The sequence below is a fragment of the Roseovarius sp. SK2 genome, assembly GCF_028807495.1.
Lineage (GTDB): Bacteria > Pseudomonadota > Alphaproteobacteria > Rhodobacterales > Rhodobacteraceae > Roseovarius > Roseovarius confluentis.
The window spans coordinates 220,507-264,040 of the sequence record NZ_JARAMK010000005.1 but is presented as its reverse complement, the minus strand read 5'-3'; the positions used below and the strand labels follow the sequence as shown (position 1 = coordinate 264,040).

The 43,534-nt window shown below is 65.2% G+C and carries 52 protein-coding genes (1 of these 52 cut by a window edge); 14 read left to right on the top strand and 38 right to left on the bottom strand.

The window, feature by feature from the left end; translation table 11 throughout:
• Together PVV74_RS12510 and PVV74_RS12505 are read left to right on the top strand one after the other, a co-directional pair.
• On the top strand, positions 1 to 188 hold a 188-nt coding region (locus tag PVV74_RS12510), incomplete at its 5' end, for a hypothetical protein (RefSeq protein ID WP_274593425.1).
• 114 nt (positions 189 to 302) lie between these two features.
• On the top strand, positions 303 to 842 hold the full coding sequence (locus PVV74_RS12505) for a hypothetical protein (RefSeq protein WP_274593424.1): 540 nt from the start codon (positions 303 to 305) through the stop codon (positions 840 to 842).
• A 49-nt stretch (positions 843 to 891) separates the two neighbouring features.
• On the opposite strand, the gene PVV74_RS12500 is transcribed toward PVV74_RS12505, so the two are convergent.
• Positions 892 to 1,770 (bottom strand): DMT family transporter, encoded by an 879-nt coding sequence (locus PVV74_RS12500; RefSeq protein ID WP_274593423.1) that lies wholly within the window; start codon positions 1,768 to 1,770, stop codon positions 892 to 894.
• A 295-nt stretch (positions 1,771 to 2,065) separates the two neighbouring features.
• Here PVV74_RS12500 and PVV74_RS12495 point away from each other — a divergent pair, with 295 nt between their 5' ends.
• Entirely contained in the window at positions 2,066 to 2,329 is a 264-nt protein-coding gene (locus PVV74_RS12495) for a glycine zipper 2TM domain-containing protein (protein ID WP_103763900.1), read from the top strand.
• A gap of 67 nt (positions 2,330 to 2,396) precedes the next feature.
• Here PVV74_RS12495 and queF read toward each other — a convergent pair whose 3' ends face one another.
• The 9 genes from queF to PVV74_RS12450 all read right to left on the bottom strand — a co-directional run bounded on the left by queF (position 2,397) and on the right by PVV74_RS12450 (position 8,978).
• Entirely contained in the window at positions 2,397 to 2,861 is a 465-nt protein-coding gene (queF, locus tag PVV74_RS12490) for a preQ(1) synthase (protein ID WP_103763901.1), read from the bottom strand.
• An 11-nt stretch (positions 2,862 to 2,872) separates the two neighbouring features.
• Positions 2,873 to 3,619, bottom strand: a complete 747-nt coding sequence (gene queE / locus PVV74_RS12485) for a 7-carboxy-7-deazaguanine synthase QueE (RefSeq protein ID WP_103763902.1) — start codon at positions 3,617 to 3,619, stop codon at positions 2,873 to 2,875.
• Positions 3,598 to 3,954, bottom strand: a complete 357-nt coding sequence (locus PVV74_RS12480) for a 6-pyruvoyl trahydropterin synthase family protein (RefSeq protein WP_103763903.1) — start codon at positions 3,952 to 3,954, stop codon at positions 3,598 to 3,600. Before PVV74_RS12480 ends, queE begins: the two co-directional genes overlap by 22 nt.
• A complete protein-coding gene (gene queC / locus PVV74_RS12475) occupies positions 3,954 to 4,646 on the bottom strand; it encodes a 7-cyano-7-deazaguanine synthase QueC (RefSeq protein ID WP_274593422.1) in 693 nt (230 codons plus the stop codon). The genes PVV74_RS12480 and queC overlap by 1 nt, the downstream gene beginning before the upstream one ends.
• Positions 4,647 to 4,695: 49 nt before the next feature.
• Entirely contained in the window at positions 4,696 to 5,793 is a 1,098-nt protein-coding gene (locus PVV74_RS12470) for an MATE family efflux transporter (protein WP_274593421.1), read from the bottom strand.
• A gap of 113 nt (positions 5,794 to 5,906) precedes the next feature.
• Entirely contained in the window at positions 5,907 to 6,821 is a 915-nt protein-coding gene (locus PVV74_RS12465; RefSeq protein WP_103763906.1) for a nickel/cobalt transporter, read from the bottom strand.
• Entirely contained in the window at positions 6,806 to 7,444 is a 639-nt protein-coding gene (locus PVV74_RS12460; RefSeq protein WP_274593420.1) for a DUF1007 family protein, read from the bottom strand. Before PVV74_RS12460 ends, PVV74_RS12465 begins: the two co-directional genes overlap by 16 nt.
• A gap of 127 nt (positions 7,445 to 7,571) precedes the next feature.
• Positions 7,572 to 8,471 carry a polyphosphate kinase 2 gene (gene ppk2 / locus PVV74_RS12455; protein WP_274593427.1) on the bottom strand — a complete coding sequence of 300 codons (900 nt, stop codon included), beginning with the start codon at positions 8,469 to 8,471 and terminating at the stop codon, positions 7,572 to 7,574.
• Positions 8,472 to 8,666: 195 nt separating this feature from the next.
• A complete protein-coding gene (locus tag PVV74_RS12450; RefSeq protein WP_103763909.1) occupies positions 8,667 to 8,978 on the bottom strand; it encodes an ETC complex I subunit in 312 nt (103 codons plus the stop codon).
• Between the two features lie 224 nt (positions 8,979 to 9,202).
• Between PVV74_RS12450 and uvrB the strand changes: the two genes are divergently transcribed.
• A complete protein-coding gene (uvrB, locus tag PVV74_RS12445) occupies positions 9,203 to 11,401 on the top strand; it encodes an excinuclease ABC subunit UvrB (RefSeq protein WP_274593419.1) in 2,199 nt (732 codons plus the stop codon).
• A gap of 8 nt (positions 11,402 to 11,409) precedes the next feature.
• Complete coding sequence (locus tag PVV74_RS12440) at positions 11,410 to 11,763, top strand: hypothetical protein (RefSeq protein ID WP_274593418.1); 354 nt, start codon at positions 11,410 to 11,412, stop codon at positions 11,761 to 11,763.
• Positions 11,764 to 11,978: 215 nt separating this feature from the next.
• Here the strand turns inward: PVV74_RS12440 and PVV74_RS12435 are convergent, their stop codons facing one another.
• Positions 11,979 to 12,296 (bottom strand): antibiotic biosynthesis monooxygenase family protein, encoded by a 318-nt coding sequence (locus PVV74_RS12435; RefSeq protein ID WP_274593417.1) that lies wholly within the window; start codon positions 12,294 to 12,296, stop codon positions 11,979 to 11,981.
• A gap of 40 nt (positions 12,297 to 12,336) precedes the next feature.
• Positions 12,337 to 13,038, bottom strand: coding sequence for a hypothetical protein (locus PVV74_RS12430; protein WP_274593416.1), 702 nt, complete (start codon positions 13,036 to 13,038; stop codon positions 12,337 to 12,339).
• A 164-nt stretch (positions 13,039 to 13,202) separates the two neighbouring features.
• On the opposite strand from PVV74_RS12430, the gene PVV74_RS12425 reads away from it, so the two are divergent.
• A complete protein-coding gene (locus tag PVV74_RS12425) occupies positions 13,203 to 13,697 on the top strand; it encodes a hypothetical protein (RefSeq protein WP_103764084.1) in 495 nt (164 codons plus the stop codon).
• 58 nt (positions 13,698 to 13,755) lie between these two features.
• On the opposite strand, the gene PVV74_RS12420 is transcribed toward PVV74_RS12425, so the two are convergent.
• The 8 genes from PVV74_RS12420 to PVV74_RS12385 form a co-directional block, all read right to left on the bottom strand.
• A complete protein-coding gene (locus PVV74_RS12420) occupies positions 13,756 to 14,505 on the bottom strand; it encodes a hypothetical protein (protein WP_274593415.1) in 750 nt (249 codons plus the stop codon).
• Between the two features lie 76 nt (positions 14,506 to 14,581).
• Positions 14,582 to 15,553 carry an SH3 domain-containing protein gene (locus PVV74_RS12415; RefSeq protein ID WP_274593414.1) on the bottom strand — a complete coding sequence of 324 codons (972 nt, stop codon included), beginning with the start codon at positions 15,551 to 15,553 and terminating at the stop codon, positions 14,582 to 14,584.
• Between the two features lie 178 nt (positions 15,554 to 15,731).
• Entirely contained in the window at positions 15,732 to 15,959 is a 228-nt protein-coding gene (locus PVV74_RS12410) for a TFIIB-type zinc ribbon-containing protein (protein WP_152475150.1), read from the bottom strand.
• A gap of 67 nt (positions 15,960 to 16,026) precedes the next feature.
• Positions 16,027 to 16,434 (bottom strand): universal stress protein, encoded by a 408-nt coding sequence (locus tag PVV74_RS12405; protein ID WP_103764085.1) that lies wholly within the window; start codon positions 16,432 to 16,434, stop codon positions 16,027 to 16,029.
• 66 nt (positions 16,435 to 16,500) lie between these two features.
• Entirely contained in the window at positions 16,501 to 17,400 is a 900-nt protein-coding gene (locus tag PVV74_RS12400) for a DMT family transporter (protein ID WP_274593413.1), read from the bottom strand.
• A 99-nt stretch (positions 17,401 to 17,499) separates the two neighbouring features.
• Entirely contained in the window at positions 17,500 to 17,898 is a 399-nt protein-coding gene (locus PVV74_RS12395; RefSeq protein WP_103763918.1) for a DUF4864 domain-containing protein, read from the bottom strand.
• 61 nt (positions 17,899 to 17,959) lie between these two features.
• On the bottom strand, positions 17,960 to 18,403 hold the full coding sequence (locus tag PVV74_RS12390; protein ID WP_103763919.1) for a c-type cytochrome: 444 nt from the start codon (positions 18,401 to 18,403) through the stop codon (positions 17,960 to 17,962).
• 153 nt (positions 18,404 to 18,556) lie between these two features.
• Entirely contained in the window at positions 18,557 to 19,207 is a 651-nt protein-coding gene (locus PVV74_RS12385; protein ID WP_274593412.1) for a DUF3047 domain-containing protein, read from the bottom strand.
• 160 nt (positions 19,208 to 19,367) lie between these two features.
• Here PVV74_RS12385 and PVV74_RS12380 point away from each other — a divergent pair, with 160 nt between their 5' ends.
• Positions 19,368 to 19,550, top strand: coding sequence for a hypothetical protein (locus PVV74_RS12380; protein ID WP_274593411.1), 183 nt, complete (start codon positions 19,368 to 19,370; stop codon positions 19,548 to 19,550).
• Positions 19,551 to 19,615: 65 nt separating this feature from the next.
• The gene (locus tag PVV74_RS12375) at positions 19,616 to 19,906 is read left to right on the top strand and encodes a hypothetical protein (RefSeq protein WP_274593410.1); all 291 of its coding nucleotides are present in this window, start codon (positions 19,616 to 19,618) and stop codon (positions 19,904 to 19,906) included.
• Here PVV74_RS12375 and PVV74_RS12370 read toward each other — a convergent pair.
• Genes PVV74_RS12370 through PVV74_RS12360 form a run of 3 tightly spaced genes read right to left on the bottom strand, consistent with a single transcriptional unit; the run spans position 19,903 to position 22,911 of the window.
• Entirely contained in the window at positions 19,903 to 20,886 is a 984-nt protein-coding gene (locus PVV74_RS12370) for an Ldh family oxidoreductase (protein WP_274593409.1), read from the bottom strand. The genes PVV74_RS12375 and PVV74_RS12370 overlap by 4 nt on opposite strands.
• A gap of 35 nt (positions 20,887 to 20,921) precedes the next feature.
• The gene (locus PVV74_RS12365; protein WP_274593408.1) at positions 20,922 to 21,605 is read right to left on the bottom strand and encodes an ABC transporter ATP-binding protein; all 684 of its coding nucleotides are present in this window, start codon (positions 21,603 to 21,605) and stop codon (positions 20,922 to 20,924) included.
• Complete coding sequence (locus PVV74_RS12360; protein WP_103763925.1) at positions 21,598 to 22,911, bottom strand: lipoprotein-releasing ABC transporter permease subunit; 1,314 nt, start codon at positions 22,909 to 22,911, stop codon at positions 21,598 to 21,600. The genes PVV74_RS12365 and PVV74_RS12360 overlap by 8 nt, the downstream gene beginning before the upstream one ends.
• A 128-nt stretch (positions 22,912 to 23,039) precedes the next feature.
• On the opposite strand from PVV74_RS12360, the gene PVV74_RS12355 reads away from it, so the two are divergent.
• A complete protein-coding gene (locus PVV74_RS12355) occupies positions 23,040 to 24,362 on the top strand; it encodes a ferredoxin reductase family protein (protein ID WP_274593407.1) in 1,323 nt (440 codons plus the stop codon).
• A 114-nt stretch (positions 24,363 to 24,476) separates the two neighbouring features.
• Here PVV74_RS12355 and PVV74_RS12350 read toward each other — a convergent pair whose 3' ends face one another.
• Both PVV74_RS12350 and proS read right to left on the bottom strand, forming a co-directional pair.
• Positions 24,477 to 24,986 carry a DUF2937 family protein gene (locus PVV74_RS12350; RefSeq protein ID WP_274593406.1) on the bottom strand — a complete coding sequence of 170 codons (510 nt, stop codon included), beginning with the start codon at positions 24,984 to 24,986 and terminating at the stop codon, positions 24,477 to 24,479.
• 122 nt (positions 24,987 to 25,108) lie between these two features.
• Positions 25,109 to 26,503: a proline--tRNA ligase gene (gene proS / locus PVV74_RS12345; RefSeq protein ID WP_274593405.1), complete on the bottom strand. Its 1,395-nt coding sequence runs from the start codon at positions 26,501 to 26,503 to the stop codon at positions 25,109 to 25,111.
• A 134-nt stretch (positions 26,504 to 26,637) separates the two neighbouring features.
• On the opposite strand from proS, the gene PVV74_RS12340 reads away from it, so the two are divergent.
• Genes PVV74_RS12340 through PVV74_RS12325 form a run of 4 tightly spaced genes read left to right on the top strand, consistent with a single transcriptional unit; the run spans position 26,638 to position 32,232 of the window.
• Entirely contained in the window at positions 26,638 to 27,705 is a 1,068-nt protein-coding gene (locus tag PVV74_RS12340) for an AI-2E family transporter (RefSeq protein WP_274593404.1), read from the top strand.
• Positions 27,705 to 28,379, top strand: a complete 675-nt coding sequence (locus tag PVV74_RS12335) for an HdaA/DnaA family protein (protein ID WP_274593403.1) — start codon at positions 27,705 to 27,707, stop codon at positions 28,377 to 28,379. The genes PVV74_RS12340 and PVV74_RS12335 overlap by 1 nt, the downstream gene beginning before the upstream one ends.
• Before the next feature lie 48 nt (positions 28,380 to 28,427).
• The gene (locus tag PVV74_RS12330) at positions 28,428 to 30,602 is read left to right on the top strand and encodes an RNA degradosome polyphosphate kinase (RefSeq protein WP_103763931.1); all 2,175 of its coding nucleotides are present in this window, start codon (positions 28,428 to 28,430) and stop codon (positions 30,600 to 30,602) included.
• A gap of 52 nt (positions 30,603 to 30,654) precedes the next feature.
• Entirely contained in the window at positions 30,655 to 32,232 is a 1,578-nt protein-coding gene (locus tag PVV74_RS12325) for a Ppx/GppA family phosphatase (RefSeq protein ID WP_103763932.1), read from the top strand.
• A gap of 30 nt (positions 32,233 to 32,262) precedes the next feature.
• Here PVV74_RS12325 and PVV74_RS12320 read toward each other — a convergent pair whose 3' ends face one another.
• The 8 genes from PVV74_RS12320 to PVV74_RS12285 are packed head-to-tail and all read right to left on the bottom strand — an operon-like array spanning position 32,263 to position 39,029.
• On the bottom strand, positions 32,263 to 32,625 hold the full coding sequence (locus tag PVV74_RS12320) for a hypothetical protein (RefSeq protein WP_103763933.1): 363 nt from the start codon (positions 32,623 to 32,625) through the stop codon (positions 32,263 to 32,265).
• Positions 32,626 to 32,656: 31 nt separating this feature from the next.
• Positions 32,657 to 33,694, bottom strand: coding sequence for an endonuclease/exonuclease/phosphatase family protein (locus PVV74_RS12315; RefSeq protein ID WP_274593402.1), 1,038 nt, complete (start codon positions 33,692 to 33,694; stop codon positions 32,657 to 32,659).
• A 3-nt stretch (positions 33,695 to 33,697) separates the two neighbouring features.
• Complete coding sequence (locus PVV74_RS12310; protein ID WP_103764086.1) at positions 33,698 to 34,378, bottom strand: molecular chaperone DjiA; 681 nt, start codon at positions 34,376 to 34,378, stop codon at positions 33,698 to 33,700.
• A 10-nt stretch (positions 34,379 to 34,388) separates the two neighbouring features.
• Positions 34,389 to 34,898 carry a GNAT family N-acetyltransferase gene (locus tag PVV74_RS12305; protein WP_274593401.1) on the bottom strand — a complete coding sequence of 170 codons (510 nt, stop codon included), beginning with the start codon at positions 34,896 to 34,898 and terminating at the stop codon, positions 34,389 to 34,391.
• Positions 34,895 to 35,506: a VOC family protein gene (locus PVV74_RS12300; RefSeq protein ID WP_274593400.1), complete on the bottom strand. Its 612-nt coding sequence runs from the start codon at positions 35,504 to 35,506 to the stop codon at positions 34,895 to 34,897. The genes PVV74_RS12305 and PVV74_RS12300 overlap by 4 nt, the downstream gene beginning before the upstream one ends.
• A 1-nt stretch (position 35,507) precedes the next feature.
• The gene (locus PVV74_RS12295) at positions 35,508 to 35,990 is read right to left on the bottom strand and encodes an MAPEG family protein (protein ID WP_103763937.1); all 483 of its coding nucleotides are present in this window, start codon (positions 35,988 to 35,990) and stop codon (positions 35,508 to 35,510) included.
• Positions 35,990 to 38,122: a methylmalonyl-CoA mutase gene (gene scpA / locus PVV74_RS12290; RefSeq protein ID WP_103763938.1), complete on the bottom strand. Its 2,133-nt coding sequence runs from the start codon at positions 38,120 to 38,122 to the stop codon at positions 35,990 to 35,992. The genes PVV74_RS12295 and scpA overlap by 1 nt, the downstream gene beginning before the upstream one ends.
• Entirely contained in the window at positions 38,094 to 39,029 is a 936-nt protein-coding gene (locus PVV74_RS12285) for a hypothetical protein (protein ID WP_274593399.1), read from the bottom strand. The genes scpA and PVV74_RS12285 overlap by 29 nt, the downstream gene beginning before the upstream one ends.
• Before the next feature lie 175 nt (positions 39,030 to 39,204).
• Here PVV74_RS12285 and PVV74_RS12280 point away from each other — a divergent pair, with 175 nt between their 5' ends.
• Positions 39,205 to 39,660, top strand: a complete 456-nt coding sequence (locus tag PVV74_RS12280; protein ID WP_103763940.1) for a DUF4174 domain-containing protein — start codon at positions 39,205 to 39,207, stop codon at positions 39,658 to 39,660.
• Positions 39,661 to 39,673: 13 nt separating this feature from the next.
• Here PVV74_RS12280 and PVV74_RS12275 read toward each other — a convergent pair whose 3' ends face one another.
• The 5 genes from PVV74_RS12275 to PVV74_RS12255 all read right to left on the bottom strand — a co-directional run.
• Positions 39,674 to 40,189 (bottom strand): hypothetical protein, encoded by a 516-nt coding sequence (locus tag PVV74_RS12275; protein WP_274593398.1) that lies wholly within the window; start codon positions 40,187 to 40,189, stop codon positions 39,674 to 39,676.
• A 4-nt stretch (positions 40,190 to 40,193) separates the two neighbouring features.
• Positions 40,194 to 42,239 (bottom strand): acetyl-CoA carboxylase biotin carboxylase subunit, encoded by a 2,046-nt coding sequence (locus PVV74_RS12270; protein ID WP_274593397.1) that lies wholly within the window; start codon positions 42,237 to 42,239, stop codon positions 40,194 to 40,196.
• Between the two features lie 136 nt (positions 42,240 to 42,375).
• Entirely contained in the window at positions 42,376 to 42,582 is a 207-nt protein-coding gene (locus tag PVV74_RS12265; protein ID WP_103763943.1) for a hypothetical protein, read from the bottom strand.
• Between the two features lie 373 nt (positions 42,583 to 42,955).
• Positions 42,956 to 43,315 carry a hypothetical protein gene (locus PVV74_RS12260; RefSeq protein ID WP_103763944.1) on the bottom strand — a complete coding sequence of 120 codons (360 nt, stop codon included), beginning with the start codon at positions 43,313 to 43,315 and terminating at the stop codon, positions 42,956 to 42,958.
• Positions 43,316 to 43,405: 90 nt separating this feature from the next.
• On the bottom strand, positions 43,406 to 43,534 hold the 3' portion of the coding sequence (locus tag PVV74_RS12255) for a hypothetical protein (RefSeq protein ID WP_170067231.1). It continues 18 nt past the right edge of the window; the window shows 129 of its 147 coding nt (coding positions 19-147); the start codon falls outside the window, past its right edge — the gene reads right to left on this strand; its stop codon occupies positions 43,406 to 43,408.

The following is a 43,534-nucleotide window of genomic DNA, read 5'->3' as shown; positions in this document are numbered from 1 at the left end:
GCCCGATCGCCAAGCCCGACCTGATCCAATGGGCCCCCGGCCTGCCGAAAACCCGCTCCGGCAAGATCATGCGCCGCATCCTGCGCAAGATCGCCGAGGACGACTACGGCGCCCTCGGCGACACCTCCACACTCGCAGACCCCTCCGTCGTCGACGACCTCATCGACAACAGGATGAACAAGAGCTGACCTCGTAGGGTGGGCATCCTGCCCGACTCACCACGCCACGGGGCCGGTGCCGAAGGTGCCGGCCCTTTTTCCTGCCCTGTCGCCTTTGCCTCCTTCAGAGGACGCCCTCTCGAAATGCGCAACTGGAAAATCGCCACAGCGGAACTACTTCCCATTCTCGAAACATCCACCGGAGGATCCCTCATCGCACATCCCATCCGCGCCCTTATCTCTGCCGCCGTCCTTGCCGCGACACCCGCGCTGGCCGAACAACCCGTCTCGGGCCAGCTTGGCGAAGGCAAGCCCAACGACATCCACCTGGAGATGACTCGCGATGCCGACGGCGGCGTCGCGATTTCGCAATCCGAATTCCGGCTGGCCCATGGCGGCTACTACCGGCTCAACGTTATCTGCCCGCAGGCAGTCACGCCCGAGACCGGCTTTCATTTCGAGTCCCCTCAGCTGATGGAAAACGCACATATCCGCGTTCTGTCGGTCCTCGAAAGCGAAATGGAGTTCTACGCCCAGGGCCTCAGCTTCCGCGCGATCCAGTGCGACGGCAAGGGCGGTGCCCGGTTCAGCTTTCACCCGATGCGCAAGGGCGAATACCCGTTTCTGGTCAAGGATCATTCCGCCCCGCCAAAAGAGGCCCGTGGCGTTTTCATCGTAGAGTGACGTGACGCAACAGGGTCGCACGCGCCTCCCACCCCGCGCATTGCCGCCGCTATGCCGCCTTGCGCGTCGCCAGCACCACGCCGACACCGGCCAGCGCCATGCCGCCCCAGGCCAGGGGAGGCATCACCTCGCCCAGCATGACCCACGCGATCACCGCGGCCAGCGGCGGCACCAGGAAGAAAAGCGCCGATACCTTGGCGACGTCACCCACCCGGATCATCGCCAGGAGCAGCCCCACCGCCAGCAGCGAATTGCCCACCACCAGGTAGAACAGCACGCCGACGAACGGCCAGCTCCAGTTGATCGACAGATTCTCCTGCAGCGCCAGCAACGGCAGGATCCCCAATAGCCCGGCGGCATAACCGACAAGGTTCGAGGTCACCGGGTGGTGTCGCAGCCCGAACCGCTTTTCCCAAAGCGACGCGGTGACGATGCCCCCAAGTCCGATCATCGCAAAGACGAACCCCATGAGGCTGGGCGGCTCCACCGCCGAGCGTGCTCCGATCACCATGCCAGCCCCGACAAGCCCCAGGATCAAGCCGGACCACTGCTTCAACCCCGCGCGCTCGCCTGTCCAGCGCGGCGCGATCAGCGCCACCAGGATCGGCTGCAGCGTCATCAAAAGCGCCAACGTCCCCACCGCGACACCCGCTTCCAGCGCGCAGTACGACATACCGAAATAAACCGATTGGATCAGTAGGCCGACAATGGCCAGATGTCCCCATTCCGCGCGGCTTTGCGGCAAAGGCGGACGCAGCACGGCCCAAAGTACCGCCATCGCCACCACCACCAACCCAAAACGCAGCGCCAGGATCGTCATCGGCGCGGCATAGACCAGCCCGACCTTCGCCACGCCATAGCCTCCCGACCACAGCAAGAGAAAGATGAACGGTGCAAGCCGTAGCCAGACGGGGCGGTCTGATGACATGAAAGGGCGCAGGTCCTTCGGCTGATCCGTCGCTGTTATGGGCCGACGGCGCCCCGAGCAACAGCCCTTTTTGCCCGCAAGTCTGTGTGCGGGTTCCGGTCCGCCCTCTGCGCCATGGCTGCCGAGAGCTTCAGACCAAAAGGTATCCTGATTACACCACCCTGATGTAGGGAAGCGTATTTCCGCCGACAGCCCTGCCACTTACGCAGATTTACGCGGATGAAAAATCATGTGACCTGACGTGGAACTCTTGGGCTCTAAAGTCGTTGGAGGTACAGCAAAAGGAAGAGGACTCATGAAAAAACACATCACAGCACTTGCTACCGCCGCCGCCCTGACCGTCACTGCATGTGACACACTGACCGAGGAGGAACAGGGCGCCCTGATCGGCGCAGGCGCAGGCGCCGTTGCCGCCCAGGCCTTTGACGCAAATCTCGGCTGGACCGTTGTGACCGCAGCTGGCGGCGCCGCTGCAGGCGCGCTTATCGCGCGGAACCAGCGCACCGACCAATGCGCCTATGCGGACGGCCGTGGCGGTTATGTGACGCGCCCCTGCTAAGCATCGGAAAGTTTTTCGAATTTTCGAGCCCCAGAGTCTTCGCACGAAGACTCTGGGGCTTTGCGTTTCAGCCCCGCCCGCGATACGGTGGCACGCCCTGATCCGGCACCCAGACACCGGCCGGTATCTCACCGGTCTGCCAAAAGACGTCGATCGGGATACCCCCACGCGGATACCAGTATCCCCCGATCCGCAGCCATTGCGGTTCCAGATAATCCACCAGACGTCGCGCGATCGAAATGGTGCAGTCCTCGTGAAAAGCCCCGTGATTACGGAAACTTGTGAGGAAAAGCTTAAGCGACTTGCTTTCCACCAGCCACTTGCCCGGAACATAGTCGATCACCAGATGCGCGAAATCCGGCTGACCGGTCATCGGGCATAGCGATGTGAATTCCGGTGCGGTGAACCGCACGTTATAGGCCACATCCGTCTGCGGGTTCTCGACCCGCTCCAGTTCGGCCTCTTCGGGGCTTTGCGGCACTTTCGTTTCGCCGCCCAGCTGCTTGAGATCCTTGTAGATATTGTCCGCCATTCCGTCCTCCGTCAGACCCCGCGCATGTTGCCCCACAGGGTCACGTGCAATTGCGGCAGCACCCGCGCGTCATACCACTTTTCTTCGGTCACCCTGTCCACCAGCCAGCGCATCCGCGCTTCCAGCCCGTCGCGGTCGACTTGGGCCGTGTCGTCATCGGGCGGCGGCGGCGTATGGTTGCCCGGCTGCAGGTAGACGGGCAGTTGCGGAAACATCGCCGCGGCCTCGCGCGCATAGGCAAAATCCGCCTCGTCGAACACTACGAGCTTCAGGATGGTCTGCGTGCCCTGGCCCGCCTCGACGCATTCCGCCACCAGCCCCCAGTCGGTCGGCATCCCGCTCGACGGCGGCTTGGGCGACAGCACCAGCATGTCCAGCGCCTCGAACCAACCGCGCACGACCGACCCTTGGGTTTCCATGGCGAAATAACAGCCCTGTTCCTGGCCAAGCCGGATCAGGTCCGCCATCGGCTGAATCGCCGGGTTGCCCCCCGAGAGCGTGATCAGGATCGGCTTGCCCCCTGCCAGGCGCGCCACTTCTTCCATGATCGCCTCGGGCGTCATTGCCTTCCAAGTATCGCGATAGTCATTGTCCACCGCGTGCATGCTGTCGCACCACGAACAGCGGAAATCGCAGCCACCCGTGCGCACGAACACCGTCGGCTGGCCGATCAAAGCCCCCTCGCCCTGGATCGTCGGCCCGAAAATCTCGGAGACACGGATGAGGTGCTTCTCGCTCACGGCCGATACTCCGCCCATGTCTTCGGCGTCTCGCTGACCTTTGCCGCCGCCACCTCGGGCCACCGCGCATGGCACCAGTCATGGAAATGCTTCGCCAACCGCTCGGCGGTCACACAATCATCTCCCAGCACATCATTCAGGTGCCGATGATCCAGCGTCTCATCAACGTACCGCTTGAACTCCGCCAGATCGAGGTAATCCCGCACGAACCCATGCCCGTTCAACTCGGCGGCGCGAAGCTCGATAACGACCACATAGTTATGCCCGTGCAGCCGCGCGCATTGATGGTCCTCGGGCAACCCGTGCAACTGGTGACTGGCCGAGAAGTGAAACTCCTTGGTGATCGTATACATCACGCCACCCCCGTCGCCGCTTTCCAGAAGGTCTCATCCGCGTAGGCGGTCGGGTCCGGGACACCCGCCAAGTGAAACGCCTCGCGCCGCTCCACGCAGGTGCCACAGCGCCCGCAATGCACGTCGCCGCCCTTGTAGCACGACCATGTCTCGACAAATGGCGTGTTCCAGCGCGCGCCCTCGGCAACGATATCCGCCTTCGACCCCGTCAGGAACGGCGTGTACAGCTGCACCTCGGCCACGCCCTCCAGCGCCTGATCCTGCATCGCCTGGAACGCCTCGACGAACCCGGGCCGGCAGTCAGGGTAGATGAAATGATCTCCGCCATGCACGGCGGCCGCCACCGCCTCGGCCTTCTCGGCGGCGGCCATGCCAAAGGCGATGGCCAGCATGATCGCGTTGCGGTTCGGCACGATGGTGATCTTCATCGTCTCTTCCGCGTAATGCCCGTCCGGCACGTCCACGTCATCGGTCAGGGCCGAGCCACCCAGCGCCGCGCCCACGCCCGAGATGTCCACCACCTTGTGCGGCACGCCCAGCCGCTTGGCACAGGCCGCGGCATATGCCACTTCCTTCACATGCCGCTGGCCATAGTCGAAAGACAACAGCCCCCGCAGCGTCCCCTCGCCCGCCACCTTGTGGGCAAGCGACACGGAATCAAGCCCGCCAGAGCAGATCACGATCGTATCCATTGATTTGGTCCTTGTTTTTTAACGCGGGTAGGCTGCGACCGCAGGGCGTTCACCTAGCGGTTTCGCGGCTCTCTTGCAAGACCCGCGCCGCCACGTTCCGGCCCGACCACCACCAGAAGCGCCACATCAGGAACACGCCTGCCAGCGCCAGCCCCACGGCCAGCCCCAGCCAGATGCCCACACCGCCCCAATCCAGCCAGAACCCCATCGCGTAACTTACCGGCACGCCCACGATCCAATAGCTGACGACGGCGATCAGCATCGGCACCCGCGTGTCCTGCACGCCGCGCAACAGGCCCAAGGCCATCACCTGCGCCGCGTCCACCAGCTGAAACAGGGCCGCCGCCGCCAACAGGCCCACGCCCACGGCGACCACCGCGTCGCGCTCCGGCTCATCAGGGTTCAGGAACGCCGCGATCATCGGCTCCGGCAGCGTCAGGAACAGCACCACCGTCACCGCCGCAAAGACGCCCGACAGCGCCAAGACCACCTTCGCCCCGTCCCGCAGTCCCGGCCCGTCACCGCGCCCGAACGCGTTGCCCGCCCGGATCGTCGCCGCGTTGCTCAGCCCCAGATGCACCATGAACGTGACCGAACTGACCTGCAGCGCGATCCCGTGCGCGGCCAGTGCGATCGTCCCCAGCCAGCCCATCATCACCGTCGAGGCGGCGAACAAGCTCACCTCCGCAAGGCTGGTCATCCCGATGGGCCAGCCCAGCCGGAACACCTGCCCGAACGCCTCCCAATCCGGCCGCCAGACGCGGCGGAACAATGCGTGCTCGGGCGTCACCTTGGCCGCATAAACCGCCAGCGCCACGAAGCTCGCGCTCGTCACCACCAGCGACGCCACGGCGGCCCCGCGCACCCCCATCTCCGGCGCGCCCCAGTTTCCGAAGATCAGTGCGTAGTTCACCACCACGTTCAGCCCAACCGCCGCCACCGTGACCCAAAGAACCACTTGCGTGAACAGAACGAAAAAGAGCGTGCCCCCCAGCACCTCCGCCGCCAGCGCCTCGACCGAGTACCAGCCGAGCATCAGCGCGTCCGTCAGCGTGATCGCCAATTGCGCAAGGTGGCTGCCCACGAGCGGCAGCCCCAGATTCAGCGCCGCCCGGGCGTGTGCACGATATGTCGTCACATCGGTCATACCCCAGCCCATAGAGGCTTTCCCGCGTCCGCAAAACCCCTTTCGACTGGCCCGCACAACCTCGTACACAGCCTCGCTTTTTCTTGCCAGAAATACTCATGGCGCAGCGTCGCCTACAGCACCGCCGCCACCAGTTGCAACGACACCACGGCGATCAGCGCCCCGGCGGCCATCTCGATCACCGGCAGCGCCCTTGCGCCCGCCCCTCCCGTGGCCAGCCGCGCCAACACGCCTGTCCGCAAGCTGACGGCAGCCACGGCCACAACCATGGTCACGCTCGCCGTGCCCAGCCCCATGATGAAGGCGCCGGCAATGCCCGCCAGGTCGATCCCGAAGCGCCATGTCAGGATCAGCAGGAACAGCGCCCCGGTACAGGGCCGGATCGCCACCGCGCCCACCAACGCAGCCGCCTCCCGCCAGCCATGCACATTGGCCGCTTCCTCCACGCTCGGCCCGTGTCGATGCCCGCAGGTCGAACAGACGCCGTCACCGTGATCGTGGGAATGGTCGTGGTGATGCCCGTGGCCGTGGCCCCTCGCCCGCCACAGCTTCATCGCCCCGCGCAGCACCAGCCACACGCCCACCAGCGCAATCGCGCCATAGCTCACCGCCGCCAGTGTCCGATCGGCCAGCCCCGTCACGGCCTCGCGCCCCAGCCCCAGCGCGTAAAGTCCCGCATAGACCAGCAGCACCGCCGCCGCCGCCTGCGCCAGGCTCGACGCCAGCGCCAGGCCCACCAGCCGCTTGACCGGCACCGCGCGACCCACGCCGTACCCGCCGATCAACAGCTTCCCATGCCCCGGCCCCGCCGCGTGAAAAAACCCGTAGGCAAAGCAGATCCCCCACAGGCCCATCAACGCCCCGGCCTCCCCGGCCCGCAACTTCTGCAAATAGCCCGCCATCGCCTGCTGCACCTCGCGCTGACCCTCCAGCGCCCAGGCCTGCACGGCACCTGCCCCGCCAAAGCCCCACAGCCAGACCGCCAGCGCCACCACGACAAGACCAAGCGCCGTCACGATCCCGCGCATGTCACCTCGGCGGTAAAGGCATAGTGGACACCCACCTTCGCCTCTTCAAAGAACAGCTCGTCGTTGCTGTTGCCCATTTCGGCCACCCGCGCATCGGCGGCATCCGTGTCCGGCGGCACGATCCGCGCCGTGCAGCCGTCTGGCAGGCCGTCTATGCCCACCAGGCTCAGCGCGGCATAGTAATAGGGATCATAAGGCTTCAGCCGCAGCACCTCGCCCGCACCGATCTCCCGCGCCGCAACCGGCCTGCGATGCCGCGTCACCAGCGCCCCATCCTGCATCCCCACCGACAGCGCCTCCGCCGGACCCAGCGCCACTGCTCCGTCCTCGTCATAGGCAAACAACGCGCCGTCAAAGCCCTCGGGCCAGTCCTGCAGGTCAAAGCCCAGCAACAGGGCCTTTTCCTCCTCCGTCAGGCTCAGATCCGCATCCGCATCCAGCCCCCGGTCACTCAACACCAGCATGGTGAATAGTGGATCATAGACCCACGTCACCTCGACCCCGTCAACGCGCCCCTCCGCATCGGTCTCCAGGGCAAGCGTCACATCCACAAAGACATGCGGATGCGCCTGCGCCATCGGCGCGGCAATCAGGCCACAGAGAAAGGTCAGGCAGCGCCACATGCCGCAAGGTCTAGGCCCTCGCCGCCCCCACGGCAAGAGCCCCTGCACCGGCCATCGCGCGCCACCGGAAAATGCGCATTTTCCGGCCCATTTCCTGCGCAGGAAATGGCCGCGGCCGTCGCGCGCCTCAAGACCCCTTGCGCGTGTCGGGATGCAGCGACTTGCCCAGAATATGATCCGTGCCGTGCAACACATGCTGCGCCGTCGACACGATCAGCGGGTCAGGCCTTTGCACGATCTCCTCGTCCTTGCCCGGATAGTCCAGCGAGGCCAGCAAATGCCGCATGCAATTCAACCGCGCACGCTTCTTGTCGTTCGACTTGACGACGGTCCAAGGCGCATCGGCAGTGTCGGTGTAGAAGAACATCGCCTCCTTCGCCTCGGTGTAGTCATCCCACTTGCCAAGGCTCTGCTTGTCGATCGGGCTCAGCTTCCACTGCTTCAGCGGGTCCGTGGCGCGGCTGTCGAACCGCCGCTTCTGCTCCTCCTGCGTGACCGAGAACCAGTACTTGTACAGCCGAATGCCCGACCGCGTCAGCATCCGCTCCAACTCGGGCGTCTGGCGCATGAACTCCAGGTATTCATGCGGCTGGCAAAAGCCCATCACCCGCTCCACGCCGGCCCGGTTGTACCACGACCGGTCATAGAACACCATTTCGCCCACAGTCGGCAATTCGTTGATATACCTCTGGAAATACCACTGCCCCTGCTCTTCCCAGGTGGGTTTGTTCAACGCCACCACGCGGGCCTGCCGCGGGTTCAGATGCTCGGTGAACCGCTTGATCGTGCCCCCCTTGCCCGCCGCATCGCGCCCCTCGAACAGCAGCACGAATTTCTGCTCGGCCTCCTGCGCCCAGTGCTGCACTTTCAACAACTCGGCCTGCAACGGTGCCTTCTCCGCCTCGTAGGCGTCGCGGCTCATCTTCTCCTCGTAGGGATACTCGCCCGCCTCGAAGGCGCGGCGAAACGCGGTCACGCTGTCCTGCCCGCTCTCCGCCGTCCCGTTACCACGGGCCTTGGCGTTCATCTGTTCCACGACAGCCATCGCGCATCTCCTTCGCTCAATCAAATCAAGCGAAGTATACCGCCCTCTGCCATCCGGCACCTTGATCCCTGTCAAGCTCGCGCGGGCAAGAGCGCCGCATCGAACTGCCCCGCGGCAGAGGCAAAGCTCTGCACCCACGGCACCGGCCCGCCATCCCGCGCGCCCGATGCAATGGGCTCAGTGGGTCCAGGCGCCCCGGCGGTTGGTGGCGAAATTCTCGCCATAGCCGCCCCTCCGGATGTTGGGCTTGCGCTTGTGCGGCTCTGCCACGACCACGTCGATGCCGTGCTCCTTGGCATAGTCCAGCGCCGCCTCCTTGCTAGAAAAACGCAACCGCACCTGCGCCTGCGTGTCCGACGAACTGGTCCAGCCCATCAATGGATCCACGTCGCGCCCGGTCTCGTTGACATGCTCCAGCACCCAGGTGTTGGTTTTGGCCTGCCCCGATTGGGTGGCTGTCCGCGCGGGCTGGTAGATACGTGCTGGCATGATACGTCTCCGATCTGGTCTTGTCCTCCCGATTACCCCAAGCGGCCCCACTGTCACAAGAGGCCATTTGCGCGCGCCCCGCGGCTTTTTCTTGCCAAAAATACTCAAATCCCCACGCGCACCTCCTGACAAATCCCGTCACCATTCCAGGCACCATCGCCCGCCCGCCTTGAACTTGGGCTCGCAGGCATCAAGTCTGGGGCAAGTTTCAAGGAATCGCCCCCATGCCCTACGCCCATTCCGACAAGTCCACCGCCCTGATGCACGCGCCCGCACCCGACGTGAAGGCGCGCGAAAAGCTCGAGGGCGGCAAGCGGTTCGAGATGGTGACCGAGTTCTCGCCCGCCGGCGACCAGCCCACGGCAATTGCCGAGCTGTCCTCGGGCGTCAACGACGGCGAGCGGGACCAGGTCCTGCTCGGCGCCACCGGCACCGGCAAGACCTACACCATGGCATCGGTGATCGAGGAAACCCAGCGTCCCGCCATCATTCTGGCCCCCAACAAGACGCTGGCGGCCCAGCTTTACGGCGAGTTCAAGAATTTCTTTCCCAACAACGCGGTCGAGTATTTCGTCAGCTACTACGACTACTACCAGCCCGAGGCCTACGTGCCGCGCTCGGACACCTATATCGAGAAGGAATCCCAGATCAACGAACAGATCGACCGGATGCGCCACTCGGCCACCCGCGCGCTTCTGGAACGCGACGACGTGATCATCGTGGCCTCGGTCTCCTGCATCTACGGCATCGGGTCGGTCGAGACCTACGGCGCCATGACACAAGATCTGAAAGTGGGCTCCGACTACGACCAGCGCGCCGTCATGGCCGACCTTGTCGCCCAGCAATACCGCCGCAACGACCAGGCGTTCCAGCGTGGTTCATTCCGCGTACGCGGTGACAGCCTCGAGATCTTCCCCGCCCACCTGGAGGACCGCGCATGGAAGTTGAGCTTCTTCGGGAAAGAACTTGAATCCATTACGGAATTCGATCCCCTGACGGGTGAGAAAACCGACAGCTTCGACCAGATCCGCGTCTATGCAAACTCGCACTACGTGACGCCCAAGCCGACGATGCAACAGGCCATCATCGGCATCAAGAAAGAACTGCGCACCCGCCTCGATCAGCTTGTCGGCGAAGGCAAACTGCTCGAGGCACAGCGGCTGGAACAACGCACCAATTTCGACCTCGAAATGCTGGAAGCCACGGGCGTCTGCAACGGCATCGAGAACTACTCGCGCTACCTGACGGGCCGCGCCCCGGGCGAGCCGCCCCCCACGCTGTTCGAGTTCATTCCCGACAATGCGATTGTTTTCGCGGACGAATCCCACGTCTCCGTCCCCCAGATCGGCGGCATGTACAAGGGCGACTACCGGCGCAAATTCACCCTGGCCGAACACGGCTTCCGCCTGCCCAGCTGCATGGACAACCGCCCGCTGAAGTTCGAAGAATGGGACGCCATGCGCCCCCAATCCGTCTTCGTCTCCGCCACCCCGGCCAAGTGGGAGATCGAGCAAACGGGCGGCGTCTTCACCGAACAGGTGATCCGCCCCACCGGCCTCCTGGACCCTCAGGTCGAGATCCGCCCGGTCGAGATGCAGGTCGACGACCTGCTGGACGAGGTGCGCCGCGTGTCCGAGGCTGGCTACCGCACGCTGGTGACCACCCTCACCAAGCGCATGGCCGAGGACCTGACCGAGTACCTGCACGAACAGGGCATCCGCGTGCGCTACATGCACTCCGACATCGATACCATTGAAAGAATTGAGATTCTTCGTGACCTGCGCCTCGGTGCCTTCGACGTTCTGATCGGCATCAACCTCTTGCGCGAAGGGCTGGATATCCCCGAATGCGGCCTCGTCGCCATTCTGGACGCGGACAAGGAAGGCTTCCTGCGCTCCGAGACCTCGCTGATCCAGACCATCGGCCGCGCCGCGCGCAATGCCGAGGGCCGCGTGATCATGTATGCCGACCGCATGACGGGCAGCATGGAACGCGCCATCGGCGAGACCAACCGCCGCCGCGAAAAGCAGATCGCCTATAATGAAGAACACGGCATAACCCCCGAGACAATCAGGAAAAACGTCGAGGACATCCTGCAAGGCCTCTACAAGGGCGACGTCGACATGAACCGCGTCACGGCCAAGGTCGACAAGCCCCTCGTCGGCGCCAACCTGCAGGCCCATCTGGACGGCTTGCGCACCGAGATGCGCAAGGCGGCCGAGAACCTTGAATTCGAAGAGGCCGCCCGCCTGCGCGACGAGGTCAAACGCCTCGAGGCCGTCGACCTCGCCGTCCACGACGACCCCCTCGCGCGTCAATCGGCGGTCGAGGCCGCGTCGGACGCCGCCACGAAGTCACAGGGCCGGTCGACGGCGGGTCGCCCGGGGCAGCGGGGTGGGAATGTGAAGCGGAAGAAGAGATAGAGTGGCTAATGACAGACTACAGAGAGATCTCTCAGGCTTACGCAAAGGGTGCAATTACTGCCGCTCTTGCAGTTAACGGCGGAGCGGCGGTCGCTGTACTCAGCCAGTTTTCAGCACTAGCGGGATTGTTAGAAGCGGGAGTTGTAGCAGTTACTCTGCTCATCTATTCATTCGGAGTGCTTTTCGCCGCGAGTACTTGGATACTTGCCTTTCTTTCCACGCGATACGTCGACCGCGTTCAGCAAGGTCAAGATGCAGACTACAAGACAGCAGACAGCTTCATGTACGGCGGGCTCATAGCCATCTTGCTGTCACTAACTGCATTCCTCTTAGGCGCATTTGTGTTGGTCGTTAGCGTTTAACCCGGCGCCCTAGGTCAAGTAAATTAGACCAGCTTGCCGGGCCAGCGCCGACCCGCGGGGTGGCGCATCCGACGGCTGGTCCGCTCACTTTATCCCCGCCACATCCGCCCGCGTTCGGGTCGATGCGCTTACCTCACCCAAGCGCCGCCCCGGGGGCGGGTCGGCGCTGGCCCGGCACCTTCGGTGCTATTCGGGCCGGGTCTTCCGAAGACCCCTCAAAACACCCCCGCCACCTCGTACATCACCGGCTCGAACCGCGAGCACATGGCCGCGAACGCCCTGTTCCGCTTCCGCATCTCCTCACTGCGCAGCATCGCCTGGAAATCCTCCCGCCGCTGCCATTGCGAGTAATTGGCGATCCGCGTCTGCGCGTCGTTCACATGCAGCGCGGCGGCGATGAACCCGGTCTGTTTCGAAATGAACTCCGCATAGGCCGCCTCCAGCGCCTCCAGCAAATCCGCGCAGGTGCCCGGCGAGCATTCGAACGTGGTGACGACAGTCTGGCACGTGGCCCCGGCCTCGATCTTCAACATGGGCGATTCCTCCTCTGCTCGAGCCTAGCACAGCACCGCCTCAAAACGAGATCGTATCCACCAGTCGCACCCGCACGCCCTCGATCACCTGTTCCTGCCCCGGTACGCGTGCGGTCCGCAGCGTCTTCTGCTGCTGCAGGATCCGGTCCACCACCGCCTGGTCCCTCGGCGACAGCCGGTTCTCGTCACAGGCGTCCGTTCGGGCCCACAGGTTGCGCGAGATCGGCCCCGCGATGGCGCTCGCCACCGTGTCCTGGCTGAAATCCCGCGCCACGATCCGCCGGTCACGCTCCAGCGTCTTCAACGTCTCGACGAAAATATCGACCGTTTCCTGGAACGCCATGTCGCGAGTCTTCAGCTGTTCCGGCGTCGCCTCCGGGTCCTGCACGCAGCGTCGCGCGGCGAAAAGCCAGTCATGCACGATATAGACCGGTCCGTAACTCCAGGGCGAAAACCCCCGGAACGCCTGCGCCACGCGCGGGATCGACCCGCCATCGGTATACATCACGCCGGGCGCGATGACGGCCGGCACGCTCCCCTCGGGACGGATGAAACGCAACTCGAATCCCGGCACCGGCACATAGACGAACCGCCCGCCGCTGCCCGAGCCCGCAGTGCTCTGTTCCAGCCAATAGACCGACACCGCGCCGTCGAATTCCCCCGCCCGGGCGCTCTCGAAATCCACCTCGGCACAGCCCGAAAGGCCCGCCAAGGCCAAGAAAATCGCCCCAAGCCGCTGCATCCAACCCCCTTCTTTTCAAGCGTCGCGCCGGGTCATCATGGCACGTTTCCGCCGATTTCCAAAACCTGCCGGGAACCACCATGCCCACGACGCGGTTGTATCGCCGAACGCCACGAGGGATGCGCCACGGGGCCATCCGGCGTTCGCAGAAAAGGAGTAGAATGATGAAATCGTTTCTCAGAACCACCGCGCTGGCAGCCCTGCTTTCCCTGCCGCTCGCCGCGACCGCAGCTGAAACCGCTGTCTCGGACATTTCCGTCGAGGCCGACCTGAGCTCCATCCAGAACGCCACCGCCGCCAATGTCTGGGCCAACCTGCCCGCCGACCTGAAAAGTACTCTGGCCGTGCAGCTGGCCGACCAGATCGCCGCCGAGGGCGAAGACGGCGCCCAGATCATGATCGACATCACCTCGGTCGAGCTGGCCTCGTCCTTCGAGAACGTCGCCGACCTGGCCGACTCGAAGATTTCCGGCGACGTGGTCATCGAACGGCCCGGCGACCAGTATGACGAAGCCTACAGCCTGACCGTCAACGCCGAGCAGGCCGCGGTTCTGCTTCCGGCGGACGCCGACATCATGCTGCTCGCCCCCGGCAGCATGGAGTTCTACAACGCGATGGTCGGCGCCTTCGCCAACAACATCGCCGAGAAGATGCAGTAAGCGACCAAATCCCTAACGGTCTTCGCCCGTCCCGCTTCGCCGGGGCGGGCGATTTCGTTCAGACGCGCAGCGCGCGTTCCGACAATTTCTGGAAAAAGGGCGCGTGGTGCCGCAGGTAGTCCAGCAGATGCGGCGCCTTCTCGACCAGCGCGTCGAATTCAATCTCCTTGCGCAGCATTTCCTCCGGGTCCGCCGTGCGGATGCCCGAGGACGTGCGCGCTTCTTCGTGCCACGCGCTGACATGCTCCCAATCCTCGGGCGGGGCCTGCCAGTCGAACGCGGCCTCGGTCCACTCCAGCCCGATCCGCGCCCAAAGCGCGCGCATGATGCCCTTGGGGTCGGCCCGCACCGCCTCTGCCTCGATTACCACGGGCGACAGCCCTTCGGCCTCGGCCGCCTGGTACAGCCGCCATTGCGCCTCCAGCCCGACGTTCTCCAGCGTGAAGTCCGGATCCAGCTTGTGATAACTCAGCAGCGACGCCACCGGCGGACGGACCAGGAAAACATGGGTGATCCGGCGCAGCATCCGCGCGTCCTCCAGCATCCGCGGCACCACGTAAAACGCCATGTCCTTGAAAAACACCGGGCCAGCCTCGGCCCGCTCCTGCAACATGTCGCAGATGCCCTCATAAGTGGTCGGATGCCCCGGCACCGGCTCGAACCCCGGAAAATCCCGGCCCTGGCCCACGTAATAGTCGTACATGAACGGCTCGTGCAGCACGTCCAGGTCGCCGCGTTCGCGCATGATCCGTTCCGTCGCCGTGGACATCGACCGCGGATGCGCCCAAAGCGCGATGATCTTGTGCATGCAACGGCCCTCCTGCGACGGACCCTACAAAGCGCGCGTCAGAGTTTCTAGGCCTTTCACCCGCCGGCTCCCTCGCTCAGAGCGACCCCTCGTCGGTCAGTGACATGGGCCGCGTGGTGGACCCGTCGCGATAGGCAATGCACTGCCACGGCGCCTGCCCCGGCCCCACGCCCACGATCACCTCCGTGCCCGCCTCGGAAAAACTCGAACTCAGCAGGACCACGTCAGGATTGTTGGTCTCCTCGGTCACAGCCTGCAGACAGGCCTGCTCGGCGGCGCTTGGCATATCGGAGGCCGCTGCGTCCGAGCCGCTCGCCGTCCCGGTCGTCCCTGCCGACGGGTCGTTGCTGCCTTCCACAAGGTAGTCTCCTGCGGCCCAGCCCTCAAAACCCGGATCGGCCAGTGTCGCCACCCGGCACCAGCGCCGCGCTTCTTCCATCCGGCAGCCCAGGTTGCGGACGTTCTGCCCGTTGTTCAGCGTCGTCACCACGGCCGCGCCGCCCGACGGAGCTTCGCGCAGATTCAGCACACCGCCGCCCGACGTCGCCACGCGGTAAAAATCCGGCCCGCCCTGCAGCCCGTCGGCATAGTCGTTCTGTACCGTGTCACCGGTCGCGCCCTCGATGCTGATGGAAAGCTCGTAGTCAGACACTTCCTCGCGCCGTGCCGCGCTGCGCATCATGTAGACCGAGATCGTGTAGGTCCCGGATGCAGGCAGCACCCCGTCGAACCGGTTCAGATCGGGCACCATCTCGCCCATCGTCCCGGCATTGGCAATTGCCTCGTCGCCCGGCCCCTTTCCGGGGGCGTAGACGTTGAAATAGGTGGCCAGGTTCGTCGGCTCCAATCTGACCTGCATCCGCTGCCCGGCCTCTGCACCCAACGTGTAAAGCACGCTTTCATAGCCGGTGATGCTGTCGGTGATCGTCGTGCCGCTGGTGCCCGCGTCGAAGCGGACCGTTTCCGTCCGCGTGTCATCCTGCGCCACCAAAGCGGCAGGCGCCCCACAAGCAATCGCCATTGTCAGGAAAAATGCTCTCGCGTTCATCAGTGGTCTCCCTTGAACTGTAGCTGTTCAGTCAAAGGCCCCGATAACTAATGAAAACTCGCTTGTTTAAAGAAATGGGCCTGCCCGCCGAACCGCGGGCAAGCCCAGCATAGCACATTCCTGACGCCAGCAGCCCAAGAAAGAACCGTCGGTCAAAACGACAGATCCCGGGGCAGCCTCAGAAGTCGAACAGCTCTTCCAGGAACCCGCCGCGCTTTTTCTTCTTCTGCGGGCGGCTGTCGGCCTGCCAGACGCGGGCATCCGGCGCCTCGGGCGTGGTCCGCTCGATGATCTTGTCCAGCTCGCCACGGTCAAGCCACACCCCACGGCATTGCGGGCAATAGTCGATCTCGACACCGGCGCGGTCGGTGATCACCAGCGTTTCTCCGTCAACCGGACATTTCATCGGGCAGTCCTCCTGTAATCCTGTTCATTGCATTCCAGATGGGCATCGCCCGCCGGTTTCTCAAGCCTCAGCGCAGGACATGCACCGCGCAGGCGGCATGCCGCACAACGTATTGCGCGGTCGATCCCAGCAGCAGGTCCTGCATCCCCGGGCGGTGCCCCGCGATCACGATGCAATCGACCTTGTGGCTGTCGGCATAGTCCACGATGGTGCGCCCCGAATGGCCATCCACCACCACGCCGGCGGCGTGCTCCAGGCCCGAGGCTGCGCTGTCCAGCTCCGCCTGAATCGCGATCTTGCGTTCTTTCACGTAACCGCCGGGCAGATAGGTCGCGGCATAGCTCGGGATCTGCTCGATGACGTGAAACAGCGTGATCTTCGCGCTGTGCTCGGCCAGCACTTCGGCCACGTGCATCGCGCCTGCCGCATCGCGATCTTCGTCAAAGGACACAGGCACAAGGATATGGGTATACATGACGGTCTCCTCCTCTTTGGACACGCCATTGTCCCACAGCCGCGCCCCCGCCCACCTTGACATGGATCACCCCCGGCGCAACACGCGCCCGTCCGTCACCAGCAGCCCCAGCGCGATCAGGCCGAATCCGATCCACGCCTCCGCGCTTAGTCGCTCGCCCAGGAACGCCGCGCCAAGCCCCGCCGCAAAGGGCGGGATCATCAGCGTCACCAGCATCAGGTTCGCCGCGCCCGCGCGCCGCAGGATGGCAAAGTAAAGCAGGTAGGCCAGCGCCGTCGACAGCGCCGCCAGCGACACCAGAGCCGCCCAGACATGCATCGAAAGGTCGAACCGCGGCACCCCGTCCACCCACAGCGCCACGGGCAGCATCAGCAGGCTCGATCCGATCAGCATCCCCAGCGCGTTCATCTGGGGCGCCTGCCCCGCCAGCGCCCGCTTGGCCCAGACACTCGCCAGCGCATAGCTCAGCGCCGCGCCCAACACCGCAAGCTGTGCAAGGTTGCGCAGGTCCACACCGCGCAGCAGGTCCGGCCCCATGATCGCCGCCACGCCCGCCAGGCCCAGCAAGGCGCCCACGATCTTGCGCGGCACCAGCGGCTCGTCGCGCAACAGCAGCCCCGCCACCACCGCACCGAACACCGCCGTCGTCCCATTCAGGATCGAGGCCAGCCCGCTCTGGATCGCCACCTGCGCCCAGAAGATCAATGAGAACGGGAGCGCGTTGTTCAGCGCCCCCATCACAAGATAGGCGCCCCAGGTCCTTGACTCCCTTGGCACCTGCAGCCCCAGCATTCGCACGACCACCAGCAGGATCGGCACCGCCCAGACGACCCGATGCAGCGTGATGGTCAGCGGCGGAACCTCGGTCAGCGCAATTTCCGCGAAAAAGAACGACCCGCCCCAGACGGCGGCCAGCGCCAGCAGCATCAGGGCGGAGGATGGGGATATGGACGGGCTGTCGCTCATGCCCGTTGGTCGCATGACACCCTTGTCCGGACGACCCGTTTCTTGCGGCAAATACCGCGCGTCAGGTCAGTCCGGCCAGCCGTCCGGCAAGCCGCGGCGTCAGGCCACGCCGTCGCCGGTGCGCTTCAATTGCACACCGTTGATCTTCCAGCCGCCTGGCCCCTGGATCATCTCGTATTCCAGCTCGTAATACACGCCGTCCGCACCGCGGATCAGCACGTCCTGAACCAGTGCATCGCCCTTGTCCCGCTCACCCAGGAATTCCACTTCGGCCGGGCGCCAGACCATCGGATAGCCGTTGCGCACCATCTGCCCGAACCGCTCGGGCGAGCCGAAGATGCCCTGGATCATCGGGCTGGCATGGGTGAAGGCGCTGTCGAAATCGTCCTGCTGAAACGCGTCAAGCTGGTCCGAGATAACCTGACGCGCAGCGTCGTCGGCACGCGCCGGCATGGCCAAAAGGAAGATCACTACAAGAAAAGAAAGAAAACGGGTCATCAATACACTCCTCTGAGAGGGATGATAGCCCGTCCTGCCCGCGCATCAAATGCCGTGCCGGCTACTGCTCCTGCAGCGACTGCAAAAACACCACCAGATCCGCAACCGGTTGCGACACCATCACCGGCTGTCCAGCCCCCGTGCGCACCGCGATCTGGCGCGTCGTGTCAAAGAAATCGCCGTAGACCGGCATGCTGGACCCGTGCGACACCAGCGGGTCGCGCCCGTCGATCCTCTGCGCCACGCGCTCCACCGGGAAAGTGCCGCCATGGCGGGCGGTCAGCGTTGTCAGGTCCGAGGGCTGCACCAGCAGCACCTCGCGCATCGGCCCGTGACCATCGGCACGGGGTCCGTGACAGCTGACGCAATGCTGTGCATAAAGCGCGGCACCGGCTCCGGCGTCCCCTTCCGCCAGGACCGGCCCCGCGCCCAAGGCCAGACATGCAACCGCCCCGATCAGCCGCGGGCGTCCGGCCCATCCTTCATGCGTGCTGAATGCTCTCATATGCTCCTCCGGGCGTGCAGGGATGCCGCGCCCCGGCCACCGGCATCTGTGCTCCGGCGCGGTTCGAACGGCATCGCAGGAATCATTCTGCACCCCGGTCGCGCGCCGCGCCTTGATCTGGATCAGATGCGCGATGTATTGGCGCGCAGGGCTCTACCGCACCTGCAACCCCGAAATCCGCGCGCGGATCATACTATCGGTGTCGTCACTGTCGCCGGACACGGCCAGTCCCACCAGCGATGTCGCCGGCCCGCCAAAGGCGCGGCGGAAATCGGCGTTGAGGTCCACGCTCTCGCGCGCCTCGCCCGTCCCCGCACCGCGCAGCACCACCGTCTTGCCCCGCGCACCGAGATAGGGGCTGTTCAGAACCTCGCCGCGCGCGTGGTCACCGCCCCAGACATAGACCAGCACCCGCACGTCCTCGTTCGACAACAGCCGCGTCACCCGGCTGCCCTGCGCACGCTCGGCCGCGCCTTCCGGCAGGAACACGAAGTAAAGCGCCAGGTTGCGGTCGTCCCCACCCTTGCGCGCCAGGTTGGTGGGCGGCACGCTTTGCGACACCTGCCAGTTCCACGATGCCCCGCTGGCCTGCCACGCGCTCTTGGGCAATTCGCGGTAAAGCAGCGACACTGCGGCGTCCGAGGTCACGTCCAACGCCCCGCCCCTGCGGGCATAGTCGTTGCCCGAGAACAGCGAGAACCTTTGATGCTTCCAGCTTCCGTCAAATGATACCTGCGCGGCATGGGCATCGGAAACCGAAAAAGATGTCATAGCGGCCAAGGCCACCGGCAGAACGAAACGCATGATCATAACCTCCCTGTTGTCTGCCTTGCAGTTAGACGCCCCGCCCACACGGGCCAGTCACCTATGCGTGAAGCACAAGTCGCCGCGCATCTCGATTGAACGAATCCGTTCCCCCTGGCGACCCATCTGCATCCGTCACAGAGCAAAGGACACGCCACCCATGCCACCACCCTTCGCCTTCCCCTGGAAACCCGCCCTGCGCCTCGGCACCGGCCTGATCGTGATGGCCCTCACCGCGCCCGACGCCCACAGCGCCGCCCTGCCTTGCGACCCGGCCCTGGATCGGCTGCCGCCACCCGGCGCCCGCGCCGCTCCGAACGAGCCTTGCCACCCGGAAAACTGAAACCGCTCTTCTGTTTCTGGTGCCCGCGCCCTATATCTCTGGTGTCAGATAACAGGAGCCTTTTGATGCACCGCGTCCTCACCATGACAGCCCTCTGCGCCAGCCTTGCCGGCACCGCCTTCGCACAGGATTTCGACGAACCCGACCCGGCCGACCTGGTGCCCGCGCATTTCAGCGCCGCCAGTTTCGCGACCCTCGACCAGTACGATCTCTACGACGTGACACTGGCGCTCAAGCGTGGCCGCAACATCCGGCTGGCCGATTGCACGCCGTCGCAAAGCCGCGCGATTTTCGAGGCTTCCTACGATCGGCGCGCGCCTGCAATGGACATGCTGCGCGCCACCTGCGCGGGTTAATCCGCGCCCGCCAGCCGCTGCGCCAGCGCCCACGCATCCGGGTCGACGTTGACCGGGTCCTGCACGGCGCGCGCCTGCCCCGGCATCCGCGCGCCCTCGTCCCGCTGCACTGCGCCCGACACCTGCGTCAGCCGGTCAAAGAACGCGCCACCCGAAACATCGGGGTCCACGATCAGGTAGAAATCTCCGATATCGTGCGGGTCGCCCTCGGGCGCTTTCAGCGGGCCAAGGTCCACGCCCGCCCGGCTGCCGGTCATCCCCGCCGCCAACAGTTCCGCCATCAGGCCGAACCCCCAACCCTTGTAGCCCCCCATGCTGACCAGCGAGCCTTTCAGCGCCGCCTCCGGGTCCGTGGTGGGCTTGCCGTCCGCATCGACGGCCCAGCCTTCGGGGATCGTCTCGCCCGCCGCCTTGGCCATGGTGATCTTGCCCAGCGCAACCGTGGTCGTGGATTGGTCGAACAGCATCGCCACCCCGCCCTTGCCATCCGGCACGGCAAAGGAAATCGGGTTCGTGCCGATCACGCGGGATTTTCCTCCCGGCGGCGCCACCACCGGCGTCGCGTTGGTCATGCCCAGCACGATGAACCCGGCCCGCGCGATCTGCGCCGTGAAATAGCCCAGGCTGGTGCAGGTATGCGCATGACAGACAGCAAGGCTGATCGTGCCCATCTCCTTCGCCGCCTTCACCGCTTCCGGCAGCGCCTTCGAGAACGCCGCCTGGGCAAACCCGAATTTCGCATCCACCTCGACCACGCCGGGCCGCGGCTTGCGCACCTCAGGCACCGCGTCGCCCTTGACGCGCCCCGTCCGCAACTGCTGGCAATAGCTTTCGAGGTAATAAAGCCCGCAGATCCGGTTACCGAGGCCTTCCGCCTCGCGCACCGCCGCGGCGACCTCGCCCGCGATCCACTGCTCGGCGCCATGTTTCATCAGCGCCGCCTTCGCCGTCGTCTCGATCTCGCCCAACGTCACCTGCATGGCATCCCCCGTTTTCGCTTGCGTAGGGTGGGGTTTCACCCCACCACGATCCGCCCGTTCTCCAGCTTGACCACCCGGTCCATCCGCGCCGCAAGCTCCAGATTATGCGTCGCGATCAGCGCGGCCAGCCCGGTGCCCCGCACCAGTTCCACCAGCGCCGCGAACACCTGGTCCGACGTGCCGGGGTCCAGGTTCCCCGTCGGCTCGTCCGCCAGCAACAGGCGCGGCGAATTGGCCAGCGCCCGGCAGAACGCCACCCGCTGCTGCTCGCCGCCCGACATGGCACTGGGCCGGTGCTTCGCCCGGTCGGCAATACCCACTTGGCTTAGCAACTCGGTCGCCCGCGCCTCGGCCACCTTGCGGCTGATGCCATCGGCCAGCTGCGGCAGCACGATGTTCTCTTCCGCCGTGAACTCGGGCAACAGGTGGTGAAACTGATAGACGAAACCCACCTCCTGCCGCCGCATGATGGTGCGCCGCCGGTCCGACCGGCCCACCATGTCCTCTCCGCCGATCTCGACCGTGCCGGCGTCGGCCGTGTCCAGCAACCCCGCGATATGCAACAGCGTCGACTTGCCCGCCCCCGAGGGCGCCACCAGCGCCACCATTTCGCCCGCGCCGATCGTCAGGTCGATGCCCGACAGGACACTCACCTCGTTGGCCTTGCCCTTGTTATAGGCCTTCTCGACCCCCGCCAGCTTCAGCATCGCCTCACTCATAACGCAACGCCTCCACCGGGTTCATCCGTGCCGCCCGCCGGGCGGGGAAAATCGTCACCACGAAGCTCAGGAACAGCGACAGGCCCACGGCACTCATCACGTCCCAGAACTCCAGCTTGGCGGGCAGGAAATAGATCCCCCGCGTGTCGGGCGTCCAGATCGGCTGCTCGCTGAAACTGTCGATCACCGCGAAAATCTGGTCGATATAGATGGCAAAGAGACACCCCAGCACCGTCCCCATCACCGTGCCGATGATCCCGATGAAAGCACCGCACATGAAGAACACGCGCAGCACCGACCCCTCGGTCAGCCCCATGGTGCGCAGGATGCCGATATCCCGCCCCTTGTTCTTGACCAGCATGATCAAGCCGCTGGTGATGTTCATCGCCGCGATCAGCACGAGGATCGACAGGATGATGAACATCACGTTGTCCTCCACCTCCAGCGCCCGCAGGAACCCGCTGCTGGAATCCCGCCAGGTCCAGATCTGCGTGTTCTCCCCGGCGGCGCGCAGCAGGGCCAGCGACATGTCGTTCACACGCTCGGGTTCCTCGATCATCACCTCGATCTCGTCCGCCTTCCCCTCGCTGTTGAAAAAACTCTGCGCCTCCTCGAACGGCAGATAGACACGGACGCGGTCGATATCATATCGCCCTGCGCTGAACACATAGACCACGTCATAGGCATTCACCCGAGGGCTGGTGCCCAGCGCCGTGCGGTTGCCGGTGGGGTTGATCACCCTGATCTTGTCGCCCACGCCGATCCCCAGCGTACTCGCCACGCCGGAGCCGATGGCGATGGGAAAGACCCCTGTCTCGGCCGCGTCCTGCGCGAAATCCTCAATACTCCCCTGGGAGGTCTCGGGGTCTGCAATCCGTGGCAACCCCTTCAGATCCTCCAGCGTGATCCCCCGCACCTCGACCCCCGCATTGCGGTCGCCCACGGTGGCCAGAACCTGATTCTTGATCAACGGAGCCGCCCGCGTGACGCCCTCGACCTGCCGCAACCGCTCCGCCATCGCCTCGTAATCGGTGATCTGCCGGTCGATCCGCCCCGTCTGCTGGTCCACCGTGCCGGCACTGTAAACCGTCACATGCGCGTTCGACCCCAGGATCGTATCCACGAACTCCGCCCGGAACCCGGCGCGCACCGCCAGCGTCGCAATCAGCGCGAAGACCGCCAGCGTGATGCCAATAAGGCTGATCCACGTCATGACGCTGACCCCGCCCTCGGCCCGCTTGGCCCGCAGGTAGCGCCACGCGATCATCGTCTCGAAGGCGGAAAACGGCTTGGGCTGTGCTGCCACGATGGAACCCCCGGGTAATTCAGTTGTCCCTGCGGTGTATCGTGGCCCCGGTCAAGGTCAACCCCGTCTTCACATCGGTTTCAAATCATGCCGATATATGCAGCAGAGACACAGGGGGGAAACGTACCATGCCTGCCGGTGCCCTGATCGGCTTCTACCTTCTGCTGGGCCTCCTGCCCCTCGGACTCGCCTGGGCGCAGGGGCTGGAGCCGCGCACCGCCTTGGACGAACTGGCGACCGGACTTGGCCTCGTCGCCCTCGCGATGATCCTGCTGGAATTCCTGCTGCTCGGACGCTTCCGATCCGTCACCGCGCGGGTCGGAAGCGACGTGGTCATGCGCAGTCACCAGCTTCTGGCGCGCGCGGCGCTGGTCTTCGCCCTGCTCCACCCGTTCCTGTACATCTCGCCCCGGGCACAGGCGCCGGTCTGGGACGTCACCCGACAAACAGTGGCCGAGACCTCCTGGCATGCGCTCTGGCCCGGCATCGCGGCCTGGCTCCTGCTTGGCGGTCTGGTCGGCATGGCAATCGGACGTGACGCCACCGGCCTGCGCTACCAGCACTGGCGTCTTCTGCATGGGCTTGCCGCTCTGGCCGTTGCGGGCTTCGGCGTGCTGCACGCCCTGCGCGCCGGGCGCTACAGCGCCGAGCCGTTCCTGGCCTGGGTCTGGCTCGGCCTGCTGACCGTGGCCGTCGCGGCGCTCCTCTATGTCTACCTGATCGCGCCGCTTTTGCGCCTGCGCCGCCCCTTCCGCATCACGGATATCCGGCATGAGGCCGATCGCACCTGGGTTCTCGCCCTCACCCCCGACTTCGACGGCACGTTGCCCTACCGCGCCGGTCAGTTCGCCTGGCTCAATGTCGGGCATTCGGCCTTTTCGCTGAACGAGAACCCGTTTTCGATCTGCTCCGCGCCCGCGGCCGGGGGCGACGTGCAGTTCCTGATAAAGGAGCTTGGGGATTTCACCGGCACCCTCGACCGCCTCCGCCCCGGCACCCGCGCCTGGCTTGAGGCGCCCCACGGCCACCTCACGCTCGACGGTCGGGAAAAGGCCACAGGCATCGCGCTGATCGCTGGCGGCGTCGGCCTGGCCCCGATCATCGGCATCCTGCGCCAGCTACGCGCCACCGGCGACACCCGGCCCACCACGCTGATCTATGGCAACCGTCACGCCGGCCAGATCGCCTTCGCCAAGGACCTGAAGGCGCTGGAACGCGACCACGGCACCAAGGTCATCCATGTCCTGTCCGAGCCGCCCGCCGACTGGACCGGCGAAACCGGCTATGTCACCCCCGACATGCTGCGCCGGGAATTCGGCACGCCGGACCAGCGTGACTGGCTCTATGTCCTCTGTGGCCCGCCGGTGATGCTGCGCGTGGTCGAAGACAGCCTCATCGCCCTCGGCATTCCACCCCGCAACATCCTGTCCGAGCAGTTCGTCTATGAATGATCGATCTTCCGCGAAAGCAACACGCAACCGCATCCGTCGCGCGGTCTTCTTGATCGTCGGCCTCCTCGCGCTTGCGCTCGCGGCCTTCGCCCTGCGCGGGCTTGTCTGACAGGCCTACTCCGCCGGTGTCGCCTCCGGCCTGCGCCGTACCATCCGGCCCAATCCACCCAGCAGCATCCCGATCAGCGTATACCCCGCCAGGAACCCGCCAAGACCAAAGCCCGCCCCCGCCACCGTCGCCGGCACAGCAGGCTCGAAATCACCCCATGTCTTCCGCGCCAGCTCCGGGTCCAGGTACTGCCACCCGATCAGCGCCGCGCTGACGGAATTGGTCGTCTGCAGATGCTCCAGATGGGCAGACAACCGCTCATGCCGGATCAGGACCTGCCCCATGCTCTCGCTTCGCGCCTGCGCCATGGCGGTGCCGCGCGCAAGGTCACTCAGCGCCGCGTCGCGGCTCAGGCCAAGCGCCGCGGCATCGGAGTCGAACCGATCGACCACCCATGCCAATTCATCCACGGCGCCCGACAAACGCTGCTTATACTGTTGCGAAAACTCGGTAAATTGCGACGCGGCCAGCGCACAGCACAGCCCGCCCGCCAGGGCCAGTCCCTTGGTAATCATCGCTCTGCCTCTTTTTGTCTTTTATTGTTTTGAGACAAGTATAGCGCGTTTCGCGCGAATCCAGAAATAAAGATTGCCGTGAACGGTTGTGGCACCGGCTCAGTCCCGGCGCCGCAAGCCCGTTACATCCAGGTGTGAAACGACCGATCCGCCATCGGCTCTACCGAACCGGCCTCACCGCGATGCGGCGCGTAGATCTCGGCGATCTTCTCGACTGCGGCCTCGGGCGCCATTTCCTCGCTCTCGCCGGTCCGGCGGCTGGTCAGTTCCACCACGCCGTTTTTCAGCCCACGCGGCCCCACGGTGATCCGCCACGGCAGGCCGATCAGGTCCATCGTGGCGAACTTGCCGCCCGCCCGCTCGTCGCGGTCATCATAGAGCGGATCCAGCCCCTTGGCCTTCAGCGCCGAATACAGCTTCTCGCAGGCCGCATCCGCCTCGCCGTCCCCCTGTTTCAGGTTCACGATCCCGGCGTGGAACGGCGTCACGCCCTCGGGCCAGATGATGCCCTTGTCGTCATGGCTGGCCTCGATGATCGCACCCACAAGGCGGCTGACGCCGATCCCGTGGCTGCCCATATGCACCGGCACCGGCTTGCCGTCGGGGCCCTGCACCGTGGCGCCCATCGGCTCGGAATACTTCGTCCCGAAATAGAAGATCTGGCCCACCTCGATCCCCCGCGCCACGCGGCGGCGGTCCTCGGGGATCTTGTTGAACACCTCTTCATCGTGCGTTTCGTCCGTCCGCGCGTAACGCGATGTGAACTCTTCCAGCACTGCCTGGCATTGCGCCTTGTCGCTGTAATCGATCTCGCGCTCGCCGAATTTCAGGTCGGTGATCTCGCTGTCATAGAACACCTCGGACTCGCCCGTCTCGGCCAGCACCAGGAATTCATGCGTGTCGTCCCCCCCGATCGGGCCGGAATCCGCCCGCATCGGAATGGCCTGCAAGCCCATCCGCTCATAGGTGCGCAGGTAGCTGACCAGGTGGCGGTTATACGCGTGCAGCGCGTCTTCCTTCGTCAGGTCGAAGTTATAGCCGTCCTTCATGAAGAATTCGCGCCCCCGCATCACGCCGAAACGCGGCCGGATCTCATCGCGGAATTTCCACTGGATATGATACAGCGTCAGCGGCAGATCCCGGTAACTGCCCACATGGGCGCGGAAGATATCGGTGATCAGTTCCTCGTTCGTCGGACCATAGAGCATATCCCGATCCTGCCGGTCGCGAATGCGCAGCATTTCCGGGCCATAGGCATCGTACCGCCCGCTTTCGCGCCACAGGTCCGCCGATTGCAGCGTCGGCATCAGCATCGGGATATGCCCCGCCCGCACCTGCTCCTCGTGCACGATATTCTCCAGCTTGCGCAACACCTTGAAGCCCAACGGCAGCCACGAATAGATTCCCGCGCTGGCCTGCTTGATCATCCCCGCCCGCAGCATCAGGCGGTGGCTCGCGATCTGCGCCTCCGAGGGCGTCTCCTTCAGAACCGGCAGGAAATACTTGGACAGGCGCATGGGGAACCTCTGGTCATTGCGTGCTTAGGCCCCGTTTATGACCTCAAGGCCCGCCAGACAAGCCGGAAGGCGCTTGCAACGCTGCCCCCCTTGCGCGAAAAGCAAGGAGACGCATTTCGTTCTTCCGAGGTGGCATGGCCCTTCCCGTCCGGACACAATTTCAATTCTGGGGCATCGCCATCGCGCTGTTCCTCGTTGTCATGTGGTTCCTTGGCGACGTGATCCTGCCCTTCGTGCTGGGCGGCGCCGTGGCCTATTTCCTCGACCCGGTGGCGGACCGGATCGAACGCCTGGGCGCCTCGCGCGCCGTGGCGGTCGCGCTTATCACGCTGGTGGCGATCTGCATCTTCGTCATCATGGCGCTGCTGGTCATTCCCACATTGGTCAATCAGACCGCCAACCTGATCGACATCGCGCCGCAGCTCTTCAACGACCTGCAAAACTTCCTCACCACCCGCTTTCCCGATCTCGTCGACCAGGATTCCACCCTGCGCCAGTCGCTGGCCACGCTCGGCACCACCATCCAGGAACGCGGCGGGCAGGTGGTCGAAACCGTGCTGACGTCGGTCGGCTCGCTAGTCAACGTGGTGGTCCTCCTGGTGATCGTGCCGGTCGTGGCCTTCTACCTGCTCTACGACTGGGACCGCATGATTGCCGAGATCGACCGCCTTCTGCCGCGCGAACATGCCCCGGTGATCCGCCGTCTGGCGCGCGAGATCGACCAGACGCTCGCCAGCTTCATCCGCGGCATGGGCACGGTCTGCCTGATCCTCGGCACGTACTATGCCGTGGCGCTGATGCTGGTGGGCCTGCAATTCGGACTGGTCGTCGGCGCCTTTGCCGGGCTCGTGACATTCATCCCCTACGTGGGCGCCATCCTCGGCGGCGCGCTGGCCATCGGCCTCGCGCTTTTCCAGTTCTGGGGCGACTGGCTGTCCATCGGACTCGTCGCCGGCATCTTCGTGCTGGGACAGGTGGTCGAGGGCAACATCCTCACGCCCAAGCTGGTCGGTGAATCCGTCGGCCTCCACCCGGTCTGGCTGATCTTCGCGCTATCGGTCTTCGGCGCGCTCTTCGGCTTTGTGGGCATGCTGGTCGCGGTGCCGGTGGCAGCGGCCATCGGCGTTCTTGCCCGCTTCGGCGTACAGCAATACATGGACAGTGCCCTCTATACCGGGCAAGGCGACCGGGACACCGAATAATGGCACAGCAGCTCAGCTTCGACCTGCCCGCCAAACCGGCACACGGGCGGGAGGATTTTTTCGTTTCCGCCGCCAATGCGCAGGCCGTCGCCCTGATAGATACGTGGGAATCTTGGCCCGCCCGCAAGCTGGTGCTGCACGGCCCGCCCGGCGCGGGCAAGACCCACCTCGCCCATGTCTGGGCGGCGCAAAGCGGCGCCACGATCCTGCCCGCCGCTGACCTGCCCGGCGCCGACATTCCCGCCCTCGCCCGCAGCCACGTGGCGGTCGAGGATTGCGAGACCATCGCCGGACAGGACGCCTCAGAGACCGCCCTTTTCCACCTGCACAACCTGACGCTGGCCGAGGGCCATTCCCTGCTGCTGACGGCCAGCACAGCGCCCAAGTACTGGAACCTCGCGTTGCCCGACCTTGCCAGCCGCGTGCAGGGCACGCCCGCCGTGGAACTCGACCTGCCCGACGACATGTTGCTGACGGCGATCCTCGCCAAGCTCTTCGACGACCGCCAGTTGACGCCCACGCCGGACGTCATTCCCTACCTTCTGCGCCGCATCGACCGCTCGTTCGAGGCCGCCCGCCAGGTCGTCGCCCTGCTCGATTCCGCCGCACTTTCGCGCAAACGCGCGCTCACCCGTCCCTTTGCCCGCGACGTGCTGGACAAGGCAGGGATGTAACGGCACAGTCGTCACCTTATCGTTACGTCGCAATCCCATAAGGGCCACATGACAAACGCCGATTTCCTCAAGTCCACCGCCCCGGCCCCCGTGACGATCGACGGCCTCGACATCACCGGCCCCGGACGCTTCTTCAACCGAGAGCTCAGCTGGCTGGGCTTCAACTGGCGCGTTCTCGAAGAGGCGCAGAACCCGCGCGTCCCCCTTCTGGAACGCCTGCGATTCCTGTCGATCTCGGCCAACAACCTCGACGAGTTCTACAATGTCCGCGTCGCGGGCCTGCGCGAGCTGGCCCATGCCGGCAACACCACGCCTGCCGCCGATGGCCTCACCCCCGCCGAACAGCTTGTCCTGATCGACGAAGACGCCCGCAAGCTTCTGGCCCAGCAACAGGGCACCCTCGAAGACCTGCGGCAGGAAATGGAGGCCGAGGGCATCATCATCCTCGACATCGACAGCCTGACCAAGGACGACCGCGCGCATCTCAGCGACATCTTCCTCGAACAGGTTTTCCCGGTCCTGTCGCCCTTGGCCGTCGATCCCGCGCACCCTTTCCCCTTCATCCCGAACCTCGGCTATTCGCTGGCGCTCCAGATGCAGCGCAAGTCCGACAAGCGCCCGCTTCAGGCGCTCCTGCCGATCCCCAACCAGATCGACCGCTTCATCACCGTCCCGTCCGAGCCGGGCCAGTTCCGCGCCCTGCCGCTCGAAGACCTGTTGCTGCTGAACCTCGATCACCTTTTCCCGGGCTATACCTACAAGGCGCACTGCAATTTCCGCGTCCTGCGCGACAGCGACCTCGAAGTCGAGGAAGAGGCCGAGGACCTCGTGCGCGAGTTCGAGGTCGCCCTTAAACGCCGCCGCCGCGGCGAAGTCGTGCGCCTGAAAATCTCTTCCGGTGCGCCCGAGGAATTGCGCCGCACCATCATGCAGAAGCTCGAAGTCCGCCCCGAGGAGGTGGTCGAGGTCGACGGCATGATCGGGCTGGCGGATCTCAAGGAAATGGTGCTCGACAGCCGCCCCGATCTTCTGTGGCCCAGCTTCACGCCCCGCGTGCCCGAGCGCGTGCAGGACCATGACGGCGACATGTTCGCCGCCATCCGGCAAAAGGACATGCTGCTGCACCACCCGTACGAGACCTTCGACATGGTCATCCGCTTCCTGACGCAGGCGGCCCGCGATCCCGACGTGGTGGCGATCAAGCAGACTCTCTACCGCACCTCAAAGGACAGCCCCATCGTCGAGGCGCTCTGCGAGGCCGCCGAAGACGGCAAGTCCGTCACCGCGCTCGTGGAACTCAAGGCCCGTTTCGACGAGGCCGCCAATATCCGCCAGTCGCGGCGACTGGAACGTGCGGGTGCCCACGTGGTCTATGGCTTCATAGACCTCAAGACCCACGCCAAGATCTCCACCGTGGTCCGGCGCGAGGGCGACAAGCTGGTGACCTACACCCATTACGGCACCGGCAACTATCACCCCATCACGGCCAAGATCTACACCGACCTCAGCCTCTTCACATGCGATTCCTCGCTGGGCCGCGACGCCACCAAGGTCTTCAACTACCTCTCCGGCTACGCCCAGCCCGAAAAGCTGGAAAACCTCGCGATCTCGCCCACCACGCTGAAGCCGCGCCTGCTGGAAATGATCGCCGCCGAGATCGAGCATGCCAAATCCGGCAAACCGGCCGAGATCTGGGCCAAGATGAATTCCATCATCGAACCCGACGTGATCGACGCGCTCTATGCCGCCTCACAGGCCGGCGTGAAGATCTGCCTTGTCGTGCGCGGCATCTGCGGCATCCGCCCGGGGATAAAGGGGCTTTCGGAAAACATCCGCGTCAAGTCCATCGTCGGGCGCTTCCTCGAGCATTCCCGCATCGTCTGTTTCGGCAACGGCGCGGGCCTGCCCTCGAAAAAAGCCAAGGTCTACATGTCCTCCGCCGACTGGATGGGCCGCAACCTCAACCGCCGCGTCGAAACCCTCGTCGAGATCACAAACCCCACCGTCAAGGCCCAGATCGTGGGCCAGGTCATGGCCGCCAACCTCGCCGACGTGGCGCAGACTTGGGTGATGTCCCCAGACGGCAGCTTCCACCGCGAATTGACCGAGGAAGGCACCTTCGCCTTCAACTGCCACCGCTTCTTCATGGAAAACCCGTCGCTCTCGGGCCGCGGCTCCGCCGGGGCGGCGGACGTGCCGAAACTCACCCATACCGACGATTGACCCTTCCGGCCCCCTGTCGCATATAGGGGGCCGTTACCAAGCCGGGGATGTCATGGACGGCACGACCGATCCTGAACACAGCGAATGGGGCCCCTTCGGGCGCCCGCTTTTCGACAAGGACGCGGCCAAGGCGCTCAGCCGCGTGGGCGTGGTCGACGTTGGCTCCAACTCCGTCCGCATGGTCGTGTTCGACGGCGCCGCCCGCAGCCCGGCCTATTTCTACAACGAGAAAATCATGTGCGGCCTCGGCCAGGGCCTGTCGGAAACCGGCCGCCTGAACCCCGAGGGCCGCGAACGCGCGCTGGCCGCCATGAAGCGCTTCGCCCGGCTGGCCGAGAACATGGACACCGGCCCGCTGACCGCCGTGGCCACCGCCGCCGTGCGCGAGGCCACCGACGGCGACGATTTCCGCGACGAGATCAAGCGCGAAACAGGCGTCCACCTCTGGGTCGTCGACGGCCCCGAAGAGGCGCGCCTGTCGGCCCAGGGCGTGCTTCTGGGATGGCCCGGCTCGTATGGCCTTGTCTGCGACATCGGCGGCTCGTCCATGGAACTGGCCGAGATCAACGGCGGACAGGTCGGCAAGCGCCTGACCTCCCGCCTTGGCCCCTTCTCCCTGCAGGAGGTCAAGGGCGGCAAGAAGGCCCGCAAGGCCTATATCAAGGACACGCTGGAGCGCATGCACGACCAGCTGGGTGAGCAGAAGAACCGCCTCTTTCTCGTCGGCGGCTCGTGGCGCGCCATCGCCAAGATCGACATGGAACGCCGCGGCTATCCCCTGCACGTGCTGCACGAATACCGCATGACCCCCAAGGACGTGCGCAAGACCGCCGACTACATCGCCGACAACGACTCCGAAGAGCTCCGCAACCGCGCCGGCGTTTCCTCTCAGCGGATGGCCCTCGTCCCCGACGCCGCGGAGGTGCTGCGCCGCCTGGTCAAGACCTTCGGCCCCCGTGACATCGCCGTGTCCAGCTACGGCATCCGCGAGGGGCTCTTGTACGAACAGATGCCCCAACAGTTGCGCGACCGCGACCCCCTGATCGAGGCCTGCCGCTTTGCCGAGGCCAAGGACGCCCGCCTGCCCGGCTATGGCCGCGCCATCTATCACTTCGTGGAACCGCTCTTTCGTAGTGCCAAGCACGACAAACTGCGCATCATCCGCGCCGCCTGCCTCTTGCACGATGTCAGCTGGCGCTCGCATCCCGACTACCGGGCGCAGGACTGTTTCGACAACGCCACCCGCGCCAACCTGGGCGGGCTCAAGCATTCCGAGCGGGTTTTTCTCGGCCTTGCCCTGATGCACCGCTATTCCAACAAGCGTGATGGCACCCAGTTCGAGAAACTCGCCGAACTTCTGGACGAGCGTGACCAGCACCAGGCCGAAGTTCTGGGCAAGGCCATGCGCTTTGCCGCCATGTTCTGGCTGCGCAAGGACACGCAGCTGGGCGAGCTGACATGGCACCCCAAGAAGAAGCAGCTTGTCCTGCGTCTGACGGAAGAAGCCGTGCCGCTCTACGGCGAGGTGGCGCAGACGCGCCTCGCCTCGCTCGCCGACACGCTTCAGGCCGAATTTGACGTCAAGCTGCTGCGCCCGCGCCGCGCTAAGGCCGTGCCGGGCAAGTCCTAGGACCAATCAAGAGATCAAAGGCGACCCGCCTCAGATCTCGATTTCCTCGTCGGGGTCGATCTCTTGCTCTAGCGGCGTCTTGCGGCGGATGATGATATCGCCGTTCGGCATCATCTCGGGCGCGTGATAATTGCTCAGATCATCGATCTGGCCCATCAGGTCGGCAAAGGCCGGGCCCATCTCCTCGACGAAATTCCGCAGCGCCGGCTGCATGTCCTTCGCCATCCCTTCAAGATCGCGCATCGCCGGCTCCATCTCGCGCATGATGCCTTCCATGAACATCTGCGCCCCGCGCTCCATCAGGGAAAAGCCTTCGTCCTCTTCCTCCTGCGCCAGGGCGGGCGCGGCGGCAAGGCACAACGACAGGGCGGCGATGGGTACGATGCGTTTCATACGCCCAATATAGCGCGTTTGCGTGACGATTTTAAGATGTCAGGTCGATATCCAGCGTGACCGGGAAGTGATCCGACGCCGCCAGCAGCGCATCGCGCAGGTCCGGAACCTTCCAGCAATCGGGGTCCTCGAACGGGTGCCAGATGCGCCATTTCGGTCCCTTCGCCCGCAACCCACTGGAAATCATGATGTAATCCAAGAGCGCCTGAAGGTACCGTCCCTCGTCCTTCAGGTAGAACCGCGCGGTGCTGTTCTGGGCGCCGATCCGCTGGGTCAGCGCCCGTCGTGCGTGCGGATCATAAAGCCTTAAGCCGCCCGCCTCGGCCCCGTCCATGATCACCTCGATCGACGAGCGGCCAAACAGGTTCTCGTATTCATCCAGACCCGGACCGTCATTCAGGTCTCCCAGCAGCATCAGGTGCTCACCTGCCTCCAGATGCGCCCGGACGCGCTTGCGCAGCCACACAGCCTGCGCCTGCTGCTTGCGCCGGTTGGCAATGGACAGCCGCATCACCTCGTCCCGCGTGGTGGCCCCGTGCGGCGCCTTCGACTTCAGATGCGCGCCGATCATGCGAAACCCGAACCCACCCTTCACCTCCACCGCCACTTCCAGCGGCGGCTTGGAGAACGTCACCAGATCCTCCGTCGCGTCGATATCCAGATCGATCCGGAACACGCCGTCGAAGCGCGGCGCCCCACTCGACCCTTTCTTGCCGGTTTCCTCGCCCTTGGGATCATGCCGACAGGTCATCACGTCCGGGTCGTAAAGCAGCGCGATCTCCTGCTGCGTATCATTCACGAACCCCATCAACGCCTTGCGCGCGCGCAGGTCCATCAGCCTCGCAAACGCCTCCAGCGCCGTGACCGTATCGCGCTTGCCATTGCTGTCCGGCGCCTCGATCACCATCACCGCGTCGGCATCCATCGCCGTGAACACCATTCCCAGCGCGGCAAGCTGATCGCCCCGCGTCACACCGTACCGCGCCGAAGGCCCGTCGTCGTCCAGCACCGCATCATGGTCATCGAAAAGCGCGTTGAACCACTCGATGTTATAGGTGGCTAACCGCATCGCTCAGGCCGCCTCGCGCTGGATCTGCTCCCACGCGTCGTTGACGTCGGTCAGGCGCTTTTCGGCCAGCTTGATCGCCTCCTGCGGCACGCCGCGTGCCACCATCCGGTCGGGATGCATCTCGCGCACCTTGTCGCGCCAGACCTTGCGGATCTCGGCCAGCGGCGTGTGGGGCGTGACCCCCAGCACCGCATAGGGATCGGGCCGCGCATCCGGCACGAAGCGGCTTTTCAGCGTGTTGAACTCCCGCTCTGGCAGGCCAAAGATCGTGGCCACCTCCGACAGGAAGATATCCTCGTTCGGATGGTACACCCCGTCCGCCACCGCGATGTGAAACAGCCCTTCCAGCAGATCGTTCAGCGTTGCTGCATCTTCGCCGAACATCGCCTTGATCCGCTTGGCATATTCCTCGAACCCCGCCACGTCCTGCCGCGCGAGGTTGAACACCCTCGCCGCACCCGCCTCGTCGTCGCGGGCGATCTGGAACACCTCGCGGAACGCCGTCACCTCGTCGCGCGTCACCTGCCCGTCCGCCTTGGCCATCTTCGCGCCCAGAGCGATCACGGCAATGGCAAAGGCCACCGTCCGCTCCGGCGGCGTGCGCAACCGGTCGAACACGCTTGTCAGCGGCTCACCACTGGCCAGCGCCGACAGCGCCTCGGATATGCGACTCCAGATTGACATGGCGGCCAACCTAAAGGGCGTGGCCCCCGGGGGACAGGAGTTTCTGCATCAGAACAAGATCGATCCGCCGCCCGAATTTCAGCCCGGCCTGCGGAACGCGCCCCACCTCGACGAAGCCGATCCTGTGGTGAAAGGCAATGCCGCCGTCGTTCTCGGCACTGATCCCGCCGATCAGGGAATGCACGCCGCCCGCGCGGGCATGCTCCTCCAGCGCCGCCATCAGGGTCCGGCCCACCCCGTTGCCCTCCGCGCCGGGGCGCAGCAGCACCGTATGCTCCAGCGTCTCGCGATAGCCCGAGCCGTTGCGGTACGGCCCGTAGGTGGCATAGCCCAGCAACTCGCCCGCGTCCTCGGCCACCAGAAACCCGTGGCCCGCCTCGTCCCGCGTCTTTATGGCCAGCGCCATTTCCAGCATGGTCTTCTCGTCTTCGGTGAAACTGACCGTGGTCTCGCGGATATAGTGATTGACGATCCCCGCCAGCGCCGCCGCGTCGCTGGCCTCCGCCGCCCGGACCTTCATGCCAGCACGCACGCCCCGCGCGGCGTGGTCAACTCCGCCCGCAACGCCGCCGGGCCGGTCTCATAGACGACACGTCCGTCGCTCAACACTGGCCCAAGCGCCGCCTCCAGCGCCTTTGCCTCCGGGTGCGTCACCACCAGCCGGTCCAGCCAACAGCCCGACGCCGGCAACATCTGCGCGGGGTGCTGCGCGCATTGCCATTCGATCACCGCCGGAAACAGGTTGTCCCACGGCAGCCGCCCGTCCTCGGGCACCGCCATCTGCCAGCGCAGGTCGCCCCGCGCCAGCGGCACCGGCACACCCGCCTGCGGAAACCGCGCCACCACCGCGCCAAGATCGGGCGTATTGCAGATCCAGTTCGTCGGCCTCGGCCGCCCCTCGAACCGGTCCAGATCGAACCACCGCGCATAGCCCGGCGCGGGTGCCTCGGGGTCGATCGCGATAACTTCCAGGTAAAGCCCGTCCTCCAACCCAAGCAGCATGTTATGCGTGCCGAAATGCGCGTGCCGCCCCCCGGGCCGCAACGCGATGCCCAAGCTCTCCTCTGCATGGGCACGGCCCTCGTCCAGCGTCTCGGCCGCCACCGCGAAATGATCCAGTTTCAGCATGTTACCCCACCGTAAGCCGCCACAGCACCCAGAGCGCCGCCAGCACTGTCGGATAGAACGTCGCCGCGAACCCGAAGGCCCGCAAGGGCGGCGCCACGTGGTACCCCACCCAGAACGCCACCCGCGCCACGGCAAAGCCGATCCCCAGCGCCAGCACCGTGCCCGCGCCCAGGAAAAAGCCAACCAGCGGCCAGATGCACAAGGCCAGCACCACCTGCTCGACCGTGTTCTGCAACACCCTGGCGTCGATCGCAGCACCGCCCGTCAGCGGCTGCCCGTCGATCGTGTCATCGTCGAAAAACCGCCGCTGCGCCAGCCGTCCGATCATCAGCACAAGCACCACGCCGGGGCCGAACGCAGCCCCCATCAGCGTCGGCTGCATCATCGCCATCGGCACCGGAATCTGGCGCCCGATCCACAACACGGCCACGGCCCAGACAAGCCCCGCTGCCATGCCGACCAGGATCGTGGGCCGCTTTTGCATCAGGCTGCCCGCGCCTCGCGGATCAGCCGCAGGATATCCTGCGCCGCCTCGGGGATGTTGGTGCCGGGGCCGAAAATGGCCTTCACACCCGCCTTGGTCAGGAACTCGTAATCCTGTTGCGGAATGACCCCGCCGCAGATCACGATGATATCGCCCGCATCCTTGTCTTTCAGCGCATCGATCAGCTGCGGCGCCAGCGTCTTGTGCCCTGCCGCCTGGCTGGAAATGCCGATCACGTGCACGTCGTTGTCGATGGCATCCTGCGCCGCCTCGTCCGGCGTCTGGAACAGCGGGCCGACATCCACGTCGAAGCCAATGTCGGCAAAGGCCGTGGCGATCACCTTGGCGCCCCGGTCATGCCCGTCCTGCCCCATCTTGACGACCAGCATCCGGGGCCGACGCCCCTCGTCCTCGGCAAAGGCCTCGACCGATTTCTGGATCGCGGCAAACCCCTCGTCACCCTCGTAGGCCTTGCCGTAGACCCCGGCCAGCGTTTTCACCTCGGCGCGGTGCCGTCCGAATTCCTTTTCCATGGCCATGCTGATTTCCCCCACAGTAGCCCGTGCCCGTGCCGCCTCGACCGCGGCCTCCAGCAGGTTGCCGCCGTCCTTGGCGCGGCGCGTCAGTTCATCCAGTGCTTTCGTGCAGGCGTCCTCGTCACGCTCGGCGCGGATGCGCTCCAGCGCCTCGACCTGCCCCTTGCGCACCTTGACGTTGTCCACGTCCAGGATGTCGATCGGATCTTCCTTGTCCTTGCGGTACTTGTTGACGCCGACGATCACCTCGTCGCCCCGGTCGATCATCGCCTGACGGGTCGCGGCACTTTCCTCGATCCGCAGCTTGGGCATGCCGCTGGCGACGGCCTTGGTCATGCCGCCCATTTCCTCGACCTCTTCCATCAGCTCCCACGCCTTTTCGGCCAGCTCGGCGGTCAGGCTTTCCACGTAATAGGACCCCGCCAGCGGGTCGACCACCGCCGTCACACCGGTCTCTTCCTGCAGGATCAACTGCGTGTTCCGCGCGATCCGCGCGCTGAAATCCGTGGGCAGCGCGATCGCCTCGTCCAGCGCGTTGGTGTGCAGGCTCTGCGTGCCCCCCAGAACTGCGCTCATCGCCTCGTAGGCGGTGCGCACCACGTTGTTGTAGGGGTCCTGTTCCTGCAGGCTGACCCCGCTGGTCTGGCAATGGGTCCGCAGCATCTTCGAGCGGTCGTTCTTCGCCCCGAACTCCGTCATGATCCTGTGCCACAGCAGGCGCGCCGCGCGCAGCTTCGCCGCCTCCATGAAGAAATTCATGCCGATGGCGAAAAAGAACGACAGCCGCCCGGCAAAGCGGTCCACGTCCATCCCCGCCTCGATCGCGGCCTTCACGTATTCGCGCCCGTCCGCCAGCGTATAGGCCAGCTCCTGCACCAGGTTCGCGCCCGCCTCCTGCATGTGATAGCCCGAGATGCTGATCGAGTTGAAACGCGGCATCTCGTTCGCCGTGAACTCGATGATGTCGCTGACGATCCGCATGCTGGGCTCGGGCGGGTAGATATAGGTGTTGCGCACCATGAACTCTTTCAGGATGTCGTTCTGGATGGTGCCCGACAGGGCACTGCGGTCATGCCCCTGTTCCTCGCCCGCGACGATGAAGCTGGCCAGCACGGGGATCACCGCGCCGTTCATCGTCATGCTGACGCTCACCTGGTCCAGCGGGATGCCGTCGAACAGCACCTTCATGTCCTCGACGCTGTCGATGGCCACGCCCGCCTTGCCCACGTCACCCACCACGCGCGGGTGGTCGCTGTCGTATCCACGGTGCGTTGCCAGGTCGAAGGCAACGCTCACGCCCTGCTGCCCGGCCGCAAGGTTGCGGCGGTAGAACGCGTTCGATTCCTCGGCCGTGGAAAAGCCCGCGTATTGCCGGATCGTCCAGGGCCGCCCGGCATACATCGTGGCTTTCACGCCGCGCGTGAACGGCGCTTGCCCGGGGATGGTGCCAAGGTGGTCCATCCCCTCGACATCTTCCTCGGTGTAAAGCGGTTTGACGTCGATCCCCTCAAGGGTCTTCCACGTCAGGTCGTCCAGCGGGCGGCCCTTCAGCTCGCCTTCCGCGATCTTACGCCAATCGTCGGTTTTCGATCCCATCGTCTTGTCCTCTTCGCTTCTGGTCCGGGCGCGGGGTTGTCCCCGTCTTGGCCGGTCCGGTTTCCTCTGTCAGTTGCGCCAATCCTTCCGCCCCGGCACGCAGCCAGAACAGGTCATCGGCATAGGCCTCGCGCATGTCACGCAAGGCGGTGTCGTCGAACGGTTGCCACTTGCCAGGCCCCTCGGGCAGGCGCGCGGGGTCGCCGCCGCGATCCTTCACGATCCGGCGCAACTGGCCCAGGCCGGGGCCCTTGTTCATCCACTCCCGCGCATGGGCGCGCGGCATCGGGCCAAGCCCTGTCATGTGTTCCAGCACCCGCTCGGGCAGGCCACCGAAAATCTCGTAGGGCAGCACGGTCAGCTCGACCTTGGGCAGCGCGCAGGCCGCGTCCAGCACCACGTCGCGCCACAGCCGCGGCGAGGCCGCCAGCCTGTCCAGCGCCGCGCGGTGGGGCACGCGATGCCCCCGCGCCACGCCGTAGGACACGACCGACGCCCAGAAACTCTCGTGGCTGCGGATCGACAGGCAGGCCCGCGTCACCTGGCCGTCAAAGGCGTGGGCGAACCGTGCCAGCCGCTGGCCGATATCGGGATAAAGCCGCCCCTGCCGCAGGCAGCGACGCGGCGCGCCGATCATGTTCTCGTCGCTGATCACCAGCACCCGCGTCCCCGCGCGACGCGCCTTGGCTATATTGATCGCAATGCGGGCACGCGCGCGGTCCAACTGGTCCTGCGGCGGGCGCGGGCTGTCCATTGGCATCACCCCGGTCAGCAGGCCATCGCGCGTCTGTTTCGGGCCCCAGGCGGTGACGCCCATCCGCGACAACGCGGCGCGGTTTTCCGCCAGATAAGCCTGAAATGTCGTGGTAGCCGTGCGGTGGGCCCCGATATGCAGAACAACATCCATGATCACGCGCCTTTCCCGTGCGGCCCGCGATACACGGGCGGTCGACCTTGCGTCGCGCAACCCTGCACCGCGGGACCTGACCACGGGATTAACGGTAAAATTTTCGCGGCCCTGCGGCCAAACGGCCTTCGCTTTCGGCGCCCCGGGCCTTATATCTGGTCGAGCAGGAGGCCAAATGCGCAAGCTGATCGTTCTTTCTTTTCTGGCGCTTACTTCGTTTTCATTCGTCGCGAACAGCGCCCGCGCGACCGATGTATCGCTGAATGACGGGATCATACTTCCCGGCGAAAGCGTCGATTTGAAAGAATTTCTCTGGATAAAGCGCCCCATCGTCGTCTTTGCGGACAACGCCTCGGACCCGCGATACATCGAACAGATGAACTTCATCACCGACCGGCTGGATGATCTGGACCGGCGCGACGTCGTGGTCCTGACAGACACCGACCCGTCCGCCGACAGTGACCTGCGTCGCACGCTGCGCCCGCGCGGCTTCATGCTGGCGCTCATCGGCAAGGACGGCAAGGTCGAGCTGCGCAAACCCGCGCCGTGGAGCGTGCGCGAGCTTTCGCGCGCGATCGACAAGATGCCCATCCGGCAACAGGAAATCCGCGACCGGCTGAGCGGCAACTGATCCCCCGCGCCATTCATGCCCGCTCTCCCGCCGCGACCACCAGAACCCGGTTGGCGCGGTCCATCAGCATCAGCGTGCCCTCGGTCGTCTCATAGGCCAGCACGGTCTCAGGCCGCATCAGAAGGCGGCGGAACTCCACCCCCACCTTGCCCTCCATGCAGGGCCGCGCCTCCAGTCCTGCGCGGCGCATCCCCATGCCAAAGGTGCGCTGCATGTTGACCGCATCGACCATCGCCGCATCCGGCGTCATCTCCGGGTCGTCCAGCGCCGCAACGCCTCGGCGCGGCAATGCGCGCAGCATGTCGGGCACATTGCGCTCCACCGGCACCGCGGCGCCGATATCCGAGCTTACCAGCCGAAACGCCGCCGCGGAACACCGCGCCTTGGACGAAAACGCCAGCGTTTCCCCCAGGCTGAACCACGGCGCCAGCCGCGCCCGCATCGACGTCTCGTCGTCGCGCGTGCAGGCCCCCAGCAGGACCGCGCCCACCATGGCCGCCGGCAGGATATGAGACCCGTGCAGGTTCACCGCGTCATTCGAACTCCATGATCACGTCATCCACCGCCAGGCTGTCACCCGGACCGGCGTTGATCTTGGTCACCAGGGCCTTTTTCTCGGCCCGCAGGATGTTTTCCATCTTCATCGCCTCCACGGTGCACAGCGCCTGGCCTTCCTGCACCTCGTCGCCCTCCGCGACGTTCACGCTGACGATCAGGCCCGGCATCGGGCACAGCAGCATCTTCGATGTATCAGCGGCAAGTTTCTCGGGCATTAACAGCGCCAGTTCCGCCTGCCGGGGCGTGCGCACATGCACCTTCAGATCCGCGCCCCGGTTGCGGATGCGGAACCCGCCCGAAATCTTGCCGACCTTCAGCACCAGCGTCTCGTCATCCACGTTCAGCACCGCCAGCGCGTCGCCCGGCGTCCAGCCGCTGGAGACCCGGTGGCTGCCGCCATCCGCGAAGGTCACCGTCGCGCCGTCGCGATCCGCGTCGATGCTGACCTCGAAACTGATGCCTTGCAGGCTGACGACCCAATCCTCGCCCACGCGGCGCTCGTGGTTGTCCATCCGGCCCGACACCCGCGTGCGCCGGATTTCCGCCACCCGGTGCATCGCAGCACAACTGGCCGCGATCCGCCGCAGCGCCGCTTCCTCCAGTTCCACGCCCTCGAACCCGTCCGGGTACTCCTCGGCGATGAACGCGGTGGTCATGTCGCCCGATACGAACTTGGGGTGGTCCATCACCGCACTCAGGAACGGCAGGTTGTGCCCGATCCCTTCCAGCTCGAAGCTGTCCAGCGCCACGCGCATCGCCTCGATCGCCGCGCCCCGGTCGGGCGCCCAAGTGCACAGCTTGGCGATCATCGGGTCGTAATACATGCTGATCTCGCCGCCCTCATAAACGCCGGTATCATTGCGCACCGCCGTCTCTCCGGCCTCGGCCTCGTCCTGCCACTTGCCCTTGTCCAGCAGCGGCCCAGCCGCCACCTCCACCGGCGGGCGATAGCGAACCAGCCGCCCAATGGAGGGCAGGAAGTTCCGATACGGGTCCTCCGCATAAAGCCGGCTTTCCATCGCCCAGCCCGTCAGCGTGACGTCGTCCTGGTTCAGCGACAGCTTTTCGCCCGCCGCGACGCGGATCATCTGCTCCACCAGGTCCACGCCGGTGATCAGCTCGGTCACCGGGTGTTCCACCTGCAGGCGCGTGTTCATCTCAAGGAAATAGAAGTTCTTGTCGCCGTCGACGATGAACTCCACCGTGCCCGCGCTGGAATAGCCCACCGCATGGGCCAGCGCCACGGCCTGCTCGCCCATCGCCTTGCGGGTTTCGGCGTCCAGGAACGGGCTCGGCGCTTCCTCGATCACCTTCTGGTTCCGCCGCTGGATCGAGCATTCCCGTTCGCCCAGGTAAATCCCGTTGCCGTGGCTGTCGCACAGCACCTGGATCTCGATATGGCGCGGCTGCGTCACGAACTTCTCGATGAACATCCGGTCATCGCCGAAACTCGACGCCGCCTCGTTCTTCGACGCCTGGAAGCCCTCGCGCACTTCCTCGGCATTCCACGCGATCCGCATACCCTTGCCGCCGCCGCCCGCACTGGCCTTCAGCATCACCGGAAAGCCGATCTCTTCCGAGATCTTCAGTGCCTCCTCGGCATCCTCGATCAGGCCCATATGACCGGGCACGGTGTTCACATCCGCCTCGGCGGCGATCTTCTTCGAGGTAATCTTGTCGCCCATCGCCTCGATCGCGCCCTTGGGCGGCCCGATAAAGGCCACGCCCGCGGCCTCCAGCGCCTCGGCGAACTTGGGGTTTTCCGACAGGAAGCCGTACCCCGGATGCACCGCCTCCGCGCCCGTCTGCTTTATGGCCTCCATCACCTTGTCGATGACGATATATGACTCCGAGGCGGGCGGCGGGCCGATATGCACCGCCTCGTCGGCCATCTCCACATGCAGCGCGTGGCGGTCGGCGTCCGAGTAAATCGCCACAGTCGATATGCCCATCTTGCGCGCCGTCTTGATGACCCGGCAGGCGATCTCGCCCCGGTTGGCGATCAGGATTTTCTTGAACATCTCACGTCCCCTTCAGTCTTGCCCGCCCCGGCACGCCCGCCGGTCGGAAGTGATACGAAAAAGACCACCGCCCCGCTGCCGCGAGGGGTGGTCTGATAAAGGTTGAATCGCCCGGAAACCGGGCGCGCTATTCAGGCTACAGGCATTTTTCCGGGTAGACCTGGCAGAACGCCACGTTGCCAGCGGCGCCGACGGCCGCCCCGGTAAGCAGCGATCCCCCCACGACGGCCGCTGCGCCGGTGCCCGCGGCCCCGCCGAAAAGCGCCTGTTCCGGCACGGTGTTGCCGCAGGCCGCAAGCGGGCCCAGAAGCCCCAGAACAAGGAAAGGTTTGACCAACTGCATCGTATATCGCCTCGCGCGCTATGATTATGACTGCGCGCAGTCAATGCCATGGCGGGCCCCGCGTCAAAGCGGTCCTTGCCCCGCCGCCGGATTTGGGCGACCTCCCGCCTACCTTTGCAAACCTCTGACCGTGCAGCAAAAAAGGGCGACCTTTGCAATACTGCAAAAGGCCGCCCATCAGGGGAAGGGTAACGGTTTAGACGGTATGTCTCGGCCCATTGGGGAAAGGCCGCCACTACAGGCTCGAACCTGCACGCAATCGCTCGTTGCGCCAAGCTGGAAATCTCAGCTTGCGGATGATCGGCTGTAATTCGCGTGTATTTCCAAGGCGTCGGCAAAAACGTGCCTAAATAAGGGACCGGAATTGAGCCAATCATTCCCAGCCCCCTCCGTCGAAGGCGTCGGGAAAGGCGCGCTGCGCCGCCGGAACATCCAGAATCAGCAACGCCTCGTAACTCTCCGAATCGAACGGATCTTCCGCCGGCAGCACCTCGCGCCCAAAGAGCCAACTCAGCCGCCCGGCATCCAGGTTGCCCCGCTCGAAGGGCTGATCCCCGAAATTCTCCCACAGCGCGCGGACAAAAGCCGCATCCGCCCGCTTGTCCGCAGGCCGGCGGTCGCGATAGCGTTCGCGCCGCACGATGGCGGTGGCGCCCTTCGGATTGGCGCGGCGAATGGTGAACTGAAAGTCGGAGCCGGGCAGACGCCCGGGAAAACCGCGGTGCTTTATCATGACCCGCCTCCGTCAATGCGAAGGGACCGCCGGATCTCGTCTTGGGTCAGGACAGGCCCAAGGGCCTGCCCCTGTCGTGTGTCCGCGTGCTTACTTGAGCTTGCCGGTGTAGGTCGGCTCGGTCGAGATCGGCTCGGGATCGACCACGACGAATTCTTCTTCTTGCTGCTGCTGGGCGCAGGCTGCCACGAGGGCAACCAGACCAACCGCGAGGACGCT

Bases quoted from the DNA above. Each gene is read 5' to 3' on its own strand.
- PVV74_RS12505 (WP_274593424.1), top strand. From the start codon at position 303: ATGCGCAACTGGAAAATCGCCACAGCGGAACTACTTCCCATTCTCGAA.
- PVV74_RS12500 (WP_274593423.1), bottom strand. From the start codon at position 1,770: ATGTCATCAGACCGCCCCGTCTGGCTACGGCTTGCACCGTTCATCTTT.
- PVV74_RS12495 (WP_103763900.1), top strand. From the start codon at position 2,066: ATGAAAAAACACATCACAGCACTTGCTACCGCCGCCGCCCTGACCGTC.
- queF (WP_103763901.1), bottom strand. From the start codon at position 2,861: ATGGCGGACAATATCTACAAGGATCTCAAGCAGCTGGGCGGCGAAACG.
- queE (WP_103763902.1), bottom strand. From the start codon at position 3,619: ATGGGCGGAGTATCGGCCGTGAGCGAGAAGCACCTCATCCGTGTCTCC.
- PVV74_RS12480 (WP_103763903.1), bottom strand. From the start codon at position 3,954: ATGTATACGATCACCAAGGAGTTTCACTTCTCGGCCAGTCACCAGTTG.
- queC (WP_274593422.1), bottom strand. From the start codon at position 4,646: ATGGATACGATCGTGATCTGCTCTGGCGGGCTTGATTCCGTGTCGCTT.
- PVV74_RS12470 (WP_274593421.1), bottom strand. From the start codon at position 5,793: ATGACCGATGTGACGACATATCGTGCACACGCCCGGGCGGCGCTGAAT.
- PVV74_RS12465 (WP_103763906.1), bottom strand. From the start codon at position 6,821: ATGCGCGGGATCGTGACGGCGCTTGGTCTTGTCGTGGTGGCGCTGGCG.
- PVV74_RS12460 (WP_274593420.1), bottom strand. From the start codon at position 7,444: ATGTGGCGCTGCCTGACCTTTCTCTGTGGCCTGATTGCCGCGCCGATG.
- ppk2 (WP_274593427.1), bottom strand. From the start codon at position 8,471: ATGAACGCCAAGGCCCGTGGTAACGGGACGGCGGAGAGCGGGCAGGAC.
- PVV74_RS12450 (WP_103763909.1), bottom strand. From the start codon at position 8,978: ATGCCAGCACGTATCTACCAGCCCGCGCGGACAGCCACCCAATCGGGG.
- uvrB (WP_274593419.1), top strand. From the start codon at position 9,203: ATGCCCTACGCCCATTCCGACAAGTCCACCGCCCTGATGCACGCGCCC.
- PVV74_RS12440 (WP_274593418.1), top strand. From the start codon at position 11,410: ATGACAGACTACAGAGAGATCTCTCAGGCTTACGCAAAGGGTGCAATT.
- PVV74_RS12435 (WP_274593417.1), bottom strand. From the start codon at position 12,296: ATGTTGAAGATCGAGGCCGGGGCCACGTGCCAGACTGTCGTCACCACG.
- PVV74_RS12430 (WP_274593416.1), bottom strand. From the start codon at position 13,038: ATGCAGCGGCTTGGGGCGATTTTCTTGGCCTTGGCGGGCCTTTCGGGC.
- PVV74_RS12425 (WP_103764084.1), top strand. From the start codon at position 13,203: ATGAAATCGTTTCTCAGAACCACCGCGCTGGCAGCCCTGCTTTCCCTG.
- PVV74_RS12420 (WP_274593415.1), bottom strand. From the start codon at position 14,505: ATGCACAAGATCATCGCGCTTTGGGCGCATCCGCGGTCGATGTCCACG.
- PVV74_RS12415 (WP_274593414.1), bottom strand. From the start codon at position 15,553: ATGAACGCGAGAGCATTTTTCCTGACAATGGCGATTGCTTGTGGGGCG.
- PVV74_RS12410 (WP_152475150.1), bottom strand. From the start codon at position 15,959: ATGAAATGTCCGGTTGACGGAGAAACGCTGGTGATCACCGACCGCGCC.
- PVV74_RS12405 (WP_103764085.1), bottom strand. From the start codon at position 16,434: ATGTATACCCATATCCTTGTGCCTGTGTCCTTTGACGAAGATCGCGAT.
- PVV74_RS12400 (WP_274593413.1), bottom strand. From the start codon at position 17,400: ATGAGCGACAGCCCGTCCATATCCCCATCCTCCGCCCTGATGCTGCTG.
- PVV74_RS12395 (WP_103763918.1), bottom strand. From the start codon at position 17,898: ATGACCCGTTTTCTTTCTTTTCTTGTAGTGATCTTCCTTTTGGCCATG.
- PVV74_RS12390 (WP_103763919.1), bottom strand. From the start codon at position 18,403: ATGAGAGCATTCAGCACGCATGAAGGATGGGCCGGACGCCCGCGGCTG.
- PVV74_RS12385 (WP_274593412.1), bottom strand. From the start codon at position 19,207: ATGCGTTTCGTTCTGCCGGTGGCCTTGGCCGCTATGACATCTTTTTCG.
- PVV74_RS12380 (WP_274593411.1), top strand. From the start codon at position 19,368: ATGCCACCACCCTTCGCCTTCCCCTGGAAACCCGCCCTGCGCCTCGGC.
- PVV74_RS12375 (WP_274593410.1), top strand. From the start codon at position 19,616: ATGCACCGCGTCCTCACCATGACAGCCCTCTGCGCCAGCCTTGCCGGC.
- PVV74_RS12370 (WP_274593409.1), bottom strand. From the start codon at position 20,886: ATGCAGGTGACGTTGGGCGAGATCGAGACGACGGCGAAGGCGGCGCTG.
- PVV74_RS12365 (WP_274593408.1), bottom strand. From the start codon at position 21,605: ATGAGTGAGGCGATGCTGAAGCTGGCGGGGGTCGAGAAGGCCTATAAC.
- PVV74_RS12355 (WP_274593407.1), top strand. From the start codon at position 23,040: ATGCCTGCCGGTGCCCTGATCGGCTTCTACCTTCTGCTGGGCCTCCTG.
- PVV74_RS12350 (WP_274593406.1), bottom strand. From the start codon at position 24,986: ATGATTACCAAGGGACTGGCCCTGGCGGGCGGGCTGTGCTGTGCGCTG.
- proS (WP_274593405.1), bottom strand. From the start codon at position 26,503: ATGCGCCTGTCCAAGTATTTCCTGCCGGTTCTGAAGGAGACGCCCTCG.
- PVV74_RS12340 (WP_274593404.1), top strand. From the start codon at position 26,638: ATGGCCCTTCCCGTCCGGACACAATTTCAATTCTGGGGCATCGCCATC.
- PVV74_RS12335 (WP_274593403.1), top strand. From the start codon at position 27,705: ATGGCACAGCAGCTCAGCTTCGACCTGCCCGCCAAACCGGCACACGGG.
- PVV74_RS12330 (WP_103763931.1), top strand. From the start codon at position 28,428: ATGACAAACGCCGATTTCCTCAAGTCCACCGCCCCGGCCCCCGTGACG.
- PVV74_RS12325 (WP_103763932.1), top strand. From the start codon at position 30,655: ATGGACGGCACGACCGATCCTGAACACAGCGAATGGGGCCCCTTCGGG.
- PVV74_RS12320 (WP_103763933.1), bottom strand. From the start codon at position 32,625: ATGAAACGCATCGTACCCATCGCCGCCCTGTCGTTGTGCCTTGCCGCC.
- PVV74_RS12315 (WP_274593402.1), bottom strand. From the start codon at position 33,694: ATGCGGTTAGCCACCTATAACATCGAGTGGTTCAACGCGCTTTTCGAT.
- PVV74_RS12310 (WP_103764086.1), bottom strand. From the start codon at position 34,378: ATGTCAATCTGGAGTCGCATATCCGAGGCGCTGTCGGCGCTGGCCAGT.
- PVV74_RS12305 (WP_274593401.1), bottom strand. From the start codon at position 34,898: ATGAAGGTCCGGGCGGCGGAGGCCAGCGACGCGGCGGCGCTGGCGGGG.
- PVV74_RS12300 (WP_274593400.1), bottom strand. From the start codon at position 35,506: ATGCTGAAACTGGATCATTTCGCGGTGGCGGCCGAGACGCTGGACGAG.
- PVV74_RS12295 (WP_103763937.1), bottom strand. From the start codon at position 35,990: ATGCAAAAGCGGCCCACGATCCTGGTCGGCATGGCAGCGGGGCTTGTC.
- scpA (WP_103763938.1), bottom strand. From the start codon at position 38,122: ATGGGATCGAAAACCGACGATTGGCGTAAGATCGCGGAAGGCGAGCTG.
- PVV74_RS12285 (WP_274593399.1), bottom strand. From the start codon at position 39,029: ATGGATGTTGTTCTGCATATCGGGGCCCACCGCACGGCTACCACGACA.
- PVV74_RS12280 (WP_103763940.1), top strand. From the start codon at position 39,205: ATGCGCAAGCTGATCGTTCTTTCTTTTCTGGCGCTTACTTCGTTTTCA.
- PVV74_RS12270 (WP_274593397.1), bottom strand. From the start codon at position 42,239: ATGTTCAAGAAAATCCTGATCGCCAACCGGGGCGAGATCGCCTGCCGG.
- PVV74_RS12265 (WP_103763943.1), bottom strand. From the start codon at position 42,582: ATGCAGTTGGTCAAACCTTTCCTTGTTCTGGGGCTTCTGGGCCCGCTT.
- PVV74_RS12260 (WP_103763944.1), bottom strand. From the start codon at position 43,315: ATGATAAAGCACCGCGGTTTTCCCGGGCGTCTGCCCGGCTCCGACTTT.